58 protein-coding genes (2 of these 58 running past the window's edge) are annotated in these 57,671 nt (G+C 39.0%); 33 read left to right on the forward strand and 25 right to left on the reverse strand.

Annotation, left to right across the window (positions count from 1 at the left end; genetic code table 11):
• Positions 1-1,200, forward strand: partial view of an L-aspartate oxidase gene (gene nadB, locus FIT79_RS04515; RefSeq protein ID WP_139875780.1) — the 3' portion only. It extends 423 nt beyond the left edge of the window; 1,200 of the gene's 1,623 nt are visible here — the last part of the coding sequence; its start codon lies off the left edge, out of view; the stop codon is at positions 1,198-1,200.
• A 75-nt stretch (positions 1,201-1,275) separates the two neighbouring features.
• Entirely contained in the window at positions 1,276-1,755 is a 480-nt protein-coding gene (locus tag FIT79_RS04520; protein WP_028818313.1) for an FKBP-type peptidyl-prolyl cis-trans isomerase, read from the forward strand.
• On the opposite strand, the gene FIT79_RS04525 is transcribed toward FIT79_RS04520, so the two are convergent.
• On the reverse strand, positions 1,752-2,552 hold the full coding sequence (locus tag FIT79_RS04525) for an inositol monophosphatase family protein (protein WP_139875781.1): 801 nt from the start codon (positions 2,550-2,552) through the stop codon (positions 1,752-1,754). The genes FIT79_RS04520 and FIT79_RS04525 overlap by 4 nt on opposite strands.
• A 96-nt stretch (positions 2,553-2,648) precedes the next feature.
• Here FIT79_RS04525 and FIT79_RS04530 point away from each other — a divergent pair, with 96 nt between their 5' ends.
• From FIT79_RS04530 to fdx, 10 genes are all read left to right on the forward strand, one after another.
• Complete coding sequence (locus FIT79_RS04530) at positions 2,649-3,392, forward strand: RNA methyltransferase (protein ID WP_139875782.1); 744 nt, start codon at positions 2,649-2,651, stop codon at positions 3,390-3,392.
• Between the two features lie 62 nt (positions 3,393-3,454).
• Positions 3,455-4,201: a serine O-acetyltransferase gene (cysE, locus tag FIT79_RS04535; protein WP_139875783.1), complete on the forward strand. Its 747-nt coding sequence runs from the start codon at positions 3,455-3,457 to the stop codon at positions 4,199-4,201.
• 87 nt (positions 4,202-4,288) lie between these two features.
• Positions 4,289-4,771: a Fe-S cluster assembly transcriptional regulator IscR gene (gene iscR, locus FIT79_RS04540; protein WP_028818309.1), complete on the forward strand. Its 483-nt coding sequence runs from the start codon at positions 4,289-4,291 to the stop codon at positions 4,769-4,771.
• An 8-nt stretch (positions 4,772-4,779) separates the two neighbouring features.
• Positions 4,780-5,925: a cysteine desulfurase family protein gene (locus FIT79_RS04545; RefSeq protein WP_139875784.1), complete on the forward strand. Its 1,146-nt coding sequence runs from the start codon at positions 4,780-4,782 to the stop codon at positions 5,923-5,925.
• A gap of 3 nt (positions 5,926-5,928) precedes the next feature.
• Positions 5,929-7,152: an IscS subfamily cysteine desulfurase gene (locus FIT79_RS04550; RefSeq protein WP_028818307.1), complete on the forward strand. Its 1,224-nt coding sequence runs from the start codon at positions 5,929-5,931 to the stop codon at positions 7,150-7,152.
• Between the two features lie 18 nt (positions 7,153-7,170).
• Entirely contained in the window at positions 7,171-7,560 is a 390-nt protein-coding gene (gene iscU, locus FIT79_RS04555; protein ID WP_139875785.1) for a Fe-S cluster assembly scaffold IscU, read from the forward strand.
• A 1-nt stretch (position 7,561) separates the two neighbouring features.
• Entirely contained in the window at positions 7,562-7,885 is a 324-nt protein-coding gene (gene iscA / locus FIT79_RS04560; protein ID WP_139868050.1) for an iron-sulfur cluster assembly protein IscA, read from the forward strand.
• Positions 7,882-8,394, forward strand: coding sequence for a Fe-S protein assembly co-chaperone HscB (hscB, locus tag FIT79_RS04565; RefSeq protein WP_139874691.1), 513 nt, complete (start codon positions 7,882-7,884; stop codon positions 8,392-8,394). The genes iscA and hscB overlap by 4 nt, the downstream gene beginning before the upstream one ends.
• 4 nt (positions 8,395-8,398) lie before the next feature.
• The gene (gene hscA, locus FIT79_RS04570) at positions 8,399-10,264 is read left to right on the forward strand and encodes a Fe-S protein assembly chaperone HscA (protein WP_139876093.1); all 1,866 of its coding nucleotides are present in this window, start codon (positions 8,399-8,401) and stop codon (positions 10,262-10,264) included.
• Between the two features lies 1 nt (position 10,265).
• A complete protein-coding gene (gene fdx / locus FIT79_RS04575; RefSeq protein ID WP_139875786.1) occupies positions 10,266-10,601 on the forward strand; it encodes an ISC system 2Fe-2S type ferredoxin in 336 nt (111 codons plus the stop codon).
• On the opposite strand, the gene ppk1 is transcribed toward fdx, so the two are convergent.
• Positions 10,598-12,712 carry a polyphosphate kinase 1 gene (gene ppk1 / locus FIT79_RS04580; RefSeq protein WP_139875787.1) on the reverse strand — a complete coding sequence of 705 codons (2,115 nt, stop codon included), beginning with the start codon at positions 12,710-12,712 and terminating at the stop codon, positions 10,598-10,600. The two genes, fdx and ppk1, sit on opposite strands and share 4 nt — an antisense overlap.
• Positions 12,713-12,805: 93 nt before the next feature.
• On the opposite strand from ppk1, the gene FIT79_RS04585 reads away from it, so the two are divergent.
• Positions 12,806-14,434, forward strand: coding sequence for a Ppx/GppA phosphatase family protein (locus tag FIT79_RS04585; protein ID WP_139875788.1), 1,629 nt, complete (start codon positions 12,806-12,808; stop codon positions 14,432-14,434).
• Here FIT79_RS04585 and FIT79_RS04590 read toward each other — a convergent pair.
• The 3 genes from FIT79_RS04590 to FIT79_RS04600 all read right to left on the reverse strand — a co-directional run bounded on the left by FIT79_RS04590 (position 14,431) and on the right by FIT79_RS04600 (position 16,955).
• On the reverse strand, positions 14,431-15,642 hold the full coding sequence (locus FIT79_RS04590) for a glycosyltransferase (protein ID WP_139875789.1): 1,212 nt from the start codon (positions 15,640-15,642) through the stop codon (positions 14,431-14,433). The two genes, FIT79_RS04585 and FIT79_RS04590, sit on opposite strands and share 4 nt — an antisense overlap.
• Positions 15,643-16,155 (reverse strand): phosphatase PAP2 family protein, encoded by a 513-nt coding sequence (locus tag FIT79_RS04595; RefSeq protein WP_223260785.1) that lies wholly within the window; start codon positions 16,153-16,155, stop codon positions 15,643-15,645.
• Positions 16,156-16,235: 80 nt separating this feature from the next.
• Positions 16,236-16,955 (reverse strand): lysophospholipid acyltransferase family protein, encoded by a 720-nt coding sequence (locus FIT79_RS04600; RefSeq protein ID WP_139875791.1) that lies wholly within the window; start codon positions 16,953-16,955, stop codon positions 16,236-16,238.
• An 86-nt stretch (positions 16,956-17,041) separates the two neighbouring features.
• On the opposite strand from FIT79_RS04600, the gene FIT79_RS04605 reads away from it, so the two are divergent.
• From FIT79_RS04605 to FIT79_RS04615, 3 genes are all read left to right on the forward strand, one after another.
• Positions 17,042-17,785, forward strand: a complete 744-nt coding sequence (locus tag FIT79_RS04605) for a UDP-2,3-diacylglucosamine diphosphatase (protein WP_139871810.1) — start codon at positions 17,042-17,044, stop codon at positions 17,783-17,785.
• Positions 17,786-17,859: 74 nt separating this feature from the next.
• The gene (locus FIT79_RS04610; protein WP_139875792.1) at positions 17,860-18,657 is read left to right on the forward strand and encodes a GNAT family N-acetyltransferase; all 798 of its coding nucleotides are present in this window, start codon (positions 17,860-17,862) and stop codon (positions 18,655-18,657) included.
• Between the two features lie 158 nt (positions 18,658-18,815).
• Positions 18,816-19,520, forward strand: coding sequence for a hypothetical protein (locus tag FIT79_RS04615; RefSeq protein WP_139875793.1), 705 nt, complete (start codon positions 18,816-18,818; stop codon positions 19,518-19,520).
• Between the two features lie 23 nt (positions 19,521-19,543).
• Here the strand turns inward: FIT79_RS04615 and FIT79_RS04620 are convergent, their stop codons facing one another.
• The gene (locus FIT79_RS04620; protein WP_139875794.1) at positions 19,544-20,521 is read right to left on the reverse strand and encodes a glycosyltransferase; all 978 of its coding nucleotides are present in this window, start codon (positions 20,519-20,521) and stop codon (positions 19,544-19,546) included.
• A 121-nt stretch (positions 20,522-20,642) separates the two neighbouring features.
• Here FIT79_RS04620 and FIT79_RS04625 point away from each other — a divergent pair, with 121 nt between their 5' ends.
• On the forward strand, positions 20,643-21,011 hold the full coding sequence (locus tag FIT79_RS04625) for a diacylglycerol kinase (protein WP_139875795.1): 369 nt from the start codon (positions 20,643-20,645) through the stop codon (positions 21,009-21,011).
• A gap of 237 nt (positions 21,012-21,248) precedes the next feature.
• Here the strand turns inward: FIT79_RS04625 and FIT79_RS04630 are convergent, their stop codons facing one another.
• From FIT79_RS04630 to prfB, 4 genes are all read right to left on the reverse strand, one after another.
• Entirely contained in the window at positions 21,249-22,706 is a 1,458-nt protein-coding gene (locus FIT79_RS04630) for an OprO/OprP family phosphate-selective porin (protein WP_139875796.1), read from the reverse strand.
• A 252-nt stretch (positions 22,707-22,958) separates the two neighbouring features.
• Complete coding sequence (locus FIT79_RS04635) at positions 22,959-23,597, reverse strand: carbonic anhydrase (RefSeq protein ID WP_139875797.1); 639 nt, start codon at positions 23,595-23,597, stop codon at positions 22,959-22,961.
• An 11-nt stretch (positions 23,598-23,608) separates the two neighbouring features.
• On the reverse strand, positions 23,609-25,132 hold the full coding sequence (gene lysS / locus FIT79_RS04640; RefSeq protein ID WP_139875798.1) for a lysine--tRNA ligase: 1,524 nt from the start codon (positions 25,130-25,132) through the stop codon (positions 23,609-23,611).
• A gap of 3 nt (positions 25,133-25,135) precedes the next feature.
• Positions 25,136-26,240, reverse strand: a protein-coding gene (prfB, locus tag FIT79_RS04645; RefSeq protein ID WP_139875799.1) for a peptide chain release factor 2 whose coding sequence is annotated in 2 segments (ribosomal slippage) — positions 25,136-26,158 and positions 26,160-26,240 — 1,104 coding nt in all. Because the reading frame shifts where the segments join, the coding sequence is not laid out codon by codon here.
• A 130-nt stretch (positions 26,241-26,370) separates the two neighbouring features.
• Between prfB and FIT79_RS04650 the strand changes: the two genes are divergently transcribed.
• From FIT79_RS04650 to FIT79_RS04670, 5 genes are all read left to right on the forward strand, one after another.
• A complete protein-coding gene (locus tag FIT79_RS04650; RefSeq protein WP_139868091.1) occupies positions 26,371-27,369 on the forward strand; it encodes a PstS family phosphate ABC transporter substrate-binding protein in 999 nt (332 codons plus the stop codon).
• A gap of 120 nt (positions 27,370-27,489) precedes the next feature.
• Positions 27,490-28,422: a phosphate ABC transporter permease subunit PstC gene (pstC, locus tag FIT79_RS04655; protein WP_139875800.1), complete on the forward strand. Its 933-nt coding sequence runs from the start codon at positions 27,490-27,492 to the stop codon at positions 28,420-28,422.
• A gap of 3 nt (positions 28,423-28,425) precedes the next feature.
• Positions 28,426-29,385 carry a phosphate ABC transporter permease PstA gene (gene pstA / locus FIT79_RS04660; RefSeq protein WP_139875801.1) on the forward strand — a complete coding sequence of 320 codons (960 nt, stop codon included), beginning with the start codon at positions 28,426-28,428 and terminating at the stop codon, positions 29,383-29,385.
• A 21-nt stretch (positions 29,386-29,406) separates the two neighbouring features.
• Positions 29,407-30,186 (forward strand): phosphate ABC transporter ATP-binding protein PstB, encoded by a 780-nt coding sequence (gene pstB / locus FIT79_RS04665; RefSeq protein WP_139868095.1) that lies wholly within the window; start codon positions 29,407-29,409, stop codon positions 30,184-30,186.
• Positions 30,187-30,197: 11 nt separating this feature from the next.
• Positions 30,198-30,443, forward strand: coding sequence for a DUF6552 family protein (locus FIT79_RS04670; RefSeq protein ID WP_139868098.1), 246 nt, complete (start codon positions 30,198-30,200; stop codon positions 30,441-30,443).
• Here the strand turns inward: FIT79_RS04670 and glmM are convergent.
• From glmM to FIT79_RS04690, 4 genes are all read right to left on the reverse strand, one after another.
• Positions 30,440-31,792 carry a phosphoglucosamine mutase gene (gene glmM / locus FIT79_RS04675; protein WP_139875802.1) on the reverse strand — a complete coding sequence of 451 codons (1,353 nt, stop codon included), beginning with the start codon at positions 31,790-31,792 and terminating at the stop codon, positions 30,440-30,442. The genes FIT79_RS04670 and glmM overlap by 4 nt on opposite strands.
• Before the next feature lie 2 nt (positions 31,793-31,794).
• Entirely contained in the window at positions 31,795-32,622 is an 828-nt protein-coding gene (gene folP, locus FIT79_RS04680; RefSeq protein WP_139875803.1) for a dihydropteroate synthase, read from the reverse strand.
• Positions 32,623-32,662: 40 nt separating this feature from the next.
• The gene (gene ftsH, locus FIT79_RS04685) at positions 32,663-34,501 is read right to left on the reverse strand and encodes an ATP-dependent zinc metalloprotease FtsH (protein WP_139876094.1); all 1,839 of its coding nucleotides are present in this window, start codon (positions 34,499-34,501) and stop codon (positions 32,663-32,665) included.
• 131 nt (positions 34,502-34,632) lie between these two features.
• On the reverse strand, positions 34,633-35,250 hold the full coding sequence (locus tag FIT79_RS04690; protein WP_139875804.1) for an RlmE family RNA methyltransferase: 618 nt from the start codon (positions 35,248-35,250) through the stop codon (positions 34,633-34,635).
• A gap of 42 nt (positions 35,251-35,292) precedes the next feature.
• Between FIT79_RS04690 and FIT79_RS04695 the strand changes: the two genes are divergently transcribed.
• Positions 35,293-35,580 (forward strand): YhbY family RNA-binding protein, encoded by a 288-nt coding sequence (locus FIT79_RS04695; RefSeq protein WP_028818281.1) that lies wholly within the window; start codon positions 35,293-35,295, stop codon positions 35,578-35,580.
• On the opposite strand, the gene FIT79_RS04700 is transcribed toward FIT79_RS04695, so the two are convergent.
• The 6 genes from FIT79_RS04700 to FIT79_RS04725 form a co-directional block, all read right to left on the reverse strand.
• The gene (locus FIT79_RS04700; RefSeq protein ID WP_139868107.1) at positions 35,581-36,027 is read right to left on the reverse strand and encodes a DUF4149 domain-containing protein; all 447 of its coding nucleotides are present in this window, start codon (positions 36,025-36,027) and stop codon (positions 35,581-35,583) included.
• 34 nt (positions 36,028-36,061) lie between these two features.
• Positions 36,062-36,541 (reverse strand): transcription elongation factor GreA, encoded by a 480-nt coding sequence (gene greA, locus FIT79_RS04705; protein ID WP_139870530.1) that lies wholly within the window; start codon positions 36,539-36,541, stop codon positions 36,062-36,064.
• Between the two features lie 68 nt (positions 36,542-36,609).
• The gene (carB, locus tag FIT79_RS04710) at positions 36,610-39,813 is read right to left on the reverse strand and encodes a carbamoyl-phosphate synthase large subunit (RefSeq protein WP_139875805.1); all 3,204 of its coding nucleotides are present in this window, start codon (positions 39,811-39,813) and stop codon (positions 36,610-36,612) included.
• The gene (carA, locus tag FIT79_RS04715) at positions 39,800-40,936 is read right to left on the reverse strand and encodes a glutamine-hydrolyzing carbamoyl-phosphate synthase small subunit (protein WP_420898282.1); all 1,137 of its coding nucleotides are present in this window, start codon (positions 40,934-40,936) and stop codon (positions 39,800-39,802) included. The genes carB and carA overlap by 14 nt, the downstream gene beginning before the upstream one ends.
• Positions 40,937-41,094: 158 nt before the next feature.
• On the reverse strand, positions 41,095-41,907 hold the full coding sequence (gene dapB / locus FIT79_RS04720; protein WP_139875807.1) for a 4-hydroxy-tetrahydrodipicolinate reductase: 813 nt from the start codon (positions 41,905-41,907) through the stop codon (positions 41,095-41,097).
• Between the two features lie 4 nt (positions 41,908-41,911).
• Positions 41,912-42,646 carry an outer membrane protein assembly factor BamE gene (locus FIT79_RS04725; RefSeq protein ID WP_223260786.1) on the reverse strand — a complete coding sequence of 245 codons (735 nt, stop codon included), beginning with the start codon at positions 42,644-42,646 and terminating at the stop codon, positions 41,912-41,914.
• 69 nt (positions 42,647-42,715) lie between these two features.
• On the opposite strand from FIT79_RS04725, the gene fur reads away from it, so the two are divergent.
• On the forward strand, positions 42,716-43,144 hold the full coding sequence (fur, locus tag FIT79_RS04730; protein ID WP_028818274.1) for a ferric iron uptake transcriptional regulator: 429 nt from the start codon (positions 42,716-42,718) through the stop codon (positions 43,142-43,144).
• On the opposite strand, the gene recN is transcribed toward fur, so the two are convergent.
• Complete coding sequence (recN, locus tag FIT79_RS04735; protein WP_139875808.1) at positions 43,141-44,799, reverse strand: DNA repair protein RecN; 1,659 nt, start codon at positions 44,797-44,799, stop codon at positions 43,141-43,143. The two genes, fur and recN, sit on opposite strands and share 4 nt — an antisense overlap.
• A gap of 9 nt (positions 44,800-44,808) precedes the next feature.
• Entirely contained in the window at positions 44,809-45,678 is an 870-nt protein-coding gene (locus FIT79_RS04740; protein ID WP_139871856.1) for an NAD(+)/NADH kinase, read from the reverse strand.
• A 180-nt stretch (positions 45,679-45,858) separates the two neighbouring features.
• Between FIT79_RS04740 and hrcA the strand changes: the two genes are divergently transcribed.
• From hrcA to waaF, 6 genes are read left to right on the forward strand one after another with little or no spacing between them, the layout of a single operon-like run.
• Complete coding sequence (gene hrcA, locus FIT79_RS04745; protein WP_189644881.1) at positions 45,859-46,878, forward strand: heat-inducible transcriptional repressor HrcA; 1,020 nt, start codon at positions 45,859-45,861, stop codon at positions 46,876-46,878.
• A gap of 1 nt (position 46,879) precedes the next feature.
• Complete coding sequence (hemH, locus tag FIT79_RS04750; protein ID WP_139875810.1) at positions 46,880-47,989, forward strand: ferrochelatase; 1,110 nt, start codon at positions 46,880-46,882, stop codon at positions 47,987-47,989.
• 21 nt (positions 47,990-48,010) lie between these two features.
• On the forward strand, positions 48,011-48,994 hold the full coding sequence (rfaD, locus tag FIT79_RS04755) for an ADP-glyceromanno-heptose 6-epimerase (RefSeq protein WP_139875811.1): 984 nt from the start codon (positions 48,011-48,013) through the stop codon (positions 48,992-48,994).
• On the forward strand, positions 48,991-49,563 hold the full coding sequence (locus tag FIT79_RS04760) for a D-sedoheptulose 7-phosphate isomerase (protein WP_049814351.1): 573 nt from the start codon (positions 48,991-48,993) through the stop codon (positions 49,561-49,563). Before rfaD ends, FIT79_RS04760 begins: the two co-directional genes overlap by 4 nt.
• A gap of 3 nt (positions 49,564-49,566) precedes the next feature.
• Positions 49,567-51,015 (forward strand): D-glycero-beta-D-manno-heptose 1-phosphate adenylyltransferase, encoded by a 1,449-nt coding sequence (rfaE2, locus tag FIT79_RS04765; protein WP_139875812.1) that lies wholly within the window; start codon positions 49,567-49,569, stop codon positions 51,013-51,015.
• Positions 51,016-51,019: 4 nt separating this feature from the next.
• Positions 51,020-52,012 carry a lipopolysaccharide heptosyltransferase II gene (waaF, locus tag FIT79_RS04770; RefSeq protein ID WP_139875813.1) on the forward strand — a complete coding sequence of 331 codons (993 nt, stop codon included), beginning with the start codon at positions 51,020-51,022 and terminating at the stop codon, positions 52,010-52,012.
• Here the strand turns inward: waaF and FIT79_RS04775 are convergent.
• From FIT79_RS04775 to edd, 3 genes are read right to left on the reverse strand one after another with little or no spacing between them, the layout of a single operon-like run.
• Positions 52,009-52,668, reverse strand: a complete 660-nt coding sequence (locus FIT79_RS04775) for an HAD family hydrolase (protein ID WP_317615454.1) — start codon at positions 52,666-52,668, stop codon at positions 52,009-52,011. The two genes, waaF and FIT79_RS04775, sit on opposite strands and share 4 nt — an antisense overlap.
• A 15-nt stretch (positions 52,669-52,683) precedes the next feature.
• Positions 52,684-53,310, reverse strand: coding sequence for a bifunctional 4-hydroxy-2-oxoglutarate aldolase/2-dehydro-3-deoxy-phosphogluconate aldolase (locus FIT79_RS04780; protein WP_139875814.1), 627 nt, complete (start codon positions 53,308-53,310; stop codon positions 52,684-52,686).
• Positions 53,311-53,325: 15 nt separating this feature from the next.
• Positions 53,326-55,140 carry a phosphogluconate dehydratase gene (edd, locus tag FIT79_RS04785; protein ID WP_139875815.1) on the reverse strand — a complete coding sequence of 605 codons (1,815 nt, stop codon included), beginning with the start codon at positions 55,138-55,140 and terminating at the stop codon, positions 53,326-53,328.
• A 145-nt stretch (positions 55,141-55,285) separates the two neighbouring features.
• Here edd and waaC point away from each other — a divergent pair, with 145 nt between their 5' ends.
• From waaC to dnaK, 3 genes are all read left to right on the forward strand, one after another.
• Positions 55,286-56,245 carry a lipopolysaccharide heptosyltransferase I gene (waaC, locus tag FIT79_RS04790; protein ID WP_139875816.1) on the forward strand — a complete coding sequence of 320 codons (960 nt, stop codon included), beginning with the start codon at positions 55,286-55,288 and terminating at the stop codon, positions 56,243-56,245.
• Positions 56,246-56,327: 82 nt separating this feature from the next.
• On the forward strand, positions 56,328-56,858 hold the full coding sequence (grpE, locus tag FIT79_RS04795; protein WP_139868137.1) for a nucleotide exchange factor GrpE: 531 nt from the start codon (positions 56,328-56,330) through the stop codon (positions 56,856-56,858).
• Positions 56,859-56,928: 70 nt separating this feature from the next.
• Positions 56,929-57,671, forward strand: the start of a protein-coding gene (gene dnaK, locus FIT79_RS04800; RefSeq protein WP_139870545.1) for a molecular chaperone DnaK. It continues 1,186 nt past the right edge of the window; 743 of the gene's 1,929 nt are visible here — the first part of the coding sequence; it begins with the start codon at positions 56,929-56,931; the stop codon falls past the right edge of the window.

A 57,671-nucleotide genomic window follows, 5' to 3' on the forward strand; every position in this document is an offset into this window, starting at 1 on the left:
GCGCACGCGAATATCACGATTCTAGAAAACCATATTGCGGTCGACCTCATTACAGAAAAAAAATCTTTAAAAGTTAATCACATTAAATCCAATCGTTGTTTAGGGGCTTATGTTCTTAATAACAAAACCGGTAAAGTCATGACGGTCTCAGCACAAGAAACCATTCTTGCAGCAGGCGGTGTCAGTAAAGTTTATCTCTATACAACAAACCCTGATGTCAGCACAGGCGATGGTGTGGCTATGGCATGGCGCGCAGGATGTCGCGTTGCCAATATGGAATTTATTCAGTTTCATCCGACGTGTCTTTATCATCCCAAAGCTAAATCTTTTTTAATCTCTGAAATTGTGAGAGGTGAAGGTGGTCTTTTAAGATTACCGGATGGATCACGCTTCATGGATGAGTATGACGGAAGAGGTGAATTGGCTTCCCGAGATATTGTCGCCCGTGCGATTGACTTTGAGATGAAAAAACGCGGGATCGATTGTGTGTATTTAGATATCTCACACAAATCACCTGACTTTATAAAGTCACATTTTCCAACCATCTATGCCCGGTGCTTAGAACTTGGAATCGATATCACAAAAGAATGGATTCCGGTGGTCCCTGCTGCGCATTATAGTTGTGGAGGTGTGATGACCAATCTTGAAGGTCAAACCGATTTAGCCCATCTTTATGCCATTGGCGAAACAGCCTACACAGGACTTCATGGCGCCAATCGTTTAGCAAGTAACTCACTGCTTGAATGTTTAGTCTTTGGTGATGCAGTGGCAAAACATATTCTTCAATCTAAAATCGATACTACTTCTTTTGATTTACCTCACTGGGACGAAAGTCGTGTGACTGATGCGGATGAAGAAATTCTTATCACGCATACTTGGAATGAATTACGACGCTTCATGTGGAATTACGTCGGCATTGTGAGAACTAATAAACGTCTATCACGCGCGCTTCATCGCATTCATATGCTGCGTGATGAGGTACATGAGTTTTATACGAACTTTAAGGTGAGTCATAATCTCATTGAATTAAGAAATCTTTTACAAGTCGCTGAGTTGATTGTGGAATCTGCGATTGCAAGACACGAAAGTCGAGGACTCCATTTTAGCCGTGACTATCCAAAACCATTAAAGATCGCAAAACCAACCATCATGACACCATCTAATTTTTATAGTCTCCTTGATCATAATCACGGACATTAAAATAATTTTAAAAAGTCACACCCCATCTCTTTATATCTTCTATAAAATATTAAAAAACATTTGAAGGAATTTTTTATGCAAGTCTCTATGAACACTGTAGTCACGATGACCTACGAACTGAAAGATGCCGACGGCGTTGTTTTAGAATCAAGTGATCAGCCTGTGGCATATCTCCATGGTGGCTATGACAATATTTTTCCAAAAGTAGAAGAAGCGATGCACGGAAAAAATATTGGTGACACGATTGAATTAGCGTTGGAACCTGCTGATGCTTTTGGTGAGTATGATGCTGAACTCGTTCAAATTGAACCAGCTTCAGCTTTCCCTCAAGAAAATTTAAAAGAGGGTTCGCAATTCGAAGGTGAAGATGAAACGGGTGAAGTTATTTTATATACAGTGACGAATGTTGCAGATGGGAAAGTGGTAGTAGATGGCAATCATCCTTGGGCCGGTCAACGTATTATTTTCAAAGCAACCATTAAAGATGTGCGTTCTGCAAACCAAGAAGAAGTGACTCACCAACACGTGCACGGTGCGGGTGGTCATCACCACTAAGCTTTAATCTCTTCCGTGAGATGAGGCGCTAAAACTTCTAACATGGCATCATAAATTTTAGGTGAGGCTGCCAATATATTTCCTGACTGAAGCCATCCCTCTTTGCCATTTAAGTTTGAAATAATTCCGCCTGCTTCTTGAACTAAAAGTGCACCCGCTGCAATATCCCAGGGCGACAAACCAATCTCCCAAAAAGCATCCAGCGATCCATTCGCCACATAAGCTAAATCGAGCGCTGCGGAACCTGGACGTCTAATGCCTGTAGTTTTTTGTAGCATTGATTTAAACATGCCCAAATAAGTATCTAGATGTTTAAAATCGCGAAATGGAAAACCTGTACCTACGAGAGACTCTTGAAGCTTGTCGCATTTTGAAACACGGATACGCTTATCATTTAAGAATGCACCGCGACCTTTGGTCGCCGTATAAAGATCATTTCGATTCGGCTCATAAATAACTGCTTGTGTAATTTCGCCTTTATGTTGCAACGCGATTGACACACAATACTGTGGAAAGTTATGCAAGAAATTAGTTGTGCCATCCAAGGGATCGATGATCCAAATGAAATCACTGGTGTGAGTGGTAGAACCTGATTCTTCACCCAGGAAACCGTGTGTGGGATACACCTCTTTTAAGGTGTCAATAATCGCACGCTCGGCGGCGACATCTACCTCACTGACAAAGTCGTTAAAGTTTTTGCTCTTCACTGTGAGTGTGCCGATATCTTGAGACGCTCGATTGATAATAGCGCCTGCGCGTCTTGCGGCTTTAACTGCAATGTTTAACATCGGATGCATAAAATGAATTTCTCTCTATTTTTATAAGAACGTGTCTATTTAAAGCTTCGTTTTTTAATAGACTTGATAAAATGCTATTTTACATGAAGGAACTCCATGGTCACTACTTCAGATGCGTTCGATCGCATCCGCATCATACTCTGTCAAACGAGTCACCCCGGAAATATTGGTGCTACAGCACGTGCGATGAAGACGATGGGTATTCACAGACTCTATTTAGTGAATCCTAAAAAATTTCCGCACCCTGAAGCAACTGCAATGTCATCTGGTGCTGATGATGTTTTACAACATGCGTTCGTCGTTCAAGATTTAGAAGAAGCCTTAAAAAGTGTGAAGCTTGCTGTGGGATTATCTGCGAGGCGACGTGAGTTGACACAACCTTATCTGGATGTGCGTGAAGTGGCCCATGAAATGATTCGTGTCGCAGATCATTCAGATGTCGCTTTTGTCTTTGGCACTGAAATGAGCGGACTCTCAAATCTTGAGGTACACCAATGCCAAGTGTTAAGTTTTATCGATGCAAACCCTCATTACTCATCCCTTAATTTAGCGCAAGCTGTGCAAGTGGTATGTCATGAATTAAGACAGGCTTCTATTTCGACAAAACCACCCAAGCTCTATACCAAAGACCTAAATCTTTTAGCGGATCACGATAGCTTAATGGGATTTTTATCTCACTTAGAATTAGTGCTCGAGAAAATAGAATTCTTAGATAAGGTTCAAGGTGAACGGTTAATGCAACGCTTGCATATCCTTTTTGCGAGATCACAACTTGAAGTCGATGAGATTAATATTTTGCGCGGCATCTTAACGCAGGTACAAAAAAAATTAAACTCTTAAAGGTCACTTGTATTACCCTAGTAATTTAGTCAAGTTAATCATTTCATGCGATAATTAGGACCATGTTTAAAAAAATTAGAGAAGATATCGCGATTGTCTTTGAGCGTGACCCTGCTGCAAGGTCGACACTCGAAGTCTTAACGACCTACCCAGGCGTTCATGCTTTACTGATTCATCGCCTGGCCCATGCATTCTGGCGGATCAAGCTTTACTGGCTAGGTCGCTTCATTTCCCATATCGGACGTTGGTTTACTGGTATTGAAATTCACCCAGGGGCGACTATTGGTCGTCGTGTTTTCATTGATCACGGCATGGGTGTGGTGATTGGGGAAACCGCGATTATCGAAGATGATTGCACGCTTTATCATGGCGTGACATTAGGTGGCACCTCTTGGAACAAGGGAAAACGTCATCCGACTTTAAAACAAGGTGTGGTGATTGGGGCGGGTGCAAAAATCCTAGGCCCTATTACCATTGGGCGTGGAGCTAAAATCGGATCGAATGCCGTGGTGGTAAAAGACGTGCCAGCCAAAGCAACAGCCGTAGGTATTCCAGCGCGCATTGTCGAAGAAGAAGGGCAAACCAAACAAAAAAGTGCAGTTCAACTTCCAGCCTTTAATGCCTATGCGTTGGGCCGAGATGAGGATGACCCTATGCACAAAAATCTTGATCAATTGATGCAAGCCATCAAAAAACAAAATCAAACCATTGAGCGTTTAGAGGACCAAATCAAATCCTTAAAACCTCGTGCCAATGAGGATATTAAACTCGCCAAAGCCTTCTCGCACAAGAAAAAGGCGTCCAAATAATACTTGATTAAAATAATGGGTTATTCTATACTTTAAGCTTCGGAAACTTAACGTTTCTTATGAGTCTTAAAGATAAAGGATCTTATTATGCGTCTTACCACTAAAGGTCGTTTTGCAGTGACTGCTATTTTAGATCTCGCCCTGAACGAGACAGAAAAGCCTGTGACCTTAGCTGACATCAGCGATCGACAAGCGATCTCTTTATCCTACCTCGAACAACTTTTTAGTCGTATGCGTCGTGGAGGCATTGTAAAAAGTATACGTGGGCCTGGCGGTGGGTATCACCTAGCCAAAAAACATCAAGAGATTACTGTGAAAGATATCATCACAGCGGTCGATGAAGAAATTGATGCCACGCAGTGCTCCGGCAAAGAGAATTGTCACGATGGTGGTCGTTGTATTACCCATGATCTTTGGGTGTCCATCAATCATAAAATCTTAGACTATCTTGAGAGCTTAACTTTAGCGCACTTAGTTGAGGCGCAATCTAAAGATAGCAAGAATCGTGAGAGTGCGATTTTTTTCTTAAACGATAAGCTCAGTCAAGGAAATTTAGCGAAAGCTGTTTAACAAACATAATGCAAAAAGTTTATTTCGACCATAACGCAACGACAGCCATAGATAAAAAAGTCTTAGGCGTCATGATGCCTTATATGGAAATGCAACAAGGCAATCCTACAAGTCAGCACAGCTTTGGTAGGCATGCCAGAACCGCGATTGAAGAAGCGCGTGAACAAGTAGCACTTGCTATTCATGCACACCCGTCTGAAGTGATCTTCACATCGGGAGGCACTGAAGCAAATAACATGATCGTGCATGGTGCTGCTATCAAACAGAGAGAAAGTACATTAGTAAGAAGTAATATTGAACACCCTTGTGTCGCTCGCCCAATGGAGGCGATGAAGCATCAAGGTTGGCAACAGGCATTATTAAATGTAAGTGAAGATGGTGTGGTCAGAAAAGAAACTTATAAAAATATTTCAGCTGAGAATGTCAGCCTCGTATCGGTCATGTTAGCGAATAATGAAACAGGCGCTATACAAGACATGGCACTCCTGCATGATTTTGCAAAAGAAAAAAAAGCACTGTCACATACAGATGCAGTGCAAGCGTTCGGAAAAATGGATGTGCGCTTTGATGAGCTTCATATCGATGCTATGACACTTTCAAGTCATAAAATATATGGCCCACAAGGTGTAGGTGCATTAGTCTTAAATAAACGTAGCGATATCGAGCCTTTGATTTACGGTGGCGGGCAAGAAAAGAATTTACGAAGTGGCACTGAAAATATTGCAGCGATTGTAGGATTTGGAAAAGCATGTGAACTCATTTCAGAATCTATCAAGACGACTTCAACGCATACGTGTGAACTTCAAAAAATTCTTGAAGTCCATTTAAAAGATTTAGGAGCTGAAATTTTTTCTGAAAAAGTTGCGCGTTTAAATAACACGACATTTTTTGCTTTTAAAGATATTGAAGGGTCGACACTTCTTACCGCTCTGGATAAAAAAGGCTTTGCCATTGCAAGTGGCTCTGCATGTTCAAGTGTGAATAAAGAGCCGAGTCATGTGTTACTTGCGATGGGTATTGATGAAGATTTAGCGCGTGGTGCACTGCGTATTAGTTTCGGACAAAAAAATTCAGTGACTGAAGTCAAAGACTTTATAGAAGCATTAAAAAAAGAATTACAAACCTTAAAACAACTTACAGCGATAGCGGCATAACATATGACAAAAGACATAGCACGTAAACCGATTTATCTAGATTACTCGTCGACGACGCCAATCGACCCACGTGTTGCTGAAAAAATGATTCCATTCATTACAGAACATTTTGGTAACCCCGCATCACGAAGTCATAGCTTCGGCTGGACGGCAGAAGAAGCCGTTGAAGAAGCGCGCGATGAAGTAGCTAAACTTGTCAATGCGGATCCTCGGGAAATTGTATGGACATCAGGTGCGACCGAATCAAATAACTTAGCTATCAAAGGTGCGAGCCATTTTTATAGCACTAAGGGTAAACATATTTTAACTGTCGCCACTGAACATAAGGCAGTGATCGATGCAGTGCGCGAACTTGAGCGTGAAGGATACACAGCCACCTATTTAGAACCTGAGCCAAATGGCATGGTCGATTTAGAAAAATTTAAAAAAGCGATTCGTCCTGATACAGTGCTCGCGTCAGTGATGATTGTGAATAATGAGATTGGCGTCATTCAAGATATTGAAGCGCTTGGCAATATCTGTCGCGAACATAATGTCATTTTTCATGTTGATGCTGCGCAAGCAACTGGAAAAGTAGATATTGATTTAGAAAAACTGCCCGTCGATCTTATGAGTTTTTCTGCACACAAAACTTACGGGCCTAAAGGCATTGGCGCACTTTACGTGCGACGTAAACCACGTATTCGTATTGAGGCACAAATGCATGGAGGTGGTCATGAGCGCGGCATGCGTTCAGGTACGTTAGCTACCCATCAAATTGTAGGTATGGGCGAAGCTTTTAGAATTGCGCGCATTGAAATGCAATTAGAAAATGAACGGATCAGAAAATTACGCGATAAATTATTACATGGCCTTCAAGATATGGAAGAAGTCTATGTGAATGGCGATTTGAAACATCGTATTCCACATAACCTTAATATCAGCTTCAACTATGTGGAAGGTGAGTCGCTCATTATGGCGGTAAAAGATATTGCAGTCTCCAGTGGATCTGCTTGTACATCGGCGAGTTTAGAGCCAAGTTATGTATTACGTGCACTAGGGCGCTCGGATGAATTAGCACATAGCTCCATTCGTTTTTCTATTGGACGATTTACGACAGAAGCTGATGTAGATTTTACGATTCAATTACTTAAAGAAAAGATTCAAAAACTCAGAGAGCTCTCACCATTGTGGGATATGTTTAAAGAAGGTATTGATATTAGTAAAGTTGAGTGGGCTGCCCACTAAAATTTTAAAAGGATATATATGGCTTACAGCGATAAAGTATTAGACCACTACGAAAACCCAAGAAATGTGGGCACACTTGATAAAAATGACCCGCATGTAGGGACTGGCATGGTGGGTGCACCCGCCTGTGGCGACGTCATGAAATTACAAATTAAAGTGAGCGATGATGGCGTCATTGAAGATGCAAAATTTAAAACTTATGGCTGCGGATCTGCAATCGCTTCAAGCTCACTTGTGACAGAGTGGCTCAAAGGTAAAACATTAGATCAAGCCTCTGAAATTAAAAACTCAGCGATTGCCGAAGAGTTAGCGCTTCCTCCTGTCAAAATTCACTGCTCAGTCTTGGCAGAGGATGCCATTAAATCTGCGATTGCAGACTTAAAGAGCAAGCAAGGTAAATTAAATTAAGATGGCGATTTCGTTAACACATAAAGCTGCAGAGCGCGTTGAAAAGTATCTCAAGAATCGAGGTAAGGGTTTAGGGCTTCGACTTGGTGTTAAGACAACCGGTTGCTCTGGTATGGCATACACGCTAGAGTTTGTCGATGAAGCTTTGCCTGAAGATCAAGTCTTTGAGAGCCATGGCATAAAGATCATGATAGATCCAAAAAGTTTGGTCTATATTGATGGCACAGAACTTGATTTCGAAAAAGAAGGTTTAAATGAAGGGTTTAAATTCAATAACCCTAACGTCAAAGCAGAATGTGGTTGTGGTGAAAGCTTTACAGTGTGAGCTTAAATTTTTTCACCCTCCTCCAACTTCCGGAAACATTTGTTATTGATTTAAAAAAGCTTGATCAGAATTACCAGAGCATCCAAAAAGAAATTCATCCTGACCGTTTTGCATCCCTTGCTGATGAAGAAAAAAAAGCTTCTATCAAAAAAACAGCAGAAGTGAATGATGCTTATCAGACTTTAAAATCTCCGATTCGACGTGCTGAATATTTACTTCACTTACATGACATAAATATTCATGATGAGAAATATACAGCAGTACCACAGGATTTCTTAATGCAACAGATGGAATGGCGTGAAGAACTCGAAACGCATAAACAAAATAAAGAAGCACTCGAAAAGTTAGCGAGTGACATTCAAAAAAATAAAAATGAAATTATGAGTCAACTCCCCAAATTTTTTGAAAACAAAAGCAATCTTCATGATGCTATCAAGGTAACGCGTGAACTTAATTTTATTGAGAAAATTGAACAGCATATTAATGATGCTTTAATTGAAATTATTTAAAAATATGGCACTTCTTCAAATCGCAGAACCTGGACAAAGTACACTGCCCCACCAGCACAAGCTCGCAGTGGGTATTGATTTGGGCACGACAAATTCTCTTGTAGCAAGCGTTCAAAGCGGGCTTCCAACCATCTTAAAAGATATGGATGAGCATAAGCTTATTCCCTCGATCGTCTATTACGGTAAAAATGAAACTAAAGTAGGTCAGGAAGCATTACCCTATTTATCCACTGACGCTAAAAATACGATCGTGTCAGTGAAACGCTTTATGGGCCACGCGCTCTCTGATATTCAATACCGAGAATCACTTCCTTATGAATTTAGTGGATCGAGTGCTGATATTCAAATTAAAACTAGCCAAGGATATAAACATCCTATTGAAATTTCATCTGATATCTTAAAAAAATTAAAAGATACAGCTGAAGTTTCTTTATGTGGTGAAATTACAGGCGCGGTCATTACGGTCCCCGCCTATTTTGATGATGCTCAGAGGCAAGCCACAAAAGATGCTGCAAAATTAGCAGGACTCAATGTATTAAGACTCATTAATGAACCTACAGCAGCAGCGGTTGCATATGGTCTCGATCAGAAAAAGGAAGGCACCTTCGTTATTTATGATTTAGGGGGTGGAACATTTGATGTCTCTATATTAAAACTTCATAAGGGTGTTTTTGAAGTCCTAGCTACGAATGGTCATCCTCATTTAGGTGGCGATGACTTTGATCAAGCGATAGCCGAGATGATAAGACAAGAGAATCAACTCGATCAGCTTTCACATGAAGATAAGCGCTCTTTAATCACGCATGCTAAAACATTAAAAGAAAATCTCACAGAGAGTTTATCTGCCAAAACAATCATCAAGCTTTCAAGTGGCAAGGAAATTATATTTTCCCTAGATCGAGATACTTTCTTTAAAGCCACACATGATCTTGCACAAAAAACGATTCAGCCTATCCGTCGCGCTTTAAGTGACGCTAAATTATCAATAGATTCGATTGATGGCGTTGTGATGGTGGGAGGGGCTACACGCATGCCTCATATACAATCCGAAATTAAAAATTTCTTTAAGAAAGATTTACTTAACGATCTCAACCCAGATGAAGTGGTAGCGCTAGGTGCTGCAAGACAAGCGCATACACTAGCTGGTAATAAATCAGATCAGGATTTACTTCTTCTTGATGTGACCCCTTTATCTTTGGGTATTGAAACCATGGGTGGTTTAGTTGAAAAGATTATCCACAGAAATTCCACAATACCGATTGCTAAAGCACAGGAATTTACGACATATAAAGATGGACAGACAGCTATGTCGATCCACGTATTACAAGGTGAGCGTGAGCGTGTATCTGATTGTAGATCGCTTGCCAACTTTACCCTAACAGGTATTCCGCCTATGGTGGCAGGTGCTGCAAAAATTCGTGTGGCTTTTCAGATTGATGCAGATGGGTTGCTCTCGGTATCAGCCTCTGAGTTATCTACAAATAAAGAAACAAGCATGACTGTCAAACCTTCATTCGGCTTATCTGAAGAACAAATTACAAGCATGCTAAAACAGTCATTTGAAAAGGCGAGTGAAGATAAAGAGATTCGTATACTCGGTGAGGCTAAAATTGAAGGAGAACAAATTATCACCGCAGTTCAAAATGCATTAGATAAAAATGGTAGTCAATTATTATCAGATGATGAAATCAAGAAAATTGAATCTGCAATGCTTTTACTTTCATCTTCACTTCAACTCGATGATCCTGACTTAATTATCAGCCATACTAAAAACTTAAATACCCTCACTGAATCCTTCGCAGCAATGCTCATGGATGAATCGGTAGATAAAGCTCTTAAAGGTCAGTCAATAGATAAGGTAAACTTGTAACATGCCAAAAATTATTATTTTGCCTCATTTTGAAATTTGCCCTAACGGTGAAGTGATTGACGCTAAACCAGGACTTTCTATTTGTGAGAATTTACTGCAAAACCACATTGACATAGAGCATGCTTGTGATCAAGTATGTGCTTGTACGACTTGCCACGTGATTGTGCGCGAGGGTTTTGATACATTAAATCAAGCGGATGATTTAGAAGAAGATCTTCTTGATAAAGCCTGGGGGTTAGAACCTAAATCGAGACTTTCCTGTCAGGCGATAGTTGATCAGCACGACCTCACAATTGAAATTCCTCGTTACACTATCAACATGGCAAAAGAAGGTTAGGTTTTAAGTTTTCTTTTTGTCGGTTGAGCCGCAGCACTATACTTAAGTAATAAATTCTGCTGACCTGATAATTTAACGTTTGAAGATGGTATGGATTGTTTGTAAAGTCCATCGGCATTCATATTCCAGCTCGAAACATCCTTCAGCAATTCATTTAAACCTTCATTAATTACTTTTTGTTTTAATTCAGGATCGAGTATAGGAAATGCCACTTCAATTCTTCGAAATAAGTTGCGATCCATCCAGTCAGCCGAAGATAAATAAACTTCTTCCTTGCCATGCGCATAAAAATAAAAAATACGGTGGTGCTCTAAAAATTGTCCCACGATAGATCGCACACGAATATTTTCAGAGAGTCCTTTGACTTTGGGCTTAAGTGCACATACACCTCGCACAATCAAATCAATCTTGACACCCGCTTGTGATGCTTTATAGAGTTCATTAATGACAGCAGGCTCTAAAAGTGAATTGACTTTTGCAACAATTCTTGCGGGTTTGCCTAACTTTGCTGCCTTAGCCTCATTTTGGATGTGCTTCACAATCTGATCAAACATCGTGAATGGTGAATGCCATAAAGACTTCAGTTTGATTAAGCGGCTCGTACCTGTAAGTTGCATAAATATCTTATGTACATCATCACAAATCGATATATTTGATGTCATTAGGCCAAAATCTGTATATAACTTTGCTGTTCTTGGATGGTAGTTTCCAGTACCTAAATGAACATAGCGTTTTAAGATGTGCTCTGGTTTTCTTTTACTTTTTGCCGGCAGTAATTCTTTTCGCACAATCATGATCATCTTGGCGTGACATTTGTGCTTCACCACACCATAAACAACGTGAGCACCGACTTCTTCTAACTTAGCAGCCCATGAAATATTTGTCTCTTCATCAAAGCGCGCTAAGAGTTCTACAATCACCGTCACCTCTTTACCGTTCTTAGCTGCTTCAATGAGAGCATCCATGACGGGCGATATATTACCTGTTCGATAAATGGTTTGTTTGATGGCTAGAACATCGGGGTCCTTTGAAGCTGTCTTAAGTAAATTTAAAACGGGCTCAAAACTTTCGTAAGGGTGGTGAAGTAAAACGTCTCTCGTTTTTAGTTCGTCAAAGATAGTGCCTTTGATGAGAGGTAACTTCGGCGTATGGGCTGGAAACTTTAGATCGGGTCTATTCACAATGTCAGCTACTTGCATCAGTCGCATTAAATTTACAGGGCCATCAACGCGGTAACAATCTTCAGGATTTAAATCACAAGATTTTCTTAAATATTTAAGGAGATGATCTGGAATATCTGAAGATATCTCGAGCCTAACCGCATCGCCCAAATGTCTTGTGGATAACTCTCCCTTTAAAGATTCTTTTAAATCGGAAATGTCGTCATCGGATACAAATAAATCTGAATTTCTTGTGACTCTAAATTGATAACATCCTGTAATTTTCATGCCCGGAAAAAGCTCATGCACAAATGATTGCATAAATGTCGATAAGATCACAATCCCGTAAGGTTTTTGGCTGATGCGAGCTGGCATTTGAATGACACGAGGTATTGATCTTGGTGCCTGAACTACTGCTAATTTCGGCGTCCTCCCAAAATCGTCTTTGCCTTCTAGCGTCACAAAAAAGTTCAAGCTTTTATTAATGACTTTAGGAAAAGGATGTGCGGGATCTAAAACAATAGGCGTAAGAAGTGGGACTAATTCTTTTTCAAAATAGGTTTTAGCCCAGCGATGTTGGCTTGGTGTCCATGCACTTTCAAAATGAAGGTGAATACCTTCCCTCTCAAGTCTCGGTAAAATATCTTTCTGAAATATTTTGTATTTATGGCTAACAAGTGTTTGTGTTTCTTTCACAATGTTTAAATACGCATCGCCTACTATGAGGCCATCTTGTGTCTTGCTTTTAGGATTTTTTCTTAACTGTTCTTTTAGGACCGCGATACGAATTTCAAAAAACTCATCCATATTACTGGAAACAATACAAATATATTTTAGGCGCTCTAAAAGTGGTATTTTGAGATTTTGAGCCAAAGAAAGGACGCGTCGGTTAAATTCGAGCGCCCCTAATTCACGATTTAATAAATTAAGTTTAGATTTCACAGCATTCATACTATCATTGTGATTAATGAATGTGACATTTACATGACATTTATAAGATATGTCATCGATATGTCACAAACTTGATTTAAATTAGCGTCCTTTATGATCTTACCTAAACTCAAAACAGAAAAATCTCCAGAACACGTCAACGGCTTATATGCCTCTATTGATCTAGGATCCAATAGTTTTAGGATGATGATCGCTAAAATTAACTACCTTCCTACAGGCGTTCAATTTCAGACTATTGATACCCTAAGAGACACGGTAAGGCTTGCCGGTGGTCTTAATAAAGATAATGAATTGAGCGAAGAATCGATGACTAAGGCGCTGGCTGCCATTTTAAGATTTGGTGACCGTCTTCGTAGCTTTAGTCCTAATCAAGTTGTAGCGGTTGCTACCAACACTTTCCGTGTCGCTCGAAATGCCAAAAAATTTGTTGATGAAGCCGAAAAACTTTTAGGTTTCCCCATCGACGTCATTTCAGGTAATGAAGAGGCAAGACTCATCTATATTGGCGCCTCTCATATCGCACCCATGTGCGTTGGCAAACGTCTTGTTTTTGATATTGGTGGTGGCTCTACCGAGATCATTATTGGTGATGGCCACGAGCCCAAGCTTTTAGAGTCGCTTCCTATTGGATGTGTTTCTTTTAGTCAAAGATTTTTTTCGGAAGGTATCGTTGATGAAGAAAATTTTAAAGCAGCTCAAAGCGCTGCCTTAAAAGAAATAAAAACGATCGGTCCTTTCTATAAAAAAATGGGTTGGGAGCAAGCAATTGGTTCCTCAGGCACCGCAAGGGCGATTGCAGAACTTATCGCTCTGAATGGTTTAAGTGGGGAGCCCCACGATCTTCCCGTTGAGGAAACGGGTGGTGTCATCACGCGTCACGGATTAGATCTACTTAAAAAAACTGTGCTTGAAACAAAACATATCGAACGATTAAATTTATTAGGATTAAAAGCGGATCGAAAACCTGTACTTCCCGGAGGTCTCGCTATTATGATTTCAGCCTTTGAGGAATTAGGTATTGAGCATATGGAAATTACTGAAGCCGCGCTTCTTTTTGGCTCACTTCATCATCTGTACGATCAATCTAAAAATGGGGCACATACTAAGAAAAAAGGCATTCTTAAAACGCTGTTTAACTCTTTTGGTAAATTAGAAAATCTAGACAAGAGACACGGGCTTATTGAGCAATTAGGTAAGCGCTTTAATGTAGACGAAGCACAGTTTAAAAGTGTCAACGAGACCGCAGATTTTTTTCTAGATCAATTACCTACCTTCAAAAATGAGGACAGGAAAAATAATCGTAAACTTTTAACCTGGGCGTCATTCTTGCATGAAATTGGTTTGGCGGTATCTCGCACTGACTATCAAAAACATTCAGCTTATATTATTTCTAATGCTGACCTCCCAGGCTTTTCTAGATTGGACCAGGCAAGGTTAGCGGGACTTGTGTTAGGTCATAACGGCAAGCTAAATAAACTTCCTATGAGTGCGGGTTATATCGACTGGCATTTATTGTTCTGCCTAAGGCTTGCCCATGTAGTCTCTAGAAAAAGAGAGAGTGGTGCGTTGCCACTTATAAAAGTGCAACAAAGTCCTAAAGGATTTAAATTAAAAATTTCCAAAGCTTGGTTAGACAAAAACCCATTCATTCAATTTGGACTCAATAAAGAAGCGTCAGACTGGAAAAAGATTGAATGGAAATACGAAATCGAACTTTATTAAGTTGATTCTTTAGCGTTACTGATTCTGGTATCCATGTATCGTGATAAAGAGGACTTTTGATTGATAGTGCTCTTATAAAACTTAGCGACTTTTTTAGCTAAAACACCCGCTCCCCATTTCTCTTGCGCATATTGTCTGCCCTTTTCGCCAATCATCTGACGTTTGGGAGCATCAGAAAGAAGAACACTGACTTTATCTGCAAAGTCATTAATATCATCTTTTGCAATAAGTACGCCCTCACCTTCAATTAAAATCGATTTAGTACCAAGTTCTGCAATAGCGACGACAGCTGTACCTTGAGCCATCGCTTCCAAGAGTACCAGACCTTGTGTTTCACTTTTTGATGCAAATACAAAAATATCCGCTGCTTTATAACAGGCAATTAATTCATGACTGCGATCAAGATAGCCAATCATTCTGACTTTGTTTGAGATGTCTAATTTGTCAATGGAATGTTTAATCGACTCCTCAGCCGGCCCTTCTCCTGTAATGACAAGCAATGCGTCAGGATGTTTTTTAATAAGCTCTACATGCATTTCAAGTAAGAATCCAATATTTTTTTCATGCGCGACACGGCCTACAAATAAAAGCATGGGCTGGGTTAAAGGAATATCATGACTCATACGGAAATGCTCTCCATCCACGCGGGCAAAACTCGAATCATCTAATCCTGTTGCAACCACTTCGGCAGAGGTTTTAATCCCGTATTGTTTTAATACATCTAACATTGGCTTTGAAGGTGAAACAATCCCATCTACCGCATTACATTGTCTTCTTGATATCGTCCTTGCAAGTTTTCTTGAAATAAACTGTGGAATGAAAGGGAGATAGTGATGCAGATAATCTTCAAAGAATGTATGGTAAGTTTCAACTACAGGAATGTCTAATTTTTTACCAAAGTGAATGCCAACATAATGCGCTGTAAATGGCGTATGAATATGAATCACATCAAAATGTTTATCTCTGATCCATGGCAATAAGGCTTTTAATTTACCAAAGTTCATTAAACGATCTTCGGGATCAAAATAAATCTTATGGGAAGGCACTCTAACAATCCATTCCTCTTGTTTATCTTCATCAGTGTAAGAAGGTGCTATGAGTGTGACTTGATGTCCAAGCGCTCTTAATTCTGTTGCAAAGGTATTAATTGAAGTGGATACCCCATTGACTCGAGGGAAAAAAACATCTGAGATAAAAAGTATATTCATTTAAAAAATAAAAAAAGAAATCACTGAAATTAAAATACCGATCAAGGCACCCACCAAAACATCGCTTGGATAATGGAGTCCTAAGATAGGTCTCGATAATCCAATTAAAATAGTAAATGGAATTAAGCCGAGAGATAGCATTGGATAGTAATGAATAGCAACAAGGGTAAATATAACTGCATGTAATGTATGGCCTGAAGGAAAGCTAAATTGATCTAAAGGAATGCTTCTTAAAGAAATTTGCTGATGCACATTGAAAGGGCGTGGACGCAAAGTTCTGGCTTTCAACCACTTATAAATTATGGTACCTGTAAATCCTGCCACTATCATATGAAGGACAGGCAGTAGCGCTTGAGCTTGGTCTATAAACAACATCAAAGCCATGAGGCTGTACCAAAAAAGCCCGTCGCCAAGACGACTAATCGCTTTAAAGAAATTCCTAATGAGAATGTTATGGCTGGTTCTATTAAATGTAATACATAGATGACTATCGACATGATGGAAATGATTCATGTATAACCGAAGCTTATTTGGCATAGTAGTACCCATACATAATAGTTATACGACAAGGGTAATGTTTAATTGTGAAATTTTTATGACAAATTCTGTGATAAATTTTTGTGGATTATTTCTTGTATATAAAAGGCTAACTCTTTCCGGTTTCCTCGAGGTCTTATGGGCTGAAGCACATCCACCTCGACACTGATATCATTCTCATTTTTAATTTTCATAATGGAATCTATAAGCGACATATCACCCACAAATGCCACCTTATCTGAATAGGCGCTCTTCTGTTTATATCTTAGGCATAAAGGCAAAATACTTTTATTTGTGTCAATTGACGCTTGAAATAAATTACTTTTAAAAGGGAGTAGGTATCGCCCATTAGTTGAAGTACCCTCCGGGAAGATACATACCGACCTCTTCATTAAACGTCGCTTCATCTTCTTTAATGCTTTTTTTATGTCTGATACCTTGTCGCGCTTGATAAATATCGTGCCTGTCATTTGGGCCACCCAGCCAAAAAGCGGCCAAGATGCCACATCAGATTTTGCAACAAAAATCGAGGGTTTAATGGATTGAATCACAATGATATCTATCCATGAAATATGGTTAGCCACCATTAAGTATTGCTTTTGGTTAGAAAGAAAGCTATCAAGGCCTAGCACTTCCACTTTAATTTTAAAGATTGATAGAAGCCTCTTACACCAAAACTGAATTATTTTTTCTTGCTGTCTCTTTGTAGAAATAAGAATCAAAAGACACAGCGGAATCACAAACAATATATGTAAAAGTATTTTTAAAATTTTCATGGTCCTATATTAATCATCTTCTATGTCATATTTGTGACACTGTTTTGTCACGAAACTTTCACACTCATCCTATTTAATGTTCACATATGAAACGTTATCGTGCAATTTGGATTTCTGATGTTCATCTTGGCACCACAGAGTGCAAAGCCGATTATCTCCTCGACTTCCTTAAAAACAACACCGCAGAAACCATATATCTTGTGGGCGACATCATTGATGGATGGGCACTAAAGAAAAGGTGGTATTGGCCACAAAAACATAATGATGTCATTCAAAAGCTCCTTCGAAAGGCTCGAAAAGGCTCAAAGGTTGTTTATATTCCAGGAAATCATGACGAACTCGGCCGTCAATTTATCAATATGACATTTGGTGATATTGAAATTAAAAATGATTTAATACACACCACGCTCGATGGTCGAAGATTATGGGTCACGCATGGAGATTTATTCGACAATATCATTGCATGTGCTAAATGGCTTTCATTTGTGGGTGACACGCTTTATTACGTGATCTTAAGAATAAATCATTTCTCGAACACCCTAAGACATAAATATGGCTTTCATTACTGGTCATTTTCTTCTTACATCAAAAATTCAATTAAGAACGTGGTCAAGTATGTCGAGAATTTTGAGGAGCTTATGGCACGAGAAGCTAAGCGAAAAAAGTGTGATGGTGTGATTTGTGGTCATATTCATAAAGCTGCGATAAAAAAGATTGAAGGTGTTGAGTATTATAACGATGGTGACTGGGTTGAAAGCCTTACAGCACTTGTTGAAACTAAGAATGGTAAGTTAAAGCTTGTTGATTGGCATAAGAAGTCATTGTCATAAAAAATTAAAGCTACCTTCACATAAATGAAATATTGCAGTTTTAAAGTAATACAAACTTTCCAGAGGAGCTTGTTATGAGCGAATTAACTTTAGATCCAGCATTACTAAGCGAATTATCAACTCAAAATCAAGAACAACTTCATTCCCATCAGAATCAAAAAGATGCCATCCAAATCTCTTGGGCACAGAACGACAATGAGATTAAAGAAGCTCAACAATTAAGATACAAAGTATTCGCTGAAGAGATGGGTGCTCACTTACCTTCAAACTACGACAAAGTAGATAAAGATGTACTTGATCAGTATTGCGATCACCTTCTTATTCGAGACACAGAAACATTAAAAGTCATAGGTACTTATCGCGCATTACCTCCTCATAAAGCAAGAGAAGCTGGTTTTTATTACTCAGATATGGAATTTAATTTAGATCGCTTGAGCCATCTCTCAGACAAAATGGTTGAAGTAGGCCGATCATGTGTCCATAAAGATTACCGCACGGGTGGTGTCATTATGGCTTTATGGAGTGGATTAGCGCAATACATGAAAAAACATGGCTACGAAGTGATGATTGGTTGTGCAAGCGTTCCTATGGGTGACGGCGGCCACTATGCGGCTAGCTTAGCTAAAAAAATTAATGCTTCACATCTTTCAAGCATTGAGTATCGCGTGACACCAAAACTACCCTTACCTATTCATGAGCTTGATCAGGATTTAGATGTAGAGCCTCCTGCTTTATTAAAAGGGTACTTACGTATTGGCGCTAAGGTCTGTGGCGATCCAGCGTGGGATCCGGACTTTAATACGGCAGATTTTCTAACGATGTTATTCCTCAAAGATATCAATCCGCGTTACGCTAAGCATTTCTTAACTTAATTAAACCTAGTCAAAGCATTTAACACGCTACTATTTCGTCACCTCGATTTTTTGTTCTAACTTATCGAGGCTGATGAAACATCACGAATAGTGGGTAACTACTTGTTCATTACTTTTTAATCTCAATCATTTAATTCAATCCTTTATAATGCGAAGCCATGATAAATAATTTATTAAAAGTACTTGTGATGTTTTTTGGTCTTGGTCTTCTAAATCACGCAGAAGCTGCGAGACCGATGCTCACAGACGATGCTCGCATTGTGGATCCTAAATCTTGTCAGTTAGAAAGTTGGGTGCGAGATTCAAAACATGTTACTGAATATTGGGCGCTTCCTGCGTGTAATGTCGGTGAAAATCTCGAGATGACCATTGGTGGCAGTCTTGAGGGTGAGAACGGTCACTCAAGTTTTGCGAATGAGCTCTATCAAATTAAATCTATTCTCCAACCTATTGCTCTTAATCAAACAGGTTTTTCAATTGTTCTAGGTAATGGAAGAGACCCCAAAAGGACCATGAATAAAGCCATACAAGATTGGTATCTTAATGTGCCTATGAGTTATCCTTACAATGACCGGCTAGTCATACACACCAATTTAGGTGTGACACACCTTACAGATGAGCATAAAGAAAAAATGAATTGGGGATTGTCGAGTGAATACAATTACAACGAGCGTATTGATTTAATCAGTGAAGTATTTAACCAATCCTCTAATAGCACTTTCTTTCAATTTGGATTGCGATATTGGTTAATAAAGAATCGAGCCCAGATTGATACCACGTATATGAATAGCTTTAATCGTTTCGGAGAAGATCAGTCCTTCTCTGTGGGATTGAGGTTATTATCTCTGCCATTTCTGCCATAAAAAAGCAGAACACCCTTCTTAGATTAACTTAATAAATGGCTGTGGAGAATTTGTACGCATTTGTTCCATGACCACTGCTGATTAATGTTAGATGCAATAGTTTTTCGATTGAGCTTTAAACATTTTCTTATATTTTCTTCTAAGTTACTTCCTAAGTAACCCGTTTTACCTTGCTCAACTATATCCTTAGGTCCTGTGACGTTGTATGCTGCAACGGGCAATCCATTCGCAAGGGCTTCAATCATGACAATGCCAAATGTATCTGTCTTGCTTGGGAAACAAAATACATCATGGGATTTATAGGTGTCAGCCAATTCTGAACCAAATCGATAGCCTAAGAAATTAACTTTAGGGAACTTCAATTTAAATTTGTTGAGTAGTGGTCCCTCACCCACAATGGTAATGTCAAACTTATCCTGTAATTCACATAACACTTCTAAATTTTTTTCTTTACTGACTCGTCCTACATAAATAATTTTAGGAGTTTTTGACTTGGGATAGTATTTTTTGCTTATTAAATTCTTTGATACTCCCCTCGTCCACACGAACACATGGTTAAAGCCTTTTTTATTTAACTCTTCCTTGCATGATTGAGAAGGCACCAGAATTGCCTTGCTATCATTATGAAAAACTTTTAGGTAGCTATAAGTTATAAAAAGTGGGATGTGAGCGAGCTTCCACAAATACTCCGGGAACTTGGTGTGGTATCCCGTCGTATAGGGAACCTTATTTAATTTGCAGTAAATCCTTGCTACTAATCCTATGGGACCTTCAGTTCCAATATGAATATGCGTAGGATTTATTTCTTTGATTTTTTTGTAGGCCTTTAATGGCTCATTACACAACTGGACTTCGGGGTACATGGAAATACTTTTCCACTTAAATAATCCCGGGTGAATCACGTAAGTTTTTTTACGAGAGTGTTTGAGAATATTTCTATAGGTGGTAGAAACACCATTTACTTGATCAAAGGAATCTGTTGCGATGATAATCTTGTGCACATGAGATTCTTACAAACAAATATGACAATTTTTTTACGAAATGATAAATATATTTAATTAATTTTTATAATGAATAAAGATTGCTTTAGAATTCACTTTTAAACTTTTAAATTACTAAATTATGAAAAGTCCTTACAAAGGTAAAACGGGCATCAAGCGTTTAACTAACGCATTTACTTACTCAGTTGCAGGAACATTTGCCGCCTTCAAGCATGAGGATGCTTTTAGACAGGAAGTTATCTTAAGCGCTGTTCTTATTCCACTAGCTTTATATCTTGGTCAAACAGGTATTGAACAAGCATTGATGATTGCGAGTATTTTATTAGTTATCATAGTGGAACTATTAAACTCCTCTTTAGAGGCTACGGTTGATCGTATTTCTGTCAAGCGTCACAAACTTTCTAAAAGAGCGAAAGATATCGGAAGTGCTGCAGTCTTCTTTAGCTTAATTAATGCTGCTGTGATCTGGTTCTTGATTCTCGCAAAATAACATCTGCATTAATAATATCATTATAAACATACCCAAAAAATCTTCGCTCGACATTGTCTTCAACATCTTTTAGTAAGGTATCTTTCGAAGAGCAAAAGAAAATATTCTGACGTCTGGATCAGTTAACTATAAAAAATTAATTAACCCTACTCATCACACAAATCAATTTAAACACAAATAAAAAACCCCCGCATTGCTACGAGGGTTTTAAATTTGCCTTGCCTACTTAGCTTATTATTAAAACATTACCTGTGTTCGCATTAGTAAGGCATTTTCTTGTGTTTCAGTTCTTCCGTTTACAGAGACCGTTGTATTATTAAATGCACCTTCCCAGCTTGTGTGCACGTAGTCAAGCATTACTCTGAAGTTAGGGTTCGCAACGAACTTAATACCAGCGGTATATGCGTTAGCCTTAGAGAAACCAGTGCCTAATGTAATATTAGCATCAGTTGTATGCCCTAAGCCTGCAGTATTAAAGTCCTTTGCATCAAATCGACTGTAGCGAGCGCCAACCTCCCACGCACCGCCAGAGAAGGTATCAGGATCAAAATTTTTGGTGGGCTTGATACCACTGAATGCTCCTGCCTTATATCGACTTGCGTGCGATTCGCCAGTAATTGTCCACAACGCTTGAACATACATTGTATTAATGTCTACGTCATAACCTCTTACGGTCGTTGTAAAGTCATAGTTTGACCTTAAATACTGGCCCTGAAGTTTAAAGGGACCTTGCGCGATAGCAGCCTCAAGTCCAATCCTTGTCCTGTCGTTAGCGTGGTCACTAGCATTGTCTGTCTTGAGAACAGGGGCAGTGAAGTAAGTTGCACCTCTTGCTTCTGTCCTAGGAGCAGATGTTGACGCTCCAAAGCCTGACCCAAAAGGAATTTCACCTTTAGCTAAAGCTAAGCCGCCATGAAGGACCATTTCTTTGTTGCCCATAATTTCTGCAAAGTTAATTGTGAATCGTCCTAAGACGTCTTTATTGTCGACTCTAACATCACCCTCAGGACCAGTTGTTGCGCTAGCAGCCGCATTACCATTAGATAGTGCTACTGCGTAAGTCAAGCCAGTTGCTGGCTCACCGAACACTTGCACACCCCTCTCTTTAGCTGAGACATAATTATCCAAAACGCTTCTTTCAATGAAGTCAATGTTATTAGAGCTTGTGAGCTGCTCTAAACTCATTGGCATCTTGAATTGGCCTGCACGTATTTTTGCCTTCTCAAACCAACCGATATCAATGTAAGCAACGTCTAAAACGTCAACAGCGCCAACTGTATTAAACACAATCTCACCCGAGTAGTGTTTTGCGAACTTATACTTCACGCCCAGTCTTCCGCGTCTAATATCAAAGGTATCGGCACCTGTTGAGCTTGCTGTTCCGCCATTTGTATAATTACCTTGCTCGTAGTCGTAGTTTCTGTAGTCGAAATGGATCCGTCCAGTGAGGCTAATACTATTATTTCCGTTTGGGCTCTCGATAATAAAGTTATTATCTTTTTCTTTCAGCACTGGCGTTACATTTGTCTTTGAGGTATGGCCCTTAGTAATCAAACGGCCTTCTTCTTCCGTTAAGACGCCCTTCATTACTAAAGCATCAACGATATCTGTAGCGCTGTCTGCTAAGGCAACTTGACCTGCCATGAGCAAAACCGCACCTGATACTGCGACGGCTAATTTTTTATTGAAATTCATTTATTGCTCCCTTGAGTTTTACTTTAAGTTTATTAAATTCGAATTTAGTCAAACTTATAGCTTTTGACATGATTAAATTTTACGGAGGGAATATGACGCTTATGTGACAAACAAATATTACATGTAGTTTTTTTGAATATATTTTTGATTTGTTGCAAAAAAACAACAAAGATTCCAACTAAAGCCTACTAAGCACCTATTTGAAGGGGCTTTCATAGCTTATTTTAAATTAAAAAAACTATCTAGCAATGCTTAAATATAGGTGTGATTGTGATCAAACTCCACTTCACCCGATGCAAGGTTATACACAGCACCAATCAAACCAATTTCTTTTGTATCAATCATCTCAGTTAAAAGTGAGCTTCTCTTTAAGATACGCTCCATTTGAATCTCGACATTGTGGAAACAAACCTTACCCACAAATAAATCGTTAGTCGAATTGCGGTGTTCTGTAATTGTTTTTTCTTGGCTCACAGCTGGGTCGATGAGTTCAATGATCTCACCGATGTTGCCACCCTTGTAATGATCGCATGCTGCCTTGATCGCGCCACAGTTTGAATGTCCCATCACGATCACTAATTTAGAGCCTAAATATTTACAAGAAAGTTCTAAGCTACCAATCGCTTTGATAGATGCAATGTTACCCGCTAGACGCACGCTAAAAATATCACCTAAGTTCTGATCGAAAATAAGTTCGACCGTTGTACGCGAGTCACTGCAACTTAAGACAGACGCGAAGGGGTGTTGCTTGTCAACACTCTCATCTCGAACACGAAGCATGTCATGCTCTCGGAGTACATTATTTTTAAAACGCTGATTACCCTCGATTAAAATATCGAGCGCTTGTCTCGGTGTTAATTTATCTCGATCAATGTCAGGATGACGATACATATCAATCTCTTTTATTGATTTACTTCAGCACGCATGTGCGGAAATAAAATTACATCACGAATTGAAGGGCTGTTAGTGAGGAGCATCACAAGACGATCGATACCAATGCCACACCCGCCCGTCGGTGGCATACCGTATTCAAGTGCGCGAATAAAATCTGCGTCATAGAACATCGCTTCATGGTCACCTGCTTCTTTTGCTTTGGCCTGATGATGGAAACGTTGCGCTTGATCTTCTGCATCATTCAATTCAGAAAATCCATTTGCAATTTCTCGTCCTGCAATAAAAAGTTCAAAGCGTTCAGTGATGCCTTTATTTTTATCAGATGCGCGAGCGAGTGGTGAGACTTCAACTGGGTAATCAATTATATAAGTTGGATTCCAAAGTTGCGATTCAGCTGTACCTTCGAAGAGTGCTAACTGCAATGAGCCGAGACCTGCGTGATCAAAAGCTTTGTGATCATATTTTAAAAGTTCTGTACGTAAAAATTTTTCATCGTTAAGTTGTGTATCGGTATATTGCGGTGCATATTTTTTTATAGCGTCCACAATCGTGAGTCGCTCAAATGGATCTGTGAAATTAATTTCACGCCCTTGATATTCGATCGTTGTTTTACCTAATGCAATCATCGCAGCATCACGAATACAATCTTCAGTGAATTGCATCAACCAATGATAATCGGTATAGGCTGCATAAAATTCCATCATCGTGAATTCTGGATTGTGTCTTACACTTAATCCTTCATTTCTAAAGTTGCGATTAATTTCAAACACGCGATCAAATCCACCCACCACTAATCTCTTTAAATAAAGTTCTGGTGCGATACGCATATACATCTGCATATCGAGCGCGTTGTGATGTGTGATAAAAGGTTTCGCAGCAGCTCCCCCCGGAATCGGATGAAGCATCGGTGTTTCAACTTCATTGAAACAATGCTTCACCATGAACGCACGGATGCCACTCATAATTTTTGATCGAGTTAAGAATGTTTGTTTTGTTTCATCACTCATGATGAGATCAACATAACGTTGGCGATACTTCACTTCTTGATCAGCTAACCCATGAAATTTTTCAGGCAAGGGCCGAATGGATTTTGTGAGTAATCTTAAATGATTTACACGAATAGAAAGTTCACCTGTTTTAGTTTTAAATAAAACACCAGTCGCACCTAAGATATCACCTAAATCCCAGTGCTTAAAATTTTCGTAAATAGTTTCGGCATTATCACTCTTAATATTTTCTTTTGAGATAAAAAGTTGAATGCGCGCCGATCCATCTTGGAGCGTTGCGAAGCTTGCTTTCCCCATGACACGCTTTAGCATCATGCGTCCAGCCACAATCACTTCAAGCGCTTTAGGTTCGAGCGTATCATTTTCTAACGCACCAAATTCTTCGTGAATCGTTTTTGCAAAATGTTGAGGCTTGAAGTCGTTTGGAAATGCAATGCCCGCTTCTCTTATTTTTTTTAATTTTTCACGACGCTCTAATATGACGTGATTTTCATTTTGCTCTATCGGTTGATTTTCTTCTGACAACTTTTATACTCCCTGCTTTAAGCTTTCACAAATAAATGGATCAAGGTCGCCGTCAAGGACACCTTGCGTATTACCTACTTCAACATTCGTACGCAAATCTTTGATACGCGATTGATCGAGCACATAACTTCTAATCTGATGTCCCCAACCTATATCAGTTTTAGCGTCTTCTAATGCTTGCTTTTCTTCGTTACGTTTATTTAACTCTAACGCATAAAGTTGTGCGCGCAACATATTCATGGCTTCCGCCCTGTTGCGATGCTGCGATCGATCGTCCTGACATTGCACGACTGTATTCGTTGGTATATGTGTAATACGAACTGCTGAGTCAGTCTTATTAATATGTTGCCCCCCCGCACCCGAAGCTCTATACGTATCAATTCTTAAATCCGCTGGATTGATATCCACTTCAATCGAGTCATCCACTTCAGGATAGACTTGCACGCTCGCAAAAGATGTGTGACGGCGATTTCCCGAATCAAAAGGGGACTTTCTGACCAAACGATGCACACCCGTTTCAGTTCTTAAATGTCCAAATGCATAATCGCCAGAAATTTTTAATGTCGCACTTTTAATGCCGGCGATGTCTCCATCTGAAATATCGAGCACCTCTACTTTAAATCCCTTTCGTTCTCCATACCTTATATACATACGAAGAAGCATGTTTGCCCAATCCTGCGCTTCAGTGCCACCACTGCCTGATTGAAAATTAATGAAGCAGTTATTCGGATCCATGGGATGAGAGAACATACGACGGAATTCCATCGCCTCCACACTCTTTTCGAGTGAATGACTTTCATCTAGTACCACCTTAAGTGTCTCATCGTCATTTTCATGACGGGCCAATTCAAATAACTCACACTGATCTTTTAGGCTCATTGCCAAGTGACTTAAACCGTTCACGATAAAGTCGAGCTCGCGCTTTTCTTTGCCTAGAATCTGGCTTCTGGCTTGATCATGCCAAATAGACGGATCTTCAAGCTCCTTTGAAATCTCGTCTAGACGAGACTTTTTGATGTCAAAGTCAAAGATACCCCCTAAGCGCTTGATGGCGTTCATTTAATCCATCGAGTCGGTGTTGAATCTGATTAAGGGTTTCTGCGTCCATGGGCTTTTTATCTATTAAAACAACGCATTATACATTTAAATAGCTAGTTAATTTTCTGTCATATATATGTCACAATTTATCCATAAACTAGCCCCTGATTCACTAACTTAAAACAAATCCAGGAGCTTTTATGAAGTCTAACAAAATCAAGAACTTAGGTTTAGCAGCTTTAGTTGCTTCCACCTTTGCATTTTCATACAACATTCATGCAGCAGATAAAACAATCGCCATCGATGGTTCTTCTACTGTTTACCCAATTACCGAAGCTGTAGCTGAAGACTTCCAAAAGAAAACAGGCACTAAAGTGACTGTAGGTGTTTCAGGTACAGGTGGTGGTTTTAAAAAATTCTGTCGCGGTGAAACGATGATCTCTAATGCATCTCGTCCTATTTCTAAAAAAGAAATGGATATGTGTGCTGAGAGTGGTATCACTTATATCGAATTACCTATTGCTTATGACGCTTTAACTTTAGTGACAAACAAAGGTAATGACTGGGCAAAATCAATGACAGTGGCTGAACTTAATAAGATTTGGGATTCAGGCAGTTCTGTTAAAAATTGGAAAGATGTGAATCCAGCTTGGCCTAACCAACCTATGAAATTGTTTGGCCCAGGTGCTGACTCAGGTACATTCGACTACTTTACTGAAGCAATCAATGGTAGAGCAAAGAAATCTCGTTCAGATTACACAGCATCTGAAGATGACAATGTATTAGTAACAGGTGTATCAGGTGACAAAGGTGGCTTAGGTTACTTTGGTTTAGCTTACTACCTCGAGAACAAAGACAAGCTTAACGCTGTCGCAGTTGTCGCTAAAGGTAAAACTGAGGCTGTACTTCCTTCTGAAACCACTGTTATGGATGGCACATACCAACCATTAGCACGTCCTTTATTCATCTATGTCAATGGTACTAAAGGTGCTTTTGATAAAGACGTGAAAGCGTTTGTTGAATACTACATCGCTAATGCGCCTAAATTAGTGAAAGAAGTGAAATACGTTCCACTTACTAGCGTTGAATATGCTGCTGTTAATAAACATTGGCAAGGTAAAAAAGCTGGTTCTGGCTTCAATGGAACTGCTGAAGTAGGTTTAAAAATTGAAGACCTTATCAAGCGTATTAAAGACTAAACACTGAAAGGCCTTTAAAGCAAGTAAGTAACGATTAAAAAAGGCGGCACAAAGACCGCCTTTTTTAACTTTGAAACGATACAATCATTTTTAAGTAACTCAATCATAGAAAAAAATAAATTGACAACCACTCAATTAAAAGACCCGCCGATTAGTAAAAGACTCGCTAAAAATATTAAGCGAAACTTTGTTGAGCGCGTCATCGAAATTATTCTGATGTTTGCAGCGCTTGCTGCTACCTTTATTACGATAGGCATTGTTTATATTTTAGTGACTGAAGCCTCAGGATTTTTTAAAGAGGTCAGTATTATCGAATTCTTAACGAGTAGGCAATGGAGCCCGCTTTTTGAAGATGCGCACTACGGCATTCTTCCCCTTATATCAGGGACACTCACTACATCTTTTGTGGCTCTCAGTATCGCGATTCCGATTGGAACAGTTGCCGCCATCTACCTTTCTGAATTTGCATCCCACAAAACACGCGAGACTGTGAAACCTGTCTTAGAACTTCTTGTAGGCGTCCCTACAGTGGTGTTTGGTTACTTCGCCCTTCTTTTTGTAACACCCTTACTCCAAAAATTAAATCCTGAATTACCTACATTTAACATGCTAGGGCCCGGCATCGTCATGGGGGTCATGATTATTCCCTATATTGCATCGGTGGCTGAGGACGCTATGAGAGCGGTACCTATGAATATGCGCGAAGGCTCTTACGCGATGGGGGCTACTAAATTTCAAACGGCTATTCGTGTCGTAACCCCTGCCGCAACATCTGGCATTATTGCTGCCTACATTCTAGGTATCAGCCGCGCAGTGGGTGAAACGATGGTCGTTGCAATCGCAGCAGGCCAGCAACCTACTTTTACATTCAACCCATTAGAAGGAGCTGCCACAATCACAGCGTATATTGTGCAGGTAGCGATGGGGGACTTACCGCATGGAAGTATAGGCTATCAAAGTATTTTTGCAGCCGGTATGGTGTTATTCGTGATTACCTTTGTGTTTAACATTTTAGGTCACATGGCAAGAAAACGATTTGCGGAGAGGTATTAATTCATGGAGCAAAGTAAAGTGGATGCAGAACATAGCTTAATCAAGCCCAAAACACTCGAAGAAGTGCGTGCCATGATTCGCTCGCATAAACGAAACGACTTTATTTTTTCATCTATTGGTTTATTGACCATCACGTTCGCACTCCTCACATTGCTTATTCTGTTTGTAGATCTTGTGATGGATGGTTATCCTAAATTAAATTATCAATTCTTTACCGACTTCCCCTCAAGACGAGCAGCAAATGCAGGTATCTTATCGGCATGGGTGGGTTCATCCCTTATTATGTTAGTGACCTTTGTCACCGCAGTGCCTATGGGGGTGGCAGCTGGAGTGTATTTAGAAGAATACGCGCCTAAGAATTGGTTCACCGATATCGTTGAAATCAATGTCACCAATCTTGCAGGTGTCCCCTCAATCATTTATGGCTTATTAGCACTTGGATTATTTGTATACACATTCCATCTTGGCCAAACAATTGTTACAGCTGGACTCACACTGGGTCTTTTAATGTTGCCGATTGTGATTGTATCTACACGAGAAGCTATCCGATCGATTCCTGTTGCTATCCGTGAGGCGGCATACGCTGTGGGAGCCACAAAATGGCAGGTCGTTTTACATCATGTGATTCAATATTCGTTTGGTGGCATCCTCACAGGGATTATTATTGGCATGGCAAGAGCCTTAGGTGAAACGGCACCAATCATTACCGTAGGTGCTTTAACCTTTATTGCATTTCTCCCGCCAGCCCCTTTAACGAGCGTAGCTCCTTTTATTTCTTTTGAATGGCTTCAATCAGGATTCACGGTACTGCCAATTCAAATGTTTAGCTGGCTCTCGAGACCTGAGCATGCATTCCATATTAATGCAGCAGCAGCTGGTGCTGTAATTATCATCCTCACACTTGTGATGAACGGAACGGCAATTTGGCTCCGCTATCGTATTCGTAAAAATATTAAATGGTAAATTTTATCTACAGGAAAAAAAATGGCACAAAATAAATTAAACATCAAAGCTGAAGCAAAGAATCTTAACTTTTTCTATGCAGATGGCACCAAGGCACTCAAAGATGTAAGCCTTCCTGTTTATGAGAATAAAATTACAGCGCTTATCGGCCCTTCAGGTTGCGGCAAATCTACATTCTTACGCTGCTTTAATCGCATGCACGATTTATATCCTGGTAATCGCTATGAGGGACAAATTCTTCTTCACCCAGACAATACAAATGTACTTGCTAAAGGTGTTGATCCTATTGAAGTGCGTATGCGCATCAGTATGGTGTTTCAAAAACCTAATCCATTTCCAAAGTCTATTTATGAGAATGTCGCTTACGGCTTAAGAGTGCGTGGAGAAAGATCAAAATCAGCGGTGGATGACAAAGTTGAGGAGGCATTAAAAGGTGCTTCACTTTGGAATGAAGTTAAAGATCGATTACAGGATTTAGCTTTTAATTTATCGGGTGGCCAACAGCAGCGTCTATGTATTGCGCGCGCCCTAGCGACAGATCCAGAGATTATGTTATTCGATGAGCCTACATCAGCTCTCGATCCCATTGCGACGGTTAATATTGAGGAGCTTATGTCAGGCTTAAAAAATAAGCTTTCCATTTTAATCGTGACACATAATATGCAACAAGCTGCGCGTATTTCTGATTACACAGCCTATATGTACCTCGGTGAAATGATTGAATTCGATGCCACGGATAAGATCTTCACGAACCCGGGTAAAAAAGAAACTGAAGATTACATTACAGGAAAGTTCGGTTAAGATTTTTTAAATTGCTTAAAGCTACAAAAAAATTTCTTAAAAAAAATTTAAAGTGGTTTGCCACTTTTTTTATTCTACTAGGACTTCTTCTTACCAATCTGAATCTCTACCCCTACAATATTTTTTCTCACAGCCTAGGTGTTTTAGGCTGGACGTTCACAGGCTATGTCAATAAAGATCGCGCCATCCTGATTAACTTCGGACTTCAAATTCCTTTATTTATGATTGGCTATTTCAAACTGTTTGGAATGAGTTAAGCAGCTTCTTTGACTTTTTCTGCAATAAGCTTAGCGTAACTTTTAACTTCCTCAATGTCTTGACCCTCGACCATGACACGAATCTTAGGTTCAGTGCCTGAAGGCCTCAAGAGCACACGACCTTTATTGTTTAGTTTCTCCTCCACACTTCTCACAGCATCCTGAATTGATTTATTTTTTTCTAGGTCAATTTTTTTATGGGTTTCAACATTGATTAACACTTGAGGATAAAGTGGCGAATCTTTAGTGGCATCATGAAGCGATTGATTAAGAAGCCGTAATGATTTTAAAACTTGAAGAGATGCGATGATGGCATCTCCTGTTGAATGCTGATCAAGGGTCAGTATGTGGCCTGAGTTTTCACCACCAATCGACCAACCTTTTTCAAGAAGCGCTTCTAAAACATAACGATCACCTACATGTGTTCTAATAAATTCAACGCCTAGATCCTGAAAGGCTTTTTCAATTGCCATATTAGTCATTAATGTTCCAACCACGCCACCTTTTAATTGATTTTTTGCTTTTAGGGCTTTTGCGATCACTAAAAGAAGTTGATCGCCGTCAACAATATGGCCTAAATGATCTATCATCACCACGCGATCACCATCACCATCAAAAGCAATACCTAAGTCTGCTTTATGTTTTAAGGTAGCTTCTTTAATCGTTTTGGGATGTGTAGAGCCAACATCTAGATTAATATTAAACCCGTTAGGCTCATTACCAACAGTGATAACTTCAGCACCTAATTCAGAGAATATTTTTGGGGCGACATGATAAGTAGCACCATGCGCGCAATCTAATACAATTTTAAGACCTCGAAGATTTAGCTTTTCTGGGAATGTGCTCTTACAAAACTCGACATAACGACCTTCAGCATCATCGACGCGCTTTGCTTTTCCTAACTCGTGAGGCAATACAGTTTTAATAGATTCATTCAAGGCCAATTCAACTTCCGCTTCAAACGAATCAGGTAATTTTTCTCCAGCCTCAGAAAATATTTTAATACCGTTATCAGGGAATGGGTTATGTGACGCAGAAATCACAATGCCTGCTTGCGATCTTAATGCTTTTGTTAGATAAGCAATCGCTGGCGTTGGCATGGGGCCCGTTAAATATACATCGACACCTGCTGCAATAAATCCTGACTCGAGCGCTGACTCCAACATATAGCCTGACACTCTTGTATCTTTGCCAATGACGACACTTGGATGTTTGATTTTTTCATCTCGATTATTTTTAACCAAGATAGATCCGATCGCAAAGCCTAGACGAATAAAAAAGTCAGGTGTGATGGGATCTTGACCCACAACACCTCGAATACCGTCCGTTCCAAAATAATGTCTTGTCATATTTAAGCCGTGCTCTGAAATACATGAATAATCTTTAAAGCGCTTTGGGTTTCTTTTACATCGTGAACTCGTAATATTTTAGCCCCTTTTAATATAGAAAAGATAGCTGCTGAAATGCTTCCTGATAGATGATCGTCATGATCACCGTTCAAGATTTTTCTAATGAATGATTTCCTAGAAACTCCTACCAGCATGGGTAAATTTAGCGATTGAAACGATTCAATTTTTTGTAGAAGGTCTATGTTATGTTCGAATGTTTTTCCGAAGCCAAAGCCTGGATCTAGGATAACACGCGATTTATCGATACCTTCATTTGTAAGAAGATTCACGCGCTCTTCTAAAAATGACTTCACTTCATTCACCACATTTTTATAAATAGGATTAAGTTGCATTGTCTTAGGCGTGCCTTGCATGTGCATTAAACAGATGCCCACATTTGATTTTTTTATTGTATCGATAGCATTTGGTTTTTGCAGAGCAAAAATATCATTGATCATCGCAACATCCATATCAATGACTTCTTTCATAACTTCGGGTTTATAAGTGTCAACCGAGATGGCAATATCAGAGATTCTTTTTATCGCCTCAATAATAGGTGTAATGCGCTTTAATTCTTCATCTGGACTGACAGCATCAGATCCGGGCCGCGTCGATTCTCCACCAATATCAATGATATCAACACCCTCTTCGATCATTTTTTCAGCGCGCTTTAAAGCTGCATTAAAATCTAAAAACATTCCGCCATCAGAAAATGAATCGGGTGTGATATTTAAAATTCCCATTAGAAGTGGGCGCTTTAAATCAAAGGAATGTTTATTTAATTGAAGCATTGAAAAAAACAAAGGCTAGATAAACTAGCCTTGATTTCATTTAGCCCTTGGCGCTCGGCTGAGGAGCTACCGCTACCTTTGAACCTGAAGATCCTTTATCGATCTTCGGAGGATTAGGCGTTTGTTTAGGTTTTGGTGGTCTCGCTTTTTTCCCTGCCATGATGTCATTGATCTGATCTGCATCAATCGTTTCATATTCAAGTAAAGCTTTTGCCATCGCCTCGACTTTGCGACGATTTTTTTCAATCAACTTTCTAGCCACACTATATTGCTCGTCAAGAATACGGCGAATCTCAGCGTCGACTTTTTGTTGAGTTGCTTCAGAAATTGTTTTCGAAGACATCGAACCAAAGAAAGAGTCCTGATCTTGTCCTACGTAGACCATCGTACCTAACTTATCTGACATACCGTAACGCGTTACCATATCACGCGCCAATTTCGTTGCGCGCTCAAAGTCGTTCGATGCGCCTGTCGACATTTGCTTCATGAAAACTTCTTCTGCAATACGTCCGCCAAAGAGAATCGAGATTTCTTCTAGCATCTTATTTTTGTAATTACTAATACGATCAAACTCTGGCAGCTGCCATGTAAGACCGAGCGCCCAGCCACGAGGCATAATTGTCACTTTATGCACAGGGTCTGCGTGAGGTAATAATTTTGCAACCACTGCATGACCTGATTCATGGAATGCTGTATTCATTCGCTCTTCTTCTCTCATCACGAGTGATTTTCTTTCAGGCCCCATAAAGATTTTATCTTTAGCATCTTCAAAATCTTGCATATCGACGGTGCGTTTATTTCTTCGAGCGGCAAACAATGCTGATTCATTTACAAGGTTGGCTAAGTCAGCGCCTGAAAAGCCTGGCGTACCTCTGGCAATGATGCTTGCTTTCACATCAGGATCTGCTGGAATTTTTCTCATGTGAACTAAAAGAATTTCTTCGCGACCTTTAATGTCAGGAAGAGATACCATCACTTGTCGATCAAAACGTCCTGGACGTAATAAAGCTTTATCGAGGACATCTGCACGATTGGTTGCCGCAATGACTATCACGCCCGAGTTAGGTTCGAAGCCATCGAGCTCAACTAAAAGCTGATTGAGTGTTTGTTCGCGCTCATCATTACCACCGCCTGAACCTTGACCTCGATGACGACCTACCGCATCAATTTCATCAATAAAAATAATACATGGCGCACTCTTTTTAGATTGTTCAAACATATCTCTTACACGAGCAGCACCTACACCTACAAACATTTCTACGAAGTCAGATCCTGAAATCGTAAAGAAAGGTACCTTAGCTTCACCCGCAATTGCACGCGCTAGTAATGTCTTACCTGTGCCTGGAGGTCCCACCATGAGAACGCCTCTTGGTATGCGGCCACCTAATTTATGAAACTTGCTTGGATCTTTTAGGAATTCAACAATTTCTGTTACTTCTTCTTTTGCTTCATCACAGCCCGCTACGTCAGCAAATGTTGTTTGATTGTTCGTTTGATCAAGTTGTCTAGCCTTACTCTTGCCAAATGAAAATGGGCCGCCACCTTTGGAGCCACCTTGCATCTGACGCATAAAGAAAATCCAAACGCCCACTAGAAGAATCATCGGAAACCAAGAAATGAAAATACTCATAAGGACTGATTGCTGTTCTTCAGGCTTAGCTTCCACAATGACATTATTTTTTAGAAGGTCGGACACCAACCAAGGATCAGTGGGAGCATAGGTATTAAATTTCTTACCCTCACTCGTTGTGCCTTTGATTCTATGGTTATCAATCTCAACTTTGGCAATCCTGCCTTCTTTAACCTGCTGCATAAATTGAGAGTAGACAAGTGGTGTATCAGTTTTCGAAGACCCTGAGAACTGATTAAAAATCGTCATGAGAATGAGTGCTATCGCAACCCAGATGGCAATGCTTTTTAGTGTGTTGTTATTCAATTGATGGATGACCTCGTATCATCTGTTTTAATCATTTAATTTTAAACCTAATTGCGTGACTACATTATGACTTTTTAAGCTTTTGCAAAGCCTAGCAAATAAACCTCACTACTTCGATCACGTGAAGCTTTAGGCTTAACTGTGATAACTTTTTCGAACTCAGGACGCATCTTTTTCACCAGCTCATCAAAATCAGCGCCAATAAAGGTTTTGACTAGAAAATGGCCACCTGGTTTCAACCATTGCAAAGAAAAATCTAAAGCAAGCTCAGTAAGATGCATAACACCTGGCTGATCAACTGTCTTTATCCCTGTAATATTGGGGGCCATATCCGAAATTACAAGATCTATCGCCGAATTATTTAAGTAGGCTTCAAGCTCTCTTAATGAGGTTTCTTCTCTAAAATCTCCCTGAATAAAATCGACCCTAGGAATAGGATCCATAGGCAGTAAATCCATAGCGATAATGTGGCCTTTACCTTGAAGCAGTTTTGCCACGACCTGAGACCAACTTCCAGGAGTTGAACCCAAATCGACGACATTCATACCAGGCTTGATGAGCTTATATTTCTCATGGATCTCCATAAGCTTGTAAGCAGCTCGAGATCGAAAGCCATCCTTCTGGGCTTGTTTAACGAAGGCATCATTTACATGCTCTTGCATCCAAGCCTTGCTAGTTCTTGTTCTTTTCATCTGTTAAAATCGATTCTTTTAGATCTTAAGAAGTTTTCTACCTTGAATTCAAAAGCCATTGCATACCTTCGAAGCTTAGCGCACACATTAAATCCAGTAGTTAGAATTGGGAATAAGGGTTTATCAGCATCAGTCATTAAGGAAATTGAGCTTAATCTTAACGCACATGAGTTGATTAAAATTAAAATTCAAAATGATGATAGATCGGTTCGTGAATCCATGTTAAGTGAAATATGTGAGGCACTTAAGGCAACCGCCGTACATCATATTGGCTTGCAAATTATTGTTTATCGCCAGGCATCCGAGCCTAAGATCGTTATACCCAAATAATTATCTAATTTTTAAAATCGCAAAAACGCCCAAGAAACACTCAAGCAAATACGCAATACTTGATACGCCATGCCACGTTGTAAATCGATCAGCAAATACGCTCTCCATCACATCTTTCGGCATCGCATCTAATTTGAATTTTTCTAAAAGGGGATTAATACCTAAATGACTGATAAGAATTAAAACGAGCATCAGTACAACCAACCAGAAAAAACTTTGCTTTAATGCATTCGTGCCAAACTGATAAACGCGCTGAATTAATAAAAAAATACTCGTTGCCATACCCACATACGCCATCATCTTAAAAAGCTGGCCCGCAATATTACCTGCAAGTTGCGCCTCAGGAATCAGCTTAAATAATTCATAAGCCACAATACCCACAACCCACAACCCACCTATCCAAAAGGTTGCGGCAATCAGCGCTAAATTTTCTAACCATTGTTTCATGATGTTTTTAGTTTAATACAAAAATGAATTTAATTTACACATACTTGATATCTAATATCTCGTAGGATTTAGCACCCCCCGGTGTATTGACTTCAGCTACGTCGCCAATAGCCTTACCAATAAATGCTTTTGCAATCGGTGAGTTGATTGAAATCTTTTTCTGCTTAATATCAGCCTCATCATCGCCCACAATTTGGTACGTAAAGATATCTTCTGTATCTAGATCTTGCACTTCAACTGTGGATCCAAACACACATTCACTCTCGCCTACAATCGAAGAAGGATCAATCACCATAGCAGTGGAAAGTTTAGCTTCAATTTCTGCTATGCGACCTTCAATAAAACTTTGACGCTCTTTCGCAGATTCATATTCCGCATTCTCAGACAAGTCGCCTTGCGCTCTTGCCTCTGAGATTGCCTGGATGATATTAGGGCGATCAACACTTTTTAAGCGCTGAAGCTCTTCTTTAAGCTGCTCAGCGCCTTTAATTGTCATGGGTATTTGTTTAAGCATATTCATTCCTATTAAAACAAAAACCACGCTCTTTGAATGGAGTGTGGTTTATAAAAATTGAGTGTATTTTAAGTGAGTTCTTTATGCAAGCTTTGGATAGAGTTGACTGTAATTTCTTCCACGAAGTTCATGCCAATACAAGCGGCTTTAGCGCCTGCAATCGTCGTGTAATAAGTCACTTTATTTTGTAAAGCATATCTTCGAATTTCATAAGAGTCTGAAATAGCACGCTTATCTTCCGTCACATTCACAATAAAAGAAATTTCATTATTCTTAATCATATCCACAATATGAGGTCTTCCCTCTGCGACTTTATTGACTGGCTCAACATTAAGCCCTGCATCCATTAAAGCTTTTGCGGTTCCTTTAGTGGCAACAATTTGAAAACCTAATGTATCTAATGATTTTGCAATCTCAACCACTTTATGGTGGTCTTCACGACGCACACTGATAAATGCTTTTCCATCTTTTGGTAATTTTGTTGATGAGCCGAGTTGAGATTTAATAAATGCTTCCGCAAATGTTTTACCTAGCCCCATGACTTCGCCCGTTGATTTCATCTCAGGCCCTAAAATTGTATCAACGCCTGGAAACTTAATAAATGGAAAGACAGCTTCTTTCACGGAGAAAAATTTAGGCACAATTTCTTTTGTAACTTTTTGTGACTTAAGACTCGAACCTATCATTGCGCGGGCAGCAATTTTAGCTAATTGTAATCCGCATGCTTTAGAAACGAAAGGAACAGTTCGAGAGGCTCTCGGATTTACTTCTAAAACGTAAATCACCTCACCTTGAATCGCGAATTGAACATTCATAAGACCTACAACGTTGAGTGCTTTTGCCATCTCAACTGTTTGCTTTCTTAATTGATCTTGAATTTTTTTAGATAAGCTATAAGGAGGAAGGGAGCATGCTGAGTCACCTGAGTGAACACCAGCTTGTTCAATATGTTCCATAATGCCACCGATAATCACATCTGTACCATCTGATAATGCATCCACATCCACTTCAAGCGCATCGTTTAAAAAGCGGTCAAGGAGTACAGGTGAGTCATGAGACACTTTTACAGCCTCTCTCATGTAACGTTCAAGCTGGGCTTGTTCATGCACGATCTCCATTGCACGACCGCCCAGAACATAACTAGGTCTTACAACAAGTGGATAACCAATTTCTTCTGCTAAACGAATGGCATCTTCGGGCGTTCTCGCTGTGCGATTAGGTGGTTGTTTGAGTCCAATCGAATTTAGCATTTTTTGGAAGCGCTCACGGTCCTCTGCCATATCAATAGCATCCGGCGTAGTCCCAATAATTGGGACACCTGCACTTTCTAAATCTTTAGCTAATTTCAAAGGTGTTTGTCCGCCATACTGAACAATGACGCCAAGTGGTTTTTCAATAGCAACAATTTCTAAAACATCTTCAAGTGTCACGGGCTCAAAATAAAGTCGGTCTGACGTATCGTAATCCGTTGATACTGTTTCAGGATTACAGTTCACCATGATGGTTTCGTAACCATCCTCACGTAATGCTAAAGCTGCATGGACACAACAGTAATCAAACTCAATACCCTGCCCAATACGGTTAGGTCCGCCACCTAAAACAATAATTTTTTTTCTATCTGTGGGTTTTGCTTCGCATTCTTCTTCGTATGTTGAATACATATACGCAGTATTTGTTGAAAATTCTGCAGCACATGTGTCTACACGTTTATATACGGGTCGCACATCATACTTATGACGGTAATGTCTAATATCTTCTTGTTTAACTTTTAGAAGCGTTGCAAGTCTTCGATCAGAAAAACCTTTTTGTTTTAGATGAAATAAATTTTCTTTGGATAAATCTTTAAGAGAACTGCCTAATAAATCTTTTTCAAGATCAATAATATTTTTAATTTGATAGAGAAACCACGGATCAATATTGGAATGTTCAAATACATCTTCTATCGACATGCCTAATCTAAAGGCGTCGCCAACATACCAAATACGCTCCGGTCCAGGCTCTCTCATCTCTTTAATAATGAGATCCTGATCAGTCGTTTTTTCATCTAGTCCATCTACACCAATTTCGAGGCCTCGTAGTGCTTTTTGAAAAGATTCTTGGAAAGTACGTCCAATGGCCATAACTTCCCCTACGGATTTCATTTGTGTCGTGAGCCTTGAATCCGCTTGTGGGAATTTCTCAAATGCAAATCTTGGGACTTTGGTGACTACGTAATCAATACTTGGCTCAAATGATGCAGGTGTTGCACCACCTGTAATTTCATTTTTCAATTCATCCAATGTAAAACCGACTGCTAATTTTGCTGCAATTTTAGCGATAGGAAATCCAGTAGCTTTAGAGGCTAAAGCTGACGAACGAGATACGCGAGGATTCATTTCAATGACAATCATACGGCCATCTTTTGGATTGATTGCGAATTGCACATTCGACCCACCTGTATCCACACCAATTTCTCGAAGGACTGCAATCGATGCATTACGCATGATTTGATATTCTTTATCTGTGAGTGTTTGTGCAGGAGCTACGGTAATAGAATCACCTGTATGCACTCCCATCGGGTCTAGATTTTCAATGGAACAAATAATAATGCAGTTATCTTTGGAGTCGCGAACCACTTCCATTTCATATTCTTTCCAGCCAAGCAAAGACTCTTCTATCAGAAGTTCTTTTGTAGGTGATGCTTCGAGCCCTCTTTCACATATCTCAATAAATTCTTCACGATTGTATGCAATCCCCCCGCCACTGCCTCCCATCGTAAATGATGGGCGAATAATTGCTGGATAACCGATACCTGCTTGAACTTGAATAGCTTCTTCTAAACTGTGTGCAATCGCTGATTTAGCAGATCCTAAGCCAATTTTATTCATGGCTTCTTTAAATTTTTGTCTGTCTTCAGCTTTATCGATCGCCTCTTTTGAAGCGCCAATTAATTCGACTTTATATTTTTTTAAAACGCCGTACTTATCTAAATCGAGTGCGCAATTAAGTGCCGTTTGGCCACCCATGGTGGGAAGGAGTGCATCTGGCTTTTCTTTGGCAATAATTTTTTCGACAATCTGCCATGTGATCGGCTCGATATAAGTCGCATCCGCCATCTCAGGATCTGTCATGATAGTTGCCGGATTAGAATTCACGAGAATGACACGATATCCTTCTTCACGAAGCGCTTTACATGCCTGCGCGCCGGAATAATCAAACTCACATGCTTGACCTATGACAATTGGGCCAGCCCCAATAATAAGTATGGACTTAATATCTTTACGCTTCGGCATAGCCTTTTTTCTTTTTTTCAATAAGATTAATAAAGTGATCAAACAAGTAACTCATTTCAGATGGACCTGGGCTCGCTTCAGGATGCCCCTGAAAACTAAATGCGGGCTGATCTGATCTTTCAATCCCTTGTAAGCTGCCATCAAAAAGAGATTGATGTGTAGCTACTAAATTTTTAGGAAGTGAAGTTTGGTCTACGGTGAAGCCATGATTTTGACTGGTAATAAATACGCGTTTTGTTTTTAAATCTTGAACAGGATGATTAGCGCCATGATGTCCAAATTTCATTTTGGATGTTTTAGCGCCACTCGCTAAAGCTAAAAGTTGATGGCCTAAACATATACCAAAGGTTGGGTAACCATCATCCACTAATTGTTTAATCGCTTTAATAGCATAATCACATGGCTCAGGATCTCCTGGCCCATTCGATAAAAATACACCATCAGGTTTTAGGCGAACCACTTCTTCATAAGAAGTTTTAGCAGGCACAATAGTGACTTTACATCGCCTTGAAACCAACATTCTTAAAATATTTTTCTTAATGCCATAATCAAATGCAACAACATGATGATCTGATTCAAGGTGATTGCTATAACCTTCAGACAATGACCACTCGCCTTGATTAAATGTATAAGCCTTTTTGCAGCTCACAACCTTAGCCAAATCCATGCCAGAAAGTCCTGGAAAGGTTTTTGCTTCTTGGTGCGCTTTTTTATCGTCTTCTGACTCAGCAATAATGCAACCTGCTTGTGAGCCATGTTCTCTTAAATGTCTTGTGAGTTTTCTAGTATCAATATTTGCGATCGCAACAATATGATTTTCTTTTAAGTATTTGGAAAGGGTTTGTTCACTTCTAAAATTACTATCAGTCATCGCTAAATCACGAATGATTAAACCACTGGCATAGACTTTGTCAGATTCGACATCTGCTTTATTAACACCAACATTACCAATATGAGGGTAAGTGAGTGTGACTATTTGTTTTGTATAAGAAGGGTCGGTCAGAATTTCTTGATAACCAGTCATCGAAGTATTAAAAACAACTTCACCTGTGGTTTTACCTGGAGCCCCAATTGAAATGCCTCGAAACTTAGTTCCGTCTGCAAGCACTAACACTGCCGACATATTTCGCGACAAAATGACTCTCCAGTATTTGCGAATTCAAGGGTTGGGTACTGGATATACAAAACGGGAGAAGTTTTTAGCAGCTCCCGTTTCAAATATCGTAGATATTATAGTCGATTTAGCGCCTTAATTCAACGCACTAAACCTTGATAAATGGTTTAATTGTCAGAAAGTCCCAAGACCTTCTGCATATCAAAAAGACCTGATTTTTGGTGTGATAAAAATTTAGCTGCCTTTAATGCGCCCTTAGCAAAAGTGGCTCGGCTTGAAGCTTTATGAGTCAATTCAACTCGCTCACCGGTGCCTGCATATAAAACTGTATGGTCGCCTACAATATCGCCACCGCGAATTGTTGAAAAGCCAATTGTGGTTTGTTTACGCTCGCCAGTATTGCCAAAACGTTCATACTGCGCTTCTTTTTTAAGGTCCCTGCCGCTAGCTTTTGCAACAGCTTCACCGAGCCTTAAAGCCGTACCTGATGGAGCGTCAATCTTATGTCGGTGATGCGCTTCAATAATTTCAATATCAAAATCGTCTTTGAGTAATTGCGTTGCTTTTTCAACAAGCGAAATCAGTAAATTAACCCCTACACTCATATTGGGCGCAAAAACAATAGGTATCGTTTTTGAAGCATCGACAATCAATTTTTTTTCTTGATCTGAAAATCCTGTTGTACCAATGACATATTTCACTTGATGCGCTTCGCATAATTTCAAATACTCAAGGCTTGCTTCGGGTCTTGTGAAATCGATAAGAACATCAGCAGATGAAATTACTTTTGTGATGTCATAGTCAATTTTAATGCCTGTTGAAATGCCGATAGCCTCGCCTGCATCACGTCCTAATTTATCACTCGACTTATGATCAATAGCCGCTACAAGAGCTAAGTCTTTATCATTAGTAATTTCTTGAATAAGACTCTGGCCCATGCGGCCTGAGGCACCCACGATAAGAATATTTATTTTACTCATACAATTAGAATCCTATTTTTTCTAGCATCAAATCAAAATAATTTGGATCAGTCTCAGCTGGCAATGGCTTCGTATTTTCAGCCTTTGCAGCCTCTGGTTTTGCAACTGCAGGCTCTTTTTTAATGTCTGCTGGAGCGACTTCCGTGACAGGTTTTTTCATCTCTGGCTCTGGAACTTTAACTGGCTCTGGTATATCTTTTTTAGGAGTCACAATTCTTCTGTCTTCAACAGGCACGTCTTTCTTAGGCGGCATAACTTTTTCAATGGGCTTGTCATCATCTTCCCAAAACTTTAATCGATCGAGCATGCTCTTTTCTTTTTGCGCTGGATTTTGATTAGGCTCATTATTCTTAATAGGCACTATCTCCTGTCGATCTTCATTTTTATTTGCATTTACATTAGCAGGAATCACATCGCCTTTTACTTTAGCCAACAAATCTTTTTCAAACATCAAAATAACTCTTCTTTTCTCGATGATTGCACCGTCTTTTTCCATTTGGTAAAAATAATCCCATTGATCTTTATGGAAGCTGTCTGTAATAAGGGGTGTTCCCATCACAAATCGCACTTGGGTTTTTGTCATGCCAGGCTTTAATTGCATCATCATTTTTGAAGTCACTAAATTACCCTGTTGAATAGGCATTTTGTAAGGCTTGATAGAGGGTAATGAAGGAGAGCAAGCGGTGACTAAAAGACTTAAAACGAGAAGAAATATACGCATTTTTATAACTTTAAACATAATGCGTATTAATATAACATGCTAGACAGTATTCAAAATGCTTCCTAAAGCAAATTTTAAGGTGTTTCAATGGGACAAGATCATAAAGATTTAAAAAAATCAGGGCTTAAAGCAACGCTTCCCAGACTTAAAATCTTAAGTCTTTTTGAGCACAGCGATGCGAAACATCTTTCCGCCGAAGACGTGTATAAACTTTTAATTAAATCTGGTGAAGACGTCGGTCTTGCAACGATTTATCGTGTGCTGACTCAATTTGAACAGGCTGGTCTTTTAATTCGTCACCATTTTGAAAGTGATAAAGCTGTTTTTGAATTAAGCGACTCACAACACCATGATCATCTAGTATGCATGCAATGTGGTCATGTAGAAGAATTTTGTGATGATGAGATTGAAAAGAGACAGAAAATGATTGCAACGAAAAAAGGATTTACTATCCAAGAACATTCGCTCTATATTTATGCTGAATGTAATAGAAACCCCTGCCCTAATAAAGTCTAAACTTGCAACATTTCCTTCGCGTGCGCCCTTGTCGTATCCGTGATCGATACACCACCTAACATACGCGCAATTTCATCGATGCGCATCTTGTCATCCATCAAATGAATGTGGCTGAGTGTCTGATTATTTTCCTGAGTCTTAGACACTTTGTAATGATGAATAGCTAATGATGCTACTTGCGCCAAATGCGTGATCACTAAAACTTGTCTTTGATCGTGATGTCCTAGTTCTTTTAAAAGCTTACCTACAATTTCCGCTACACTTCCTCCAATACCTACATCTACTTCATCAAAAATCATACAGGGCACATTCGCTTTAGAAATGGATGCAACACGAATCGCGAGGCTTAGACGGGAAAGCTCGCCGCCTGATGCGGCTTTATGAATAGGTCTCGGTTCTGCACCCAAATGAGATGCTACCAAAAATTCAATTTGTTCTAATCCATGCGCTGTTGGGTCTTGAGGTGTGAGCTTAACTTCAAAACTTCCATGGCTAAAAGATAACTTTTGCATAGCCGCAGTAATATTCTGACTTAATATTTCTGATGCAGTCTTTCGCGCCTTACTTAATAATTGCGCACTGATATTAAAAGCTTCGAGGGCTAATTTTTCTTTGGCATCAATACCGTCATCTGATTCAAAAGACTCGAGTTCGTCCATGCGAGCTTGCCAAGCGAGTAAGGTTGACTCAAAATCTTCAGGCTTAATACGATGCTTCCTGCCAAAATTATGAATCGCTTGAATCCGCGCTTCAATATCTTTAAGCCTTTCTGGATCTAAATCGACTTTTTGTAAATATCTATTGAGTGAACGAAGCAATTCTTCTATTTGAATATTAATAGAATCGATGAGATCCGAAGATTCTTTTAATTTCTCATCAATACTAAGCGCATGAGAAATTTTCTGCTGGACTAAATGAAGCCTGCCAGAAATCGCCGTTTCATCTTTTTCTAAAAGCTCAATACAAAGATTAACATCCTCAATGAGCTCATTACCATGAGACATCATGGCATGATCTTGTTGCAGAGTTTCCCAGTCACTCAACGTGAATGAAAATTGTTTTAATTCTCGTAATTTATCTCTTAACTCTGCAAGTTCGTCGCTATAGATTAGCGCGTTTTTTTCATACTCAATTTTTTGCACATGAAGCTTGTGCCATGATTGATAAAGTTGATAAGTTGTGGCTGCAAGATCTGAGTGACCACCAAAGTTATCTAAAATTTGTCTCTGTGCACTTAATTTTAAAAGTGAGTGGTGAGAGTTTTGACTGTAAATATCAACGAGGGACTCGCCTAATTCTTTTAATTGCTGGAGCGTGGCTACCTTGCCATTAATAAAAGCTCTTGATTTGCCATCAGCATGAATGACTCTTCTTAAAATAAGTTCAGCGTCATCAGATTCCAATTCATTTTCTTTTAACCAGTCGATCACTTCTTGATTGTGCTTAATATCAAAGATAGCACTGATATCAGCTTTATCTTGATGAAGCCTGACTACTCCGCCTTCGTTTCTTTGACCCAAAGCTAAAGACAAAGCATCAATAAGAATGGACTTTCCAGCACCCGTTTCGCCAGTTAATGCTGAAAAACCAGATTTAAAATCTAAGCTCATTTTATCGACAATGACAAAATCAAGGATAGAGAGATTAAGTAACATAGTGCTTTATTAACCCCAGTTTAATTTTTTTCTAAGCATCTCAAAATAACAGTAGTCTTTTGGATGAAGAAACGTGATCATTTTTTCTGCGCGAATAATTTCGACACGATCATGAATCTCAAGCGGTACTTTAAGCTGTCCATCAATACTTAAATAAGATTCATCCATACTCACCACATGAATTTCAATAGCACTTTTACTACTCACTGCAATTGGGCGATTACTTAATGTATGCGGGCTAATCGGTACGATAGAAATTGCCTCTAATTCCGGATGGAGAATGGGCCCGCCAGCTGAAAGTGCGTAAGCAGTTGTGCCTGTTGGTGTTGTCACAACAAGCCCGTCTGATCTTTGCTTGTGGACAAAACTGCCATTGATAGAAACTTCTAATTCAATTAAGCGAGATCCACTTCTTACTACAACATCATTAAGTGCTAATGATTCATGGATACATTTTGAGCCTCTAAAAATTTTAGACTGCAGCAACATTCTTTTGTCTTTATAAGAAGAACCTTGAAAGATTTCATCGATAGATTCAAACATGTTGCTTGTATTCAGATCTGCCAAAAACCCAAAACGGCCTTGGTTAATGCCTATTAATGGAATGTCGAAATTCACAAGTGATCTTGCAACTCCCAACATCGTCCCATCCCCACCCACAACGATGGCGAGATCAGCTTTTTCACCAATCTCTTCTAGATTAATAGCTTTAAAAGCTTGAAATTTTCCGGACTGATGTGTTTTAGCCTCAATAAAAATATTGATATGCTTATTCGTCAAATATTGAGCGAGCTCTAAAAGCTGCGATTCAATGTCAGAAGATTCACTTCCGCTCGCATATTTTCCGATAATTGCGACTGATTTATAGAGACTTTCCATAATTGAATTAAAGCATACTTAGGATGAAAGAATATATAGCAATTTAATAAAGAAAAATTAGTATATTAAGCATTCATTTTCAAAAGTATCGCATGCTAGAATGGCTTATTACACTATGAAAATTAGGCTTTACTGACTATTTTAAAGCATAACGATTTATATGAATAACCCTATTTGATGATGCTAGATAAGCGCGCCCAAATTCTTCTAAAAACCCTCATTGAGCAACACATTTATGATGGACAGCCCGTGGGATCTAGAACCCTTTCTCAATCGTCCGGCCTTGACTTAAGTCCAGCCTCCATTCGAAATACTATGAAAGATCTAGAGGATCTTGGTTTTATCACAAGCCCCCATACTTCAGCAGGAAGAATTCCTACGCAATTAGGTTATAGGCTCTTTGTAGATTCTCTTCTAACTGTAAAACCTTTGGATGACAAAATCATTAGCTCATTAAAAGATCAAATGAATATTGGTGACAATAAAAAAATTATTAATAATGCTGCGGATATTTTATCAACACTGACACATTTTGCTGGTGTAGTTCTTATTCCTAAGGCTAAGAAAACAACTTTTAAACATTTAGAATTTATAGGCTTATCTGAGAAAAAAATTCTTGTCATTATTGTGACAAATGACGGCAATGTTCAAAACAGAATTGTCATGACGGAAAAGCACTACTCTCATGATGACTTAGTTGAGGCTGCAAATTATTTTAATCACAACTTTAGTGGCAACACTTTTGCTAAAGTTAAAGATACACTCGTGGATGAATTATCTAAAATGCATGCTGATATGATTAAACTTATGACGGCAGCTATTGAAGTCGGTAATGATGTCATTTCGCCAGAGAGCGGATCGATTGTGATCACAGGACAAAATAATCTTATCCAATCTGAAGAGCTCGTAAAAAATATATCCAGCTTAAGAAAAATTTTTGAGATATTTGAAAAGCGAACAGCCCTTATGAAACTTCTTGATCAAAGTCAGCTTGGAGAAGGCATTCAAATTTTTATTGGAAATGAATCAGGCTATTCGTCTCTAGATGAATGTAGTCTCGTTACATCTCCTTATGAAACAGATGGTGAAATTGTAGGCACCCTTGGTGTGATTGGCCCTACAAGAATGGCTTACGAAAGAGTCATTCCCATTGTCGATATCACAGCGAAACTTCTTTCTAACGCATTGAGTCATCACTAAAATGAATTACTTCACAAAAGAACCGCAATACCAACATGGTGATCCACCTAAAATAGGCGTGATCCTCGCAAACCTAGGAACGCCTGATTCCCTCAGTACGCATGCTGTAAGAAAATATTTACAACAATTTCTCATGGATCGAAGAGTGGTCGAAGTGCCTCGATTTATTTGGTGTTGGATACTTCATTTCATTATCTTAGTATTTAGGCCAGGCAGTTCAGCAAAGAAATATGCAAAAGTTTGGACTAAAAAAGGCTCTCCACTTTTAGTCAATGCTACAAATCAAACAAAAGCATTAACTGCAAAAATTAAAAAGTCAGTATCTCAGCCTATTGAAATTGAATTAGGAATGTCTTATGGCAATCCTTCAATGAAAAATGCGGTCCTCAAATTAAAAGAAAAGAATTGCACTAAAATTCTCTTGCTTCCGCTCTATCCTCAATATGCTGCTTCATCAAGTGCGTCAGCAATGGATGCGCTATGGCGTGTGCTTCTTAAAACAAGAAATGTGCCAGGAGTAAGAACCGTTAGGAATTACCACGATCATCCTCTTTATATTAACGCGCTTAAATTATCCGTTCTGCAATTCTGGAAAAAAAATGGAAAGCCCACAAAGTTAGTCATGAGCTTTCATGGCATTCCAAAAAAATCACTGATGCAAGGCGATCCTTATCATTGTGAATGCTATAAAACTGCCCGCTTACTTGCTGAGGCTTTAAAATTAAAGGAAAGCGAATATATAGTCTCTTTCCAGTCCCGCTTTGGCAGGGCTGAATGGCTAAAACCTTATTACGCTGAAATGATGGCTGATCTCGGAAAAAAGAAAGAAAAGAATGTTCATGTGATTTGTCCAGGCTTCTCCAGCGACTGCTTAGAAACCTTAGAAGAAATTAATATTGAGGGTAGACATATTTTCTTAAGCAATGGCGGTAAAAACTTTAGTTATATCCCTGCTCTCAATGACAATCCAGATTGGATTGATGCGATGCAAGGTATAATTTTAGAAAATTTACAAGGCTGGATTGATAAAAACTGGACAGCTAAAAAAGAAGCTAACAATTCAGCAATCACAAAAAAAAGAGTTGCGCTTTTAGAAAAGAAACAGTCTTAATTATTTAAAGACAATCTCATTATGATAATACTTACGGGTGGTGCTGGCATGATTGGAAGTGTCATTGCTTGGCATCTAAATAGCATTCTCGACAGAAAAGATATCATCGTCGTTGATGATATTCAGCATCAAGATCAATGGAACAATTTAAGTAAGCGAACATATATTGATTACCTTGATAAAGACGATCTATTTCCTTGGCTTGAAAAAAAACAAGAAATTGAAGCTATTATTCATATGGGGGCTATCAGCGCTACAACTGAAACAGATTTTAATAAGCTTTTAAACCAGAATATTCGTTACAGTCAAAATCTATGGCGCTATGCAAGCGATCATAACGTGCCTTTTCTTTATGCAAGCTCAGCAGCTACTTATGGCGGAGGAGAATTTGGCTATGATGACAATGAAGCCGAGCTCAGAAAACTAAGGCCTCTAAATGCTTATGGGTATTCAAAACAATTTTTCGATCAATGGGCAGTGCAACAAGTCCTCGCAAAAGAAAAAACACCTCCTCAATGGTGTGGATTTAAATTCTTTAATGTCTATGGTCCAAACGAGTATCATAAAGATAGAATGGCAAGCGTTGTATTTCATGCATTTAATCAACTTAAAACAGAAGGTGAAATTAGACTCTTCAAGAGCGATCGTCCCGACTATAAAGATGGTATGCAATTAAGAGATTTTGTATACGTAAAAGATGCTGCAGCAGTTGTTTTACATTTTTTAAGTCACAAAAAACATTCAGGTATCTATAATGTGGGCACAGGAAAAGCTTCAAGCTTTAAAGCACTTGCTGAATCGCTTGTGAAAAGTGTTAAGGGCGATTTAAATACAATTAAATATATTGATATGCCAAATGATCTTAAGGGAAAATACCAGTACTTTACTGAAGCTAATATAAAAAAACTAAATGATGCTGGATACACAAAGCCTTTTCTTAGCATTGAAGAAGGCGTTGAGGATTACGCAATAAATTATTTAACTAAAAGTGATACTTACGCATGAGTAATGAAAATCTAAAGAAAATTGAATCTATTTTTAAGAAGCATCAAGACACGATTCAAAAATTAACTTCGCTTATTCCACAGATCAATGAAGTTGCAAGTCTTATTAAAAAAACAGTTCACTCAGGCGGTAAAGTGCTGATCTTTGGAAATGGCGGCAGCGCGTCTGATAGCCAACATATTGCAGCAGAAATTGTAGGTAGATTTGTTAAAGAGCGTAAAGGACTGCCTGCTATTGCATTAACGACAGACACTTCAATTATTACCGCTGTCGCAAATGACTATGGCTATGAGCATATTTTTTCAAGGCAAATCGAAGCGCTATGTTTGAAAAATGATGTAGTGATCGGTATTTCCACATCAGGCAATAGTAAAAATGTCATTAAAGGGCTAGAAAAAGCAAATACATTAGGTGCTATTACAATTGGCTTAACGGGCGGCGATGGTGGTCTCATTAAAAAAATATCAACACACGCTATCGTTGTAGACTCAAACGAAACAGCAAGAATTCAAGAGGCACACATTCTCATTGGACATACGCTCTGCGAACTCATAGATGAAGGTCAATAGCTTATGAGTGAAATTGACATTATTAAAAATAAATTTAATGCACAAAAAAAGTGGGCTTTAGTTGTGGGTGATTTAATGTTAGATCGCTATTTAATAGGTAGCGTCTCAAGAATCTCGCCCGAAGCGCCTGTTCCAGTTGTCAGATTAAAAGAGTCATTTGATCGTATTGGCGGATCAGGCAATGTAGCAGCTAATTTAGCTCAGCTTGGTATCAAAACAACTTTAGCTGGTCAAATTGGTGATGATGTAGATGGTAAAAAGTTACTTGATATTCTCAAGAAAAATCATATTGGTGTAGATGGTATTGTCAAAGACAAAAATCCAACAACCACAAAAACACGGATTATTGGCGAACACCAACAAATGATGCGAATTGATCAAGAAGCCACAGCAGATTTGATTGATTCTAAACCGCTCATTAAAAGAATATCAACGCTTCTTAATAAAAAACCTTCTATTGTTATATTGTCTGACTATGCAAAAGGAGTTTTAAGCGAAGCGCTATGCCAACATGTTATTAAACTTGCAAAATCTAAAAAAATACCAGTACTTGTTGACCCTAAAGGTATTAATTACAGTAAATATAAAAATGCAACTGCGATAACTCCAAACAAAAAAGAAGCTATCGAAGCTTGCCATATTCATGTCACAAAAAATACGAACTTTTTAACACCTCTACTAAAATTAAAAAAATCTCTTAATTTGCAATTCATTGCCATGACAAAGGGAGAAGATGGTATCGATTTAATACAAAAAAATACTATTAAAAACTTGCCTGCCGTCAATCAACAACAGGTATTTGATGTCTCAGGGGCCGGCGATACTGTTATTGCAACTCTTGCAGCATGCATGATTGCAAAGATGCCTATTGAGACTTGCCTAAATATTGCAAATGTAGCTGCAGGTATAGTAATTGGAAAATTAGGGACGATACCTATCACGCTTCAAAACCTTATAGAAACTCTAAGCTCTAAGCATTCCGAACAAGAGAAAAAAATTCACTCCCTCTCGGGTCTCATGGAACAAGTTCTTATTTGGAAAAAACAAAAAAAGAAAATTGTATTTACAAATGGCTGTTTTGATATTCTTCACGCAGGGCATGTGACCTATCTAGAAAAAGCTAAAAAACTAGGCGACGTCCTTATCTTAGCTCTTAACAGCGACTCGTCAGTCACAAAGCTAAAAGGCAAATCAAGACCTGTCATTCACCAAGAAGATCGAGCAAGAGTTCTTTCGGCACTTTCTTCTGTGGATAGTATTATCATTTTTAGCGAAACAACACCGCTTCATTTAATAAAAAAGATTCAGCCTGATATTTTAGTTAAAGGTAGCGATTATAAAAAAAATCAAGTTGTAGGCCACCAAGAACTAAAAAAATGGCATGGAAAAGTTGAATTAGTTTCTGTTGTACCAGGTAGAAGCACGAGTGCGATCCTCAAAAAAATCTCTTAAGATTTTGAACCCAAAAAAAATTCTCATTATTGGACCATCATGGCTTGGTGATATGGTTATCGCACAAAAGCTATTTAAGGTCATTAAAGATATTTATCCTGATAGTGAGCTTCATGTAGCCTCTCCCGCTTGGACGATTCCCTTGGTGACTAGAATGCCTGAGGTTGACCAATCTATTTCATTGCCTTTTTCTCACGGTGAGCTAAATATATTAAAACGCTATCAGATTGCTAAAGTTTTGAAGCTGGAAGGTTATTCACAGGCTATTGTCTTAACGAATTCATTTAAGTCAGCTCTGATACCATTTTTTGCAGGCATTTCAAAGCGAACTGGTTTTTTAGGAGAAATGCGTTTTGCTTTAATTAACGATCGCATTAAAAAAGATCCTTCACTGTATAGAACGGTTGACCAATTTTTAGCACTTGCACCAAAATCAAAAGGCACTAAGGTGAGTTTATCGACATACCTTATCTCGAAGCCTAGTCAGGGTAAAAAACTTTTGCCAGGTAAATTAAGCGGATCTGATAAAGTTCTTGGTATTGCTCCTGGTGCTGAATACGGTGAGTCTAAAAGATGGCCTATTGAGTATTTTGCTGATATAGCAAATGAGGCTATACAAAAAGGATGGGTAGTTATTTCATTAGGCTCTACTCACGATCAAGATTTAGGAAAAACTTTAGATCGACTCACAAAAAACAAAGTGATTAATCTGATCGGCAAAACTAAACTTGAAGAAGTGATTGATGTAATGAGTTTATGCCAAACGTTCTTAAGTAATGATTCCGGACTTATGCATGTGGCGGCAAGTTTAAATATTAAACAAGTCGCTATTTTTGGCTCTTCTGACCCTAAAAAAACTCCGCCATTGAGTAGGCATGCAAAATTAGCTTATCTCAATCTCTCATGCAGCCCTTGCTTTGAAAGAATTTGCCCGCTTCAACATGCCAATTGCCTAAAAAATATTAAGCCTAGTGAGATTATAAAAAAACTTATTTAACGGTTTAGATCGTCTAGCTTTTGATAGACTTCAATTTTATTTTCTTCGCAAAAATGTTTCCACTCGAAGAAATTTGTCCAGTCACTTAAAAAAATAAAATCTAAATTATTCTTCTTTGCAACTTGATAGTCATATTTTGAATCGCCAATAAATAAAGCAGGCGCTTGTCCTGTAGATTTTTTTAATTCGCGCGCCACAATTTCTTCTTTAGAATCAGGGCTTCCAAAAATACCAACGTCAAAATATTTTAATAATGATTTTCTAGAAAAAAGCCGAATAATTTCTTCTTGATCGCCACCGGAAACAATCATCCAGTGAGCCTGTTTTGTTTTTTCTCTAAGATTTTCTAGGCCTTCAGCGATATCACAATTTTCAAGAAGTCTCTCAACTTCAATGTTTAATTGTCTTAGCAAATGATTCATGGCTGACTCATCTGCTGGCTTTTTAAGTATGGTCTCTAAAAAATAAGCAAATTTAATGTTTCTAGATATGCCTGTATATTCGATGTGATGGTTAACTAGCCTCATAGCATCTTCTTCGGATGCTCCGAATTCTAATGCAGTTAACCGATATGCTTCTATTTTTAAAAAGTTTGAATTTAGAACAACCCCATCACAATCAAATAGGATTGTTTTATATTGGGAAATAGGCAGCATTATTTTTGAATAATGCTAAAGACGTTGAATCGCACTGGCTTCTTTTGCTAGTTTTGTAATTTCTACCCAATTTTTATTTGCGACAAGATCTTTTGGGGTTAGCCAAGTTCCCCCGCAGACAGGAACATTAGGCAGACTCAAAAAATCTGAAGCTGACTGAACAGTTACGCCACCTGTTGGACAAAACTTAACGTCAGAAAATGGGCCTGCAAATCCTTTTAGAAGATTAATACCGCCTACTGCAACTGCAGGGAAAAGTTTTAAGAAATAATAACCATCATTATTAGCCATCATAACTTCACTTCCTGTCGATACCCCTGGCAATAAAGGTAGTCCAATGTCCAAACAATGCTTTCCTATTTCACTTGTATAGCCAGGACTCACTGCAAATTGACAACCAATTGACTTTACGGCTGAGGCATCTTCTTTAGTTCTTATTGTTCCAGCTCCAACGATAGCCTCCGGCAGATGCTTAATAATTCTATCCATAGCCTCCATAGCGCATGCAGTTCTTAAAGTGACTTCTAAAACTTTAATGCCGCCTTCGAGAAGAGCTTCTGCCATAGGCACGGCATCTTCAACTTTATCAATCACAATCACTGGTATCACTGGTCCATAATTTACTAGATCTAATGTTTTCATATTGTCCTTATATTATCAAAGCCATGTGACTGCGCCTTCTTCGGCAGATAGCACATTTTTTCTCATGCCCGCGAATAACTCGCGGCCAATATCATGAGCATTATCATTTCTATGTTTGTCTGAGAGTACTTCATATTCTCTTTCATGCCATGTATCTTCATCAACTAAAACATTGAGAGTCCCTACCAACGCATTCAATCGGATCGTATCCCCGTTGCGGATTTTTCCAATAGGTCCATTTGCTGAAGCCTCTGGACTTAAATGAATTGCGGCTGGAATTTTACCTGAAGCGCCACTCATTCTTCCGTCCGTAACTATTGCCACTTTAAACCCTTTATTTTGAAGCACAGCTAGAGGTGGTGTAAGTTTATGTAATTCTGGCATTCCATTTGCTTTAGGTCCTTGGAATCTAACGACTGCAACAAAATCTTTTTCAAGCTCTCCTCTATCGAACGCGCTTAAAAGCTCTTCTTGTGTATCAAAAATAATTGCAGGACCTTCGATAATGTAACGATCTTCTGGTACAGCAGATATTTTAATGACTGATCGTCCGAGATTACCATTTAGCAATTTAAGTCCACCCGATTCACTGAATGGGTGATCTGCAGTTCTGACAATAGTGTCATCACCACTTTTTTTAGGGAGGTCAGTCCAAATAATTTTGCCGTTTTCTTTACTAGGTTTTTTTGTATATTCTTTTAAGCCGCTTTCACTGATAGTCATTACATCCGGATACATGCATCCAGTCTCAATGAGCTCACGAATCACAAATGCAGGCCCACCTGCGGTTTGAAATTCATTGACATCAGCTTTGCCGTTTGGATAAATACTTGCTAATAATGGCGTTGACTTCGCAAGATCATGAAAATCTGTCCAGTCAATAATAATGCCTGCAGCTCTTGCAATCGCAACCCAGTGAATAAGATGGTTTGTTGATCCGCCAGTTGCTAGCAAGGCCGCCATCGCATTGACTATCACTCGCTCATCTACTAATTTACCAATAGGTTTGTTATGTTTATTTTTAATAATATTCAGGAGAGATCGCACCGACTCTCGCGTAATTTCTTCTCTAATATCTTCCCGTGGATGAATAAATGCAGCGCCCGGAATATGAAGGCCCATAGCCTCCATTAACATTTGATTGCTATTTGCAGTTCCATAAAATGTGCACGTACCTTCACCATGATAAGCAGCAGACTCAGAAGCCAGCAATTCTTCACGGCCCACTAATCCTTGTGCATATTTTTCACGTACTTTAGATTTTGAAGTATTGTCGAGGCCAGTAGACATTGGTCCTGCGGGCACAAAAATTGTAGGTAAATGTCCAAAATGCAAAGCGCCGATTAATAAACCAGGGACAATTTTGTCGCAAATACCCAGCATTAGAGCGCCATCATACACATCATGTGATAAGGCAATTGCTGAAGACATCGCAATAGTATCTCGAGAAAATAAACTTAATTCCATGCCTGGTTCGCCTTGTGTAATTCCATCACACATGGCAGGGACACCACCTGCTACTTGAGCAGTAGCATCTAGCTTATTCGCTTCATCGCGAATAATTGAAGGATAATTTTCATAAGGCTTGTGCGCTGAAAGCATGTCGTTATAAGCCGTCACAATCGCAATATTAGGTTTCTTCTCACTAACAATTCTTAATTTGTCATTTTTAGGAAGAGCGGCGATTGCATGTGCCACGTTAGCGCAACCTAAGCGATCTGCTCCTCGCTGCCTTTGAAGCATGGCATCTACGCGCGCCAAATAAGCAAGGCGTGTTGGTCTACTTTTTTCTTTAATTCTCTCGGTAATTTCGACTATGGAATTTTTCATTTAATAGATTCGTTTGGTTGAATGAATAAAAATTTCTCTCTATGACAGATTATCCTAGAAACACTCAGTAAGCGTCAAACGATTAAATATGAATTAATTATATAAATGATTTATAGGCATTGATTTATATGAGAAAATTCTTTATATGGTTCGCATACTTATCATTAAAACATCCTCACTAGGCGATATTGTTCACTGTTTACCAGTCATTAATGATATTAAATATTTTGTTCCTGAGAGCTCGATTGATTGGCTGGTAGAGGAATCCTTCGCAGATGTGCCGAGACTTCATCCAGGAGTTGACTCTGTTATTACGATCTCTTTAAGAACGTGGAAAAAAAATCTTAGAAAAAAGTCAACTTGGATTGGACTGTATAAATCTATTAAGGCTATCCGAGAAAATCATTACGACATTATTATTGATTTTCAGGGTCTTTTAAAAAGTGCTTTTTTTACTCTCTTTACACGTGGGGATATTCATGGCTTTGATAAAACCTCTATCCGAGAAGGAGCCGCCTCTTACTTTTATAAATACACGCATACTGTATCAAAGCAAATTCATGCAGTTGTTCGCAATCGAGAATTAGCCTCTAAATGTTTTCAATATGAATTGTTAGATCAGTCAGCTCATTTTGGATTAGAGATTCATAATATCAACAACTTCAATCTTTCTGAGCGCTATGTCGTTCTGATTCATGGATCTAGCAAAAAATCAAAGCAATGGCCTAAGGAACATTGGCTCAAAGTTATTCAATTTTTCAATGTGCTAGGTTTAAGGGTCCTTTTGCCATGGGGTAATCTTGAGGAATATCATTTTTCTAAAGCTCTCCGCAAAGCCTCAAATAATTCTTTAGTGCTGCCTAAAATGAATATCAGTGATCTCGCTAATGTTATTTCAGGAGCTAAATGCATCATAGGCGTTGATTCTGGACTCACCCATCTTGGCAATGCCTTGGGCATTCCAACGATTGGCCTTTATATGGATAGCAACCCTTACCTCACTGGCGTTTATCCTAACATTAAGGTGCCATCAGTTAACCTAGGTGAGATAGGTGTGACGCCCACCCCCGAATCCACGATTTCTCAAATTGAAGCAATTATTTAACTCTACCCCCTTGAAATTTACTACTTCACCCCCAAATTTGTTTTAACCCGCAGTATTTTCAAAAGATTTAAAAGGTAAAAATATGAACGCAGAAGATAAAAATAATACTCCCATAGATGAGTCAGAAAATCATTCAGATCAATCAACTACAGATAGTCCAGAAGATAAACTAAAGCTCCTTGAAGAAAAATTAGCTGAAGCTGAAGCGCAGGTTCTTTATGTTAAAGCTGAGGGCGAGAATATAAGAAAACGTTCTATTGAAGATATCGATAAAGCTAGAAAATTTGCACTAGAAAGATTTAGCGGCGAATTACTTTCTGTGAAAGACAGCCTTGATGCTGCCCTTACTGTTGAAAATGCGAATCTCGAGAGCTATAAAAACGGGGTTGAGCTTACACAAAAACAATTAATCAATGTATTTGAAAAATTTGGTATCAATGAGATTAAAGCATTAGGTGAAAAATTTGATCCTAATCAACATCAGGCGATCAGTATGGTGGAATCAGAAGAAGAGCCAAATAAAATTTTAACAGTGCTTCAAAAAGGTTATCTATTGAACGAAAGAGTCATAAGACCAGCTTTGGTAACCGTCTCAAAAACTAAAAGTACATAAGCTCTTGAAATATTCAAGATCATCCCAATTATAGATCTATCAAATTAAACAGATTTTTTAAGGAAAAAAAATGGCTAAAATTATCGGTATTGACTTAGGAACAACAAACTCCTGTGTGGCTGTCATGGAAGGCGGGAAGCCTAAGGTGATTGAAAATGCGGAAGGTGCTAGAACTACTCCTTCAATTATTGCCTATCAAGATGATGGCGAAATCCTAGTTGGCGCGCCAGCAAAAAGACAGGCAGTCACGAATCCAAAAAATACGTTGTTTGCCGTAAAACGATTAATTGGTCGCCGTTTTGAAGAAAAAGAAGTACAAAAAGATATTGGCTTAATGCCATATGAAATTTCAAAAGCTGACAATGGTGACGCCTGGGTAACAGTGCGTGATCAAAAAATGGCCCCACCCCAAATCTCAGCTGAAGTCTTAAGAAAAATGAAAAAAACGGCTGAAGACTATTTGGGTGAAGAAGTCACAGAAGCTGTAATTACAGTTCCTGCTTACTTTAATGATAGTCAACGCCAAGCAACTAAAGATGCCGGCCGAATTGCAGGTCTTGAAGTTAAACGTATTATCAATGAGCCTACCGCAGCTGCACTTGCTTTTGGTTTGGATAAACAAGAAGGTGATCGAAAGATTGCAGTATATGACCTAGGTGGCGGGACGTTTGACGTATCCATAATTGAAATTTCTACTGTGGATGGCGAACATCAATTTGAAGTGCTTTCAACCAATGGGGATACATTTCTTGGTGGCGAAGACTTTGATAATCGCTTAATTGATTTCTTGGCAGATGAATTTAAAAAAGAAAA

The organism is Candidatus Methylopumilus universalis, assembly GCF_006365315.1.
In the GTDB taxonomy this organism is placed as follows: Bacteria; Pseudomonadota; Gammaproteobacteria; order Burkholderiales; family Methylophilaceae; genus Methylopumilus; species Methylopumilus universalis.

What these genes read in the sequence shown, in the direction of transcription:
- FIT79_RS04520 (WP_028818313.1), top strand. Translation starts at nt 1,276, where the DNA reads ATGCAAGTCTCTATGAACACTGTAGTCACGATGACCTACGAACTGAAA.
- FIT79_RS04525 (WP_139875781.1), bottom strand. Translation starts at nt 2,552, where the DNA reads ATGCATCCGATGTTAAACATTGCAGTTAAAGCCGCAAGACGCGCAGGC.
- FIT79_RS04530 (WP_139875782.1), top strand. Translation starts at nt 2,649, where the DNA reads ATGGTCACTACTTCAGATGCGTTCGATCGCATCCGCATCATACTCTGT.
- cysE (WP_139875783.1), top strand. Translation starts at nt 3,455, where the DNA reads ATGTTTAAAAAAATTAGAGAAGATATCGCGATTGTCTTTGAGCGTGAC.
- iscR (WP_028818309.1), top strand. Translation starts at nt 4,289, where the DNA reads ATGCGTCTTACCACTAAAGGTCGTTTTGCAGTGACTGCTATTTTAGAT.
- FIT79_RS04545 (WP_139875784.1), top strand. Translation starts at nt 4,780, where the DNA reads ATGCAAAAAGTTTATTTCGACCATAACGCAACGACAGCCATAGATAAA.
- FIT79_RS04550 (WP_028818307.1), top strand. Translation starts at nt 5,929, where the DNA reads ATGACAAAAGACATAGCACGTAAACCGATTTATCTAGATTACTCGTCG.
- iscU (WP_139875785.1), top strand. Translation starts at nt 7,171, where the DNA reads ATGGCTTACAGCGATAAAGTATTAGACCACTACGAAAACCCAAGAAAT.
- iscA (WP_139868050.1), top strand. Translation starts at nt 7,562, where the DNA reads ATGGCGATTTCGTTAACACATAAAGCTGCAGAGCGCGTTGAAAAGTAT.
- hscA (WP_139876093.1), top strand. Translation starts at nt 8,399, where the DNA reads ATGGCACTTCTTCAAATCGCAGAACCTGGACAAAGTACACTGCCCCAC.
- fdx (WP_139875786.1), top strand. Translation starts at nt 10,266, where the DNA reads ATGCCAAAAATTATTATTTTGCCTCATTTTGAAATTTGCCCTAACGGT.
- ppk1 (WP_139875787.1), bottom strand. Translation starts at nt 12,712, where the DNA reads ATGAATGCTGTGAAATCTAAACTTAATTTATTAAATCGTGAATTAGGG.
- FIT79_RS04585 (WP_139875788.1), top strand. Translation starts at nt 12,806, where the DNA reads ATGATCTTACCTAAACTCAAAACAGAAAAATCTCCAGAACACGTCAAC.
- FIT79_RS04590 (WP_139875789.1), bottom strand. Translation starts at nt 15,642, where the DNA reads ATGAATATACTTTTTATCTCAGATGTTTTTTTCCCTCGAGTCAATGGG.
- FIT79_RS04595 (WP_223260785.1), bottom strand. Translation starts at nt 16,155, where the DNA reads ATGAATCATTTCCATCATGTCGATAGTCATCTATGTATTACATTTAAT.
- FIT79_RS04600 (WP_139875791.1), bottom strand. Translation starts at nt 16,955, where the DNA reads ATGAAAATTTTAAAAATACTTTTACATATATTGTTTGTGATTCCGCTG.
- FIT79_RS04605 (WP_139871810.1), top strand. Translation starts at nt 17,042, where the DNA reads ATGAAACGTTATCGTGCAATTTGGATTTCTGATGTTCATCTTGGCACC.
- FIT79_RS04610 (WP_139875792.1), top strand. Translation starts at nt 17,860, where the DNA reads ATGAGCGAATTAACTTTAGATCCAGCATTACTAAGCGAATTATCAACT.
- FIT79_RS04615 (WP_139875793.1), top strand. Translation starts at nt 18,816, where the DNA reads ATGATAAATAATTTATTAAAAGTACTTGTGATGTTTTTTGGTCTTGGT.
- FIT79_RS04625 (WP_139875795.1), top strand. Translation starts at nt 20,643, where the DNA reads ATGAAAAGTCCTTACAAAGGTAAAACGGGCATCAAGCGTTTAACTAAC.
- FIT79_RS04630 (WP_139875796.1), bottom strand. Translation starts at nt 22,706, where the DNA reads ATGAATTTCAATAAAAAATTAGCCGTCGCAGTATCAGGTGCGGTTTTG.
- FIT79_RS04635 (WP_139875797.1), bottom strand. Translation starts at nt 23,597, where the DNA reads ATGTATCGTCATCCTGACATTGATCGAGATAAATTAACACCGAGACAA.
- FIT79_RS04650 (WP_139868091.1), top strand. Translation starts at nt 26,371, where the DNA reads ATGAAGTCTAACAAAATCAAGAACTTAGGTTTAGCAGCTTTAGTTGCT.
- pstA (WP_139875801.1), top strand. Translation starts at nt 28,426, where the DNA reads ATGGAGCAAAGTAAAGTGGATGCAGAACATAGCTTAATCAAGCCCAAA.
- pstB (WP_139868095.1), top strand. Translation starts at nt 29,407, where the DNA reads ATGGCACAAAATAAATTAAACATCAAAGCTGAAGCAAAGAATCTTAAC.
- glmM (WP_139875802.1), bottom strand. Translation starts at nt 31,792, where the DNA reads ATGACAAGACATTATTTTGGAACGGACGGTATTCGAGGTGTTGTGGGT.
- folP (WP_139875803.1), bottom strand. Translation starts at nt 32,622, where the DNA reads ATGCTTCAATTAAATAAACATTCCTTTGATTTAAAGCGCCCACTTCTA.
- ftsH (WP_139876094.1), bottom strand. Translation starts at nt 34,501, where the DNA reads ATGACGATTTTTAATCAGTTCTCAGGGTCTTCGAAAACTGATACACCA.
- FIT79_RS04690 (WP_139875804.1), bottom strand. Translation starts at nt 35,250, where the DNA reads ATGAAAAGAACAAGAACTAGCAAGGCTTGGATGCAAGAGCATGTAAAT.
- FIT79_RS04700 (WP_139868107.1), bottom strand. Translation starts at nt 36,027, where the DNA reads ATGAAACAATGGTTAGAAAATTTAGCGCTGATTGCCGCAACCTTTTGG.
- greA (WP_139870530.1), bottom strand. Translation starts at nt 36,541, where the DNA reads ATGCTTAAACAAATACCCATGACAATTAAAGGCGCTGAGCAGCTTAAA.
- carB (WP_139875805.1), bottom strand. Translation starts at nt 39,813, where the DNA reads ATGCCGAAGCGTAAAGATATTAAGTCCATACTTATTATTGGGGCTGGC.
- carA (WP_420898282.1), bottom strand. Translation starts at nt 40,936, where the DNA reads ATGTCGGCAGTGTTAGTGCTTGCAGACGGAACTAAGTTTCGAGGCATT.
- dapB (WP_139875807.1), bottom strand. Translation starts at nt 41,907, where the DNA reads ATGAGTAAAATAAATATTCTTATCGTGGGTGCCTCAGGCCGCATGGGC.
- FIT79_RS04725 (WP_223260786.1), bottom strand. Translation starts at nt 42,646, where the DNA reads ATGTTTAAAGTTATAAAAATGCGTATATTTCTTCTCGTTTTAAGTCTT.
- fur (WP_028818274.1), top strand. Translation starts at nt 42,716, where the DNA reads ATGGGACAAGATCATAAAGATTTAAAAAAATCAGGGCTTAAAGCAACG.
- recN (WP_139875808.1), bottom strand. Translation starts at nt 44,799, where the DNA reads ATGTTACTTAATCTCTCTATCCTTGATTTTGTCATTGTCGATAAAATG.
- FIT79_RS04740 (WP_139871856.1), bottom strand. Translation starts at nt 45,678, where the DNA reads ATGGAAAGTCTCTATAAATCAGTCGCAATTATCGGAAAATATGCGAGC.
- hrcA (WP_189644881.1), top strand. Translation starts at nt 45,859, where the DNA reads ATGCTAGATAAGCGCGCCCAAATTCTTCTAAAAACCCTCATTGAGCAA.
- hemH (WP_139875810.1), top strand. Translation starts at nt 46,880, where the DNA reads ATGAATTACTTCACAAAAGAACCGCAATACCAACATGGTGATCCACCT.
- rfaD (WP_139875811.1), top strand. Translation starts at nt 48,011, where the DNA reads ATGATAATACTTACGGGTGGTGCTGGCATGATTGGAAGTGTCATTGCT.
- FIT79_RS04760 (WP_049814351.1), top strand. Translation starts at nt 48,991, where the DNA reads ATGAGTAATGAAAATCTAAAGAAAATTGAATCTATTTTTAAGAAGCAT.
- rfaE2 (WP_139875812.1), top strand. Translation starts at nt 49,567, where the DNA reads ATGAGTGAAATTGACATTATTAAAAATAAATTTAATGCACAAAAAAAG.
- FIT79_RS04775 (WP_317615454.1), bottom strand. Translation starts at nt 52,668, where the DNA reads ATGCTGCCTATTTCCCAATATAAAACAATCCTATTTGATTGTGATGGG.
- FIT79_RS04780 (WP_139875814.1), bottom strand. Translation starts at nt 53,310, where the DNA reads ATGAAAACATTAGATCTAGTAAATTATGGACCAGTGATACCAGTGATT.
- edd (WP_139875815.1), bottom strand. Translation starts at nt 55,140, where the DNA reads ATGAAAAATTCCATAGTCGAAATTACCGAGAGAATTAAAGAAAAAAGT.
- waaC (WP_139875816.1), top strand. Translation starts at nt 55,286, where the DNA reads ATGGTTCGCATACTTATCATTAAAACATCCTCACTAGGCGATATTGTT.
- grpE (WP_139868137.1), top strand. Translation starts at nt 56,328, where the DNA reads ATGAACGCAGAAGATAAAAATAATACTCCCATAGATGAGTCAGAAAAT.